This is a genomic window from Streptomyces sp. NPDC093085 (genome assembly GCF_040683935.1).
Classification (GTDB): domain Bacteria; phylum Actinomycetota; class Actinomycetes; order Streptomycetales; family Streptomycetaceae; genus Streptomyces.
Genome location: NZ_JBFBFB010000021.1, coordinates 1 through 56734, shown reverse-complemented (window position 1 = coordinate 56734; position 56734 = coordinate 1). Strand labels below are relative to the sequence as shown.

Below are 56734 nucleotides of genomic sequence, written 5' to 3'. Positions count from 1 at the left end.
ACAGGTCCGGCCCGGCGGCATCGTCCTCACCCCGTGGGAGAGCCCCTGGATCTGCTACGGGCTGCTCCGCCTGACCGTGGACGACGCGGGAGGCGCGGCAGGGCGGTTCTCGCCGCACTCCGCGTTCATGCTCATGCGGCAGCAGCGGACCGACCTGAGGATCTTCCGGGACGTGGTGCGCGACACCCATCGGCCGGACGGGTCGACCACCGCCCTGCCGCCCTGGCGGGTCACCGAGGACGATCTCGCCGCGCGGTTCGCCGTCGGGCTGCTGCTCCGCGACGTGTGGTGGACGTGGCACGACAACCCGGAGGTGGACGGGGTGGCATCCAGGCTCTGGCTCGCCACGACCGACGCGACGTCATGGGCGGCCGTGGACTGGGACGGGACGTCGGATGACCACTTCGCGGTCTGGCAGTACGGGCCGCGCCGCCTCTGGGACGAGGCGGAGGCCGCGTACGCGTGGTGGGTACGGCACGACCGGCCCGGTCCCGAACGGTTCGGGCTGACCGTGACCGCCACCGGCCAGATCCCCTGGCTGGACCACGCCGATCGGCCCGTCCCCGTAACAGGAACCGGAGCAGCCGGAGCCGTAACAGGAACCGTAACCGGAGCCGGATGAGAGGCGTGCCGCGCGCGGCACGCGGTCCCTGGGGGGCTCCGGCACGGGCCCGTTCGGCGCCGTACGGTGGTGCGGGAGGTGTACGGCGCCGGAACGGGCCCGGGGGTGGTTACTTCAGGTGGCGGGCGAAGAAGCGGTCGCCGTCCTCCCGTTCGTACGACGGGGTGCCGAGGTGGCCGCCCATGTTGGCGTGCAGGGTCTTCTCCTTGCTGCCGAAGGTGTCGAACAGGTCCAGGACCCGCTGCCGGGGGTTGCCCTCGTCGTCCCACTGGAGGAGGACCAGGAGGGGCACGGTGACCCGGGGGGCCTCCACGCGCTGGGCGTGGGGTACGTAGCCCCCGGCGAAGAAGCCGGCCGCCGCGATACGGGGGTCGGTCGCCGCGAGGCGGATGCCCAGGGCCATCCAGCCGGAGTAGCCGACCGGGCCGTCGATCCCGGGGAGTTCGAGGAGGGCGTCCAGGGCGGTCCGCCACTCCGGGGCGGCCATCTCCACCAGCGGGCCGGCCAGGGACTCGAAGACCGCGGAGAGTTCGGCGGCCGGCCTGCCGGCCCGCAGCGCGTCGCGGAGACCGGCGCGGGCCTGTTCGACGGCGGGGTCACGGGGGCGTTCGCCGCACCCCGCGGCGTCGATGGAGGCCACCGCGTACCCGTACGCCGCGGAGAGCCGGGCCCGGGCCACCAGCCGGGGTTCCGCCTTGGGCAGGCCGTTGTTGTGGGCCATCAGGATCAGCGGGGTGGGTGCGGACGCGGGGGTTGGTGCGTGCGCCGCCTGCGCGGGGGATGCGGAGGGCGTGAGGGACGGCGGGGTCCACAGGGTGCCGGGGATGTCGCCCAGGATGAATTCGCGTTCGAGGACGCCATCGTCGTGGCGCCGCTCGGAAGTGAAGCGCATGGTCGTGCCTTTCGGGAGTGCGCGGAAAACGGCGCTCCCGGACGGCCTTCTACCGCCCGACCGTGACCCCGGAGGGGAGCACCCATGTCGATACAGCGTTCACGGGTACCACCTCCCTCTCGTTCTCTCGCACGGCCTCGGGAGAGTCAACCGGGTCCGGCCATGGCCCGGCAAGTGATTTACGCGGCGGCCCGCCCGAGGGGCGTTGTCAGACCCTCCCGATAGCGTGTTGGGACCCCGATCACCCGACGCGAACCCTCCCGGAGGACCACCATGGACATCCTGCTCATCGCCGGCCTCTGGTTCGACGGGGCCGTCTGGGACGACGTCGTGCCGGAGCTGGCCGCGCTCGGCCATCGGCCCGTGCCGCTCACCCTTCCCGGGCAGGGGGACGGGGCCGCCTCCGCGACGTTGGAGGAGCAGCGGGACGCGGTGCTCGCGGCGGTGGACGCGGCGTCGGGGAAGCCGCTGGTGGTGGGGCACTCCGCCGCGTCGACCCTGGCCTGGCTGGCCGCCGACGGGCGGCCGGAGAAGGTGGCAGGGGTCGCCCTGGTCGGTGGTTTCCCGGCCTCCGACGGGCGTGCCTACGCCGATAACTTCCCGATCGAGGGCGACGCCATGCCCTTCCCGGGCTGGAGCGTCTTCGACGAAGCGGACGTCGCCGACCTGGATCAGCCGGCCCGCGACCGGCTGGCCTCCGCCGCGGTTCCCGTCCCCGAGGGGGTCGCCAGAGGCGTCGTACGCCTCGCCGACGAGCGCCGCTTCGGCATCCCGGTCGTGGTGGTCTGCCCCGAGTTCACCCCGGCCCAGGCCAAGGGGTGGATCGCCGCCGGTGAGAGCCCGGAGCTGGCCCGCGTGACCCGCCTTGAGTACGTCGACCTCGACTCGGGCCACTGGCCCATGGCCACCCGCCCCCGCGAACTCGCCCACGCCCTGGCGGGAACGGGGCTGGGCGGCTGAGAGGTCCGAGGCTCATCGAATCAATCGAACCATCGGTTCAGGCGCGCGGCAGCATGCCCAGAAGCGACGAGGTGATGGAGAACCGCAGGGCGTCACCCAGCTCCAGGTGGAGCGCGCCGAGGGCGGGCTCGTCCGCGTAGGCGGCGACGATGCCGGGCGGTGGCGGGACGTACGCCGACAGGGCGCCCGCCGCGACCAGGCTCATCAGGCAGAACATCTGCGTGCTGTCGCCGAGTTCGGGCACATGGCGGCGGACGAGCCCGACCATGGTCGCGAGCCGCGCGAAGGAGGAGCGCTTGTGGCGCTTGATCACCTCGACCGAGACATTGTGCTCCAGGACGCCGCCCTGCGCGCCGAAGAGGTCGCACAGCACCACCCGGCCGGCCAGTGACCGGCTGAGGATCTCGGCCAACTGGCCCGCCCGCACGTCCGGTGCCGCGTGCGGCTCGATGCCCGCGGCCAGTTCGTCCGCCAGCTCGGCGAGCCAGCTCTCCATGAAAGCGTCCAGGAGTTCGAGCAGCACCGCCTCGCGCGACTCGAAGTACCGCAGGACGTTCGACTTGGCCAGGCCCACCCGCCGGCTGAGTTCGTTGAGGCTCACCTCGGCCACGGGCATCTCGTCGAGCATCGCCGCCGCCGCGTCCAGGATCGCCCGGCGGCGGATCTCCCGCTGCTCCTCGCTTCGCGCCCGCTGGAATGTCGTCACGCCTTCACCCTAATGGGAAGACCGCCGGTCTTTTAGTAGGAGACCGGCGGTCTCTTGACATGAGACCGTCGGTCTTTTATGTTCGTTCACGCGTAACAGACCGATGGTTCTTAAGGAGCGGGTACGTCATGAGCGGCGACTGGACCGAGCAGCACATCCCTGACCAGCACGGCCGGGTGGCGATCGTCACCGGCGCCAACACCGGGCTGGGCTTCGAGACCGCGCGGGCGCTCGCCGCGCGCGGGGCGACGGTGGTCCTGGCCGTCCGCGACGTGGAGAAGGGCGCACAGGCCGCCGCCCGTATCGCCGGCGACGTCACCGTCCAGGCCCTCGACCTCGCCTCCCTGGACTCGATCCGCTCTGCGGCGGCCGATCTGCGCGCCGCCCACCCGCGCATCGACCTCCTCATCAACAACGCGGGCGTGATGTACACCCCGAAGCGGACCACCGCCGACGGCTTCGAGCTCCAGTTCGGCACCAACCACCTCGGCCACTTCGCCCTCACCGGCCTGCTGCTGGACCGGCTCCTCCCTGTCCCCGGCTCCCGCGTCGTCACGGTCAGCAGCACCGGCCACCGCATCCGGGCCGCCATCCACTTCGACGACCTGCACTGGGAGCGCTCGTACAGCCGCGCCGCCGCCTACGGCCAGGCCAAACTGGCCAACCTCATGTTCACGTACGAACTACAGCGCCGGCTCGCCCCGCACGGCACCACGGTCGCGGTGGCCGCCCATCCCGGCCTCTCCAACACGGAGCTCATCCGCAACTCGCCCGCCGCGCTCCGCCTCCCCGTCACCTGGGTCGCGCCGCTGGTCACCCAGACACCCGAGATGGGCGCCCTGCCCACCCTGCGTGCCGCCACCGACCCGGCGGTCACCGGCGGGCAGTACTACGGCCCCGGCAACCGCGGCGAGATCCGCGGCTACCCGAAGCCGGTCACCTCCAGCCCCGACTCCCACGACCGGGCCGTCCAGCAACGCCTGTGGACCGTCTCCGAGCAGCTCACCGGGGTGACGCTCGCCGTGCGGTGACGGGGGCCGGTGCCAGGGCCCGGGGCTGGGGCCCGGTGCCGGGTGCCGGTGCCAGGGCTCGGGGCAGTTGGCCGGGTGCCGGTGCCAGGGCTCGGGGCAGTTGGCCGGGTGCCGGGTGCCGGGTGCCGGGGCCGGGGCCGGGGCCGGGGCCGGGGTGGGCTTGGCGGTGTGCCCGGGATCGCGGGACCCTGTCCCCATGCGCCGCCTCGCCGTCTTCCTCGCCTCGTCCGACGGACACGACCCTGCCCATGCCCACCTGGCCGCCGGTGTCGGTACGGAACTGGCCCGGCGCGGGATCGGGCTCGTCTACGGGGGTGGCCGCCGGGGGCTGATGGGCGTGCTGGCGGACAGCGCGCTGAAGGCGGGTGGGGAGGTCATCGGCGTCATGCCGCGCGACATGGTCGAGCGGGAATGGGCGCACGAGCGGGTGACCGAGTTGCTCATGTGCGACTCCATGCACGAACGCAAGGCGCTCATGGCCGAGCACGCCGACGCCTTCATCGCCCTGCCCGGCGGCCTCGGCACCCTGGAGGAGTTCTTCGAGGTGTGGTCATGGCGTCAGCTCGGCTTCCACACCAAGCCGGTCGGATTCCTCGACGCCGGAAGCTTCTGGACCCCGCTGCTCGGGGCCCTGCGCGGTATCGCCGACTCCGGCTTCCTCCCCGTGTCGACGCTGGACGACCTGGCCGTCGCCCCCGACCTGCCGAGCCTGCTGGACGCGCTGGAACACCGGCTGCGCGGGGCATCCCGGCCCGCGCACGGAGAGGACTTCCGGTAGCGGCCCGGATCTTCCGCTGAGAGCGGCCCCGCGCCGCGCCGGTGCCGGGTCCCGTCCCTCTCCCGGGCGGGCTCGGCACCGTACCGTCCAGGCTCGGCACCGTACTGCCGGACGGGCATTCCGCCGAACTCCCCTCACGGCACACGGACGCGCGGAGCCTGTTGATCGCCGCGACGGCGCCGCTCTACCACCAGCTCCTGCTCCTGCGGGCCGACCCGGACCCGCGACTCCCGGAACGGGCTGCGGAGGCGGCGGTACTGGCGGCGATCGGGGGCGGGTTCTCCGGCGACCCGGTCGTGGGAATCCTGGGAAAAGGGGACGTTAGCTGTCGCCTTTAGCGTGCACGGTAGCGACATGGACAAGAACGCAGCCACAGACGCAGCCGCAGAAACACCCACCCAGGACACCGCCCAGGAACCCCCGCTCGCCGGGCGGGTCGCGCTCGTCGCCGGGGCCACGCGTGGGGCCGGGCGGGCCCTGGCCGTCGAACTCGGGCGGGCGGGTGCCACCGTCTACGTCACCGGCCGTACGACCCGTGAGCGCGCCAGCGAGGTCGGCCGTACGACGGAGACCATCGAGGAGACCGGGGAGCTGGTCACGGCGGCGGGCGGTACCGGTATCGCCGTACCCACCGACCATCTGGACGAGGACCAGGTACGCACCCTGGTCGGCCGGATCGAGCGGGAGCAGGGGCGGCTCGACATCCTGGTCAACGACCTCTGGGGCGGCGAGCATCTGCTGGTCGGCTCCGTCTTCGGCAAGAGGAGCTGGGAGACGCCGCTCGCCGACGGGCTGCGCATCCTGGAGCTGGGCGTGCGCTCGCACGTGATCACGGCGGCGCTCGCCCTTCCGCTCCTGGTCCGTTCGGACGCGCCGCTGCACGTGGAGGTCACGGACGGCACGGCCGCCTTCAACCGCCGCTACCGCGAGAACCTCTACTACGACCTCGCCAAGAACGCCCCGATCCGGATCGCCTTCGGCCTGGGCGAGGAGCTGAAGGAGTACGGGGGCATGGCGGTCGCCGTCACGCCGGGCTTCCTGCGCTCGGAGCAGATGCTCGCGCACTTCGGCGTCACGGAGGAGAACTGGCGCGACGTCATCGCCCGTCAACCGGACTTCGCCATCGCCGAGTCACCGCACTACCTCGCCCGCGCGGTCGCCGCCCTCGCCGCCGACCCGGCCCGCGCGTCCCGCTGGAACGGAAAGTCCACGTCCAGCGGGGAACTCGCGAGGGTCTACGGCGTACGGGACGTCGACGGCAGCCGGCCCGATGCCCTGGCCTACTTCGAGGAGGTCAGGTTCAGCGGCAAGCCCGGAACGCCGGACGACTACCGCTGACCTTCGCCGGAGCCGGAGCCGGAGCCGGAGCCGGAGCCTGGGGCGTGTCCTATGGCGCTCCGCCATGCACGGGGGCCGGGGGAGTTGAGGGGGTACGTTCCGGGTGCCCCCTACGCGCCCCTGCCCCGCATTTCCGCCGCCGTGACCAGGCTTTCTAGGCGCGGCCGGGCATGGTTACGGCTCTTCTCGCGCGAGGTCTGCCCGGAAGGCGTTCCACGCGGTGGGGGTTACGCGGAGCACCGGCCCAGTGGGCCGCTTGGAGTCGCGGACGGCGACGGTGCCGGGTATGTTCCGGGCGACCTCTACGCAGTCGGCGCCCCCGGTGCTGTAACTGGACTTGGTGAACTGGAACGACGTCACGCGGCCATTTCCTTTTGGATGCTGCTGATGAACTGGAGCGAGTCGTAGGGCGCAAGGCTCGAACCAGTGATCCGGTCGAAGAGCCCGGCGTAGTAGGCGCCCTTCTCCGCATCTTCGTACCAGATCATAGACTTTGCGGTCTCCTGGTAGACCACGTCGAACGCGCCTTCATCCGCGAAGGAGAGGATGGTGAACGGGCCGCCGATGCACGGATGTGCGCCGGACAGGAACGGCAGCACCTGAATCTGTACGTGCGGGAGTTCCGCCAGCTCACAGAGGTGTGCGAGTTGGCGGCTCATTACCTTGGGCCCACCAATCAGTTGCCGTAGCGCCGCTTCCCAGATGACCGCGTGAATCTTCAGCGGATTGTCGTTGTGCAGCCGCGCCTGGCGCTTCAGCCGAGTGTCGACGACCCCCTCGATCCGGTCCATGTCGTCCCACGACAGATCGGCCACCCCCATGGACCGGACGTATTCCGGTGTCTGGAACAGGCCGGGGATGATGGCCATCTGCCATTGCCTGATGCTGCGGGCGGCGTTCTCCGTGGAGATGTGCTCGACCTGCTTTGCGAGGCTCGGGTCACCGTCCCACCAGCCCTTCACCTTGCGCTGGTCCCGATCCCGCCTCGCCAGTTCGCGCAACCGCTGGGCAACGTCGGCATCGGCTTCGTACAGCTCGCAGAGGGACTTGATGTCCGGATCCCGCATGGGAACGGAACCGCTCTCCATCTTGACGACCTTCGTCGCGGTCGCGCTCAGGGCATCCCCCGCTTCCTGTTGCGTCTTGCCTACCGCGACGCGGAGCTTGTTCAGCTCGCCGCCCAACTTGCGTCCCAGCACGGTGGATACGCGGTTGCCACCTGTCCACTTCGGCGCTCGCCCCATGTCACCCTCCTCGTTGACTCGCTCACAGTGTGTCATTCGGATGGGCTCTCGGGGTGGCCAGTCACTCGATTGGGGAATAACTTCCCCAGGGGGTTGAGTCTCGCGCATCTGCGCGGCTACGTTCGGTGTCCAGTCGCTCGCACTGCGGAGCCGAGTCGCCGTGTCCCGTGCGGGTGGATCCCGATCGCACATGGAGGTGTGTGTTCATGGCTGCTGCGCAGGAAGTGCCCGGGCCTGACCCGGAATCGGCCCCCGAGCCGGAGTCGGATCCGGAGCCCGAGCCGGAGTCGGACCCCGGGGCGGGTGCCGAGTGGGAGGCCCTGGCGGGGTTCGGGCCCGTTGTCCGGACCGATTCGCTGATGTACACGGCGGTGTTGGGGAGTGTGACGTTGGCGCGGCGGCGGGCGGGGCGGCTGGTCACCGAGTGGGGGCGGCCCGAGTGGTCGTGGTCGGCGGCCTTGCTGGTCGGTGAGTTGGGGTCGAACGCTCTGCTGCACGGGTGTCTGCGGGACCGGTTGTTCCGGGTGCGGCTGTTGCTGGGGCGGAGTGTGCTGCGGATCGAGGTGAGTGATCCCCGGGGTGAGCGGCTGCCGATACTGCGCCGGGCCACCGACGAGGAGTGCTTCGGGCGCGGGCTCCTGATCGTGGAGCAGGTCGCGGACCGCTGGGGCGTGGTGCGTCGTGCCGTCGGCAAGACGGTGTGGTGCGAGCTGGGGTCGCTGTGAACGACCGTGTCCTGTGGGGAGTTGTCGCCCTGACCGGCAGCCTGATCGTCCTGGTGATGGGCATCCTCTACGTCTGGTACGGCGTAACTCCCCACCGCCCGCGCGGCGTTACGCCCCGGGGCGAGCCGGAATCGTACGTACCGGTGGACGCGGAGCCCGGGTACACGTACACCTGTCACTGCTACCGCGAGCCCGTCCTCGTCACCATCCGCGTACCGCACATCCGCCACCGACGCGGCCACGGCCGGCGCGCGCCCCGGGGCTGGTGAACGGCGGCCGGGGTGCGGGGAACGGGGTACGGGTACGGGCCGTATTCAGGTCGCCTGGGAGGGGCATCGACGTGACGGACGTGACGGGTGCGCAGCAGGGGCAAGGTCAGGCACAGGGGCAGGCACTGGGGCAGGGGGCGGCGGGGGGACGCGGGGAGCCGGATGGGTCCGCGGTGCGGGTCGCCCTGTGGCGGGCCCTGCACGTACGGGTGGACGCGCCGCCGCATGTCCTGGTCGACGAGGTCGGGCTGGAACTCGCCGCGCCCGGGGACGGGTGGGAGGACCGGGCCGACATGGACCTGCGGTGGACCGCCGGCAACCGCGCCGGGATGGTCGCGCGGGCGCGGTTCGTCGAGGACCTGGTCGCCGAGGAGGCGGCGCGCGGGGTCGGGCAGTACGTCATCCTCGGGGCCGGGCTGGACACGTTCGCCCAGCGCAGACCCGAACTCGCCGCCCGTATGCGGGTCTTCGAGATCGACCAGCCGGACACCCAGGCGTGGAAGCGGCGCCGCCTGGACGAGCTCGGCTACGGGGTGCCCGACTGGCTCCGGTTCGTACCGGTCGACTTCGAGGCGGAAGCGGGCGTCGACTGGTGGCAGCGGCTGGGGGAGGCGGGGTTCGAGGCGGATCGGCCCGCCGTGTTCGTCTCGACCGGGGTCGCGATGTACCTCTCCAAGGAGACCACCGTCGGTGACCTGCGGCGCATGGCGGGGATGGCACCGGGGTCGACGGTGCTCATGACGTTCATGGTGCCGTTCGATCTACTCGACGCTGCCTCGCGCGCGACGCTTGAGGTGATGGAGCGGAAGGCACGGGAGGCCGGGACGCCCTTCGTCAGCTACTTCCGGCCCGGGGAGATGGTGGCGCTGGCGCGCGAGGCCGGTTTCAGGGAGGTGCGGCACCTGGCGGGGACCACTGCGCTGGGACAGTACTTCACCGGCCGCGCGGACGGGCTCCGCCCTGCGGCCGGGGAGGATCTGCTGGTGGCGAGGGTCTAGGGTCGCTCGTTCGGCCATGTCGGGCTTTTCGCGGGCGAGTTACGGCGCCGGGGCGGGCCGTGACGTGACGGGACGCCTTCGGCGCGCTCGCGACTCGGCGCGCTCGCGACTCGCGCGCTCGTGGCTCGGCGCGCTCGCCACCCGGCACGCTCTTGGCATCATCCGCGATGCAACGCCCGGTGGCCGGTGAGCGTCTCCTCGGGTGTGATGGATCTTCCTGTGACCACGAACCCCGTCGACCCCCAGGACGAGCACGAGGACGAGCGGGTGCGGTCCGGCCCGCTGTGGCGCCATGCGCTGTGGGCGGTGCTCGTCACCGCCGTCGGAGTGACGCTGGGGTGGCTGGGCGCCCTGTTCCGTATCGGCCCGGAGGAGTACGGCCTGCCGCCCGCCGCGCCGGGAGCGCTCTGGCCGTATCTGCTCGCCTGGGCCGTGATCGGCCTGGGGCTGGGCGCCATCCTGCGGTTCGTGGCGGCCAAGGTGCCGGTCTACTCCCCTTCGGAGGTCCTCCTCGGCACCGTCATGATCGGCACCCGGCTGTCCCTCGGCTGGCGGCCGGAACCCCTCGAAGTCGCGGGCCTGGCCGCGGTCGCGCTGCTCCTGGTGATCGTCTGGTGCGCCGTCGCCCTGCGCGGGGCGGCCGTCGTACGACGGTCCCAGGAGGAGAAGGCTGCCGGGGACGCCCAGGCCGACAGGGCCTAGGCCGACAGGGCCTAGGCCGGTTCGCCTGGAAGTCCCGGACGGGACCGGAGTGGATCCATCTACCGGAGAAGCGCGGCAACCGGCGAGGGCGTCTGCGCCGGTCTCGGGAAACATCGGTCGCGAGAACGCGCCGTCGTGGATGCGCGGCGCGGCGAGGTGCGACGGGCGGAGTGCCGTCTGCCATCGGTGAACACCACCCCGAGCGGGCGCAACGGGGCATTACCGTCCAGTCGTATGACGACGATCACCACCCGTACCGTCGAATACCCGGCCGACAACCTGACGATGGTCGGACACCTCGCGCTCCCGGCCGGTGCCGGGCGCCGGCCCGCGGTCCTGATCGGACCCGAGGGGACGGGACTCGGCGATGTCGAGCGCCGGCGGGCCGAGGCTCTGGCCGAGCTGGGGTACGTGGCGCTGGCCTTCGATCTCCACGGCGGACGCTATCTGGAAGACCCGGAGGACATGCTGGCCCGTTGCATGCCGCTGCTCGCCGATCCCGACCGGATGCGGGGAATCGGTCACGCCGCGCTCAACGTGTTGCGTGCCGAATCGCGGGCCGACCCCGACCGGATCGCCGCCGTCGGCTACGGCACCGGGGGCGCGGTCGCGCTGGAACTCGGTCGCGATGGCGTCGACCTGCGCGCGATCGGGACGGTCAACGCACTGACCACGGGCCGTCCGGGCGAGGCGGCACGCATTCGCTGCCCGGTATGGGCAGGGGTCGGGTCGGAAGACCCGATCATGCCGCCCGCGCAACGGGAGGCGTTCACCGCAGAGATGCAGGCCGCGGGCGTCGACTGGCGTCTCGTGGTCTACGGAGGAGCGCTTCACGCCTTCCACCACCCGCCGGTCGAGCACACCGTGCGCCCCGGCGTCGGCTACCACCCGCAGCACGCCCAGCGAGCCTGGCGTGACATCGTCGCCCTGCTCGCCGCGTGCCTGCCCGTCACCGATTGACCCGACCGGCTCCTGATACTCGCTCCTGCCCACCGGCGTCGTCTTCGTCCGGCTCGGGGGCGGCTCTCGGGCGTCCGGGCGGTCCGGAGCGCATCCGGGGCAGACGGGTGAACGGGCAGACGGGCGAACGGGCAGACGGATGAACGGGCGAACGGGCGAACGGGCAAAAGGGCGAACGGGTGAACGGGTGCCGTTTGTGCAGGTGGAACGCTTGCGGTCGCGTCCGTGACAGAGTGCCCTGTCACCCCGGAGAGAGGTTGTCCAAGACCTCGGCGGCCAGCCGGTCCGCGTCGTCGATCGCGGTGGCGAGCTCCTCCGGGGTGGCGCCGAGTGCGCGGAACAGGGCGTGGGCGCGGGGGGCGAAGTCGGCCGGAGCGTTCGGGAGCTGTCCCGCCGCCTGGACGGCTCCTTTCTCGTTGAGCACCCAGCACCCGGCCTGGGCGTGCAGGGCTTGGGCGAGGAGTCCCACCACGCGGAACAGGCACCCCGCGATATAGAAGGCGTCGCCTCGGGGCACGCCTTTGCGGGCGATGGACAAGGTGAACGGCGCCTCCCATCGCGCGTTGGCGACCAGCGAGTCACGCAGGGGGCGCGGGTATGAGGTCCGGATCCGTTCCCGCAAGGCGGCCAGTTCACCGGTGGGGTCAGCGAGGATGCGTCCGACGGCTACCTCACCGGCGTAGGCGTGCGAGTAGACCCCGAGCGGGTGGCCCGCCTGGGTGCCTACTTCGAAGTGCCCGGCCTGGCACTGCTGCCAGATTCGGTGCACGCGGTCCAGGTCGCGGTAGATCCAGTCGATGTGTTCCCCGTCGACGGTCAGCCAGCCCCCGCCGTCGACCCAGGGGCCCCACCCACCCGGCTCGGTCACGTCGACCGTGCCTCCGGTCAGCTCGGCGGCGTGCAGGCGCAGGGCGGCGGTGTCCAGCGGAGGGCGGTAGTAGAGGCCGAGATCGAAGTCGGAGTCGGGCCCATGCGTGCCGCGAGCCCGGCTGCCGCCGAGGCAGACTGCGACGATGCCGCCGACGCCGGCCAGCCGGTCCGCGATCTTCGTTACTCGGTCCACTGGGTGGAGTCTGCCGAACGGACCGGTCTCCCGCCAGCTCGTCCGCCGGGCACCGGCCCCGTCATCGCGGAAGCCCCTCAGCGGACCGGCAGGCGCCAGGTGTGTACGTGGTCCCAGGTGAGCGTCTGCCACCAGCGGCCCGCCCAGTCGTCGCTGCGGGTGCGGTAGAGGGTGACCGTGTCGCCGGGGAAGGTGGCAGGGAAGGGGACGGGCAGGCCCGTCACGTACTCCTCGACCTCCTCCGACAGGTCGGGGCGTACGTACATGTCGTGCGACACCAGGGACAGATGGGCCTGGAAGGTGTCCGCGTCGAAGGCGGCCGTGTGGTTCGGGGCCGGGGAGTCCAGCGGGAGGACGGCCTCGTCGACCCGGGCGGCGAGCCGGGTGAACGCCTCGTTCGGGGTGGTGCCGTCGGCGAGGTGGTGGACGTCGTAGACCAGGCCCACCCCCTGGCGCCGTACCCCCGCGTTGTGGACGGTGAAGGAGCGGACGCCGGCCAGCCCCTCGGTGACCGCGGCGACGATCGCCTCGGGCGGCGCGGTGATGTGCCGGCTGCCCACCAGGGTCGCGTGGGGCGGGAACGCGCCGGCCGAGACGATCCCGTACTGCGCCCGGAGCTGCGCGGTCACGGTGGTGACGGCCAGGCAGGTCGCGGGGTCGGGGCGGAGGTAGACGCCGTAGCGGTACGGGTCGCCGGGGGCCTGGGCGTAGGGGGCGGTCGGTTCGGCGGGGGCGGCCTGTGCGTAAGGGGTGGTCGGTTCGGTGGGGGTGGCCGACTCGGTGGGGGTGGCCGACTTGGTGGGGGTGGTGTCGGTGTCGGGCGGGGTGTCTGTCGCTGTCACTGGCCGGCCTGCTCTCGGTAGTCCTTGATCTTGGCTGTCGCCGCCTTCTCCGCCGACTTCAGCGCCGTGTCGAGGGAGGCCTTTCCGGTGAACGCCCGCTGCATCTCGGGCACGACCGCCGCCCGTACGCCGGACATCGCGCCGGTGAGGCAGCCGGAGGTGGCCGTCGTGGCCGGGGTGTCGGCGAACTGCTCGCCGAGTACGGCGTACGGCTTGTTCTTCGTGAGGAACTGCTTCCAGGAGGGCGAGTTGTCGACGTCGGTGTTGATCGGGGCGTACCCGGACGCCTCGGCGAACCGTTCCTGCGCCGGCGCGGACGCCAGGTAGCTGATCGCCTTCCAGCTCGCGACCTGCTCGGCCTCGCTGTGCCCGGTCCGCCCCACCCACATCGCGGCGCCCCCGATCGCGGCTCCTGCGGTGGACGGCGGTCCCGAGAGGGGGTAGGGCAGGGCGGTGTAGCCGGTCATGCCCGCTTCCTTGAGGCCGCCGATGGCGCCGCTGGAATTGAACATCATGGCGGTCCGGCCGGCCGCGAAGGCGGCGAGGGCGGCGTTGCCGTCGATGCCGGTGTCGAGGGCGACGCCGTCGGTGTAGAGCTTCGCCATCGTGCCGATCGCCTTGCGCTGCGGCGCGCTGGTGAGGGAGAGCGCCGTGGCGCCGTCGCCCTTGCGACCGTTGTCGGGGGTGCAGTACGGGGAACCGGACGCGGCGGTGAGCTGCTCGTACCACCAGCCGTCCAGCGGCATGTCGATGCCCTTCGCGCCGGGCACCTCGGCATGGACCTTACGGGCGGCCGCGGCCACGGCGTCCAGGGTGCCCAGGGTCGAGCGGTCGACGCCCGCCCGGTCCAGCATGCTGTCGTTGACGTAGAGGAGCGGCATGGACGTGTTGAGCGGTACGGCGAGCAACGTGCCGTCGGCCGTGTAGTAGCTGCGCGCGGCGGGGCGGAGCCGGTCGAGGTCCAGGTCCTTCGGGTTCGCGGCGGCCAGGTCCTGGGCGGGGACGGTCTGGCCCGCGTCGCGCAGATAACCGGTGGTGATGTCGTTGGAGATCATGATGCCCGGCGTGGAGCCGTCGCGGATCGCTGAGGTGTACTTCGCGATGGCGTCGGCGTAGCTGCCCTGGAACGACGGCTTGACCACGATCTTGCCGCGGTTGGCCTTGTTGAAGGCGTCGATCTCCTTCTGGAGCGCCTCACCGGCCGGTCCGCCGAGGCCGTGCCACAGGGTGACGGTCACCGGCCCCTTCGCGTCGGCCAGTGCGGAAGGGCCGGGGGCGGCTCCGGCTCCGGATCCGGCTCCCGAGCCGGTGGCTTCCTGGCCGGAGCTGCCGCAGGCGGTGAGGGTCGTCGCGGTGAGGGCGGCCAGGAGGGCGGCGAGGACGGGGAGTTTCCGGGGGCGGGAGGAGCGAGTGGGGAGCGAGGAGCGAGGGGGAAGGGAGGAGCGAGTGGGGAGGGAGGGGTGAGTGGGGTGGAAGGGGGACGACGAGTGCGGGGAGCGCTGGGAGCGCTGGGAGCGCTGGGAGTGCTGGGAGCGCTGGGAGTGCTGGGAGTGCGAGGAGCGAGGGGAGTGCGAAGGGTGTTCGGGCATGAGGGCGCGTCTTTCTTCTCTCGGTACGTACGGATGTGATGGAGCGCGGTCTACGCGGTGACCCGCGAGGCCAGCCCGCGGACCAGGAAGCGCTGCCCGAACAGGACGAGCAGCAGGGTCGGCAGCAGGACGAGCAGGGTGCCGGCGTAGATCACCGCCGGTGTGGTCGTCTGGTCGACGACGAGTTGGGCGAGGCCGACCTGGATGGTGCGCCGCTGGGGCGAGTCGGTGATCAGCAGCGGCCAGAAGTAGCCGTTCCAGGCCGACAGGGCGCACCACATCGCGGCCGTGACCAACTGCGGCCGTGCCATGGGCAGGACGACGTGGACCAGAGCCCGCAGATCGCCGCAGCCGTCCAGCCGGGCGGCCTCCCAGGTCTCCCTCGGGAGCGCCAGGAACGCCTGGCGGAGCAGGAAGACCGCGTAACCGGCGGCCAGATACGGCACGACGATCCCGAGCAGGGTGTCGCGGAGCCCGAGCCCCGTGACAAGTTCGAAGTTGGGGATGACCAGGCTCTCCCCGGGGAACGCCAGGGTCGCCAGCACCAGGGCGAAGACCGCGCCCCTGCCGCGCCAGCGGGGGAACACGAGCGCGTACGCGGCCAGCGCGGCCGTGGTGAGTTGTGCCGCCGACTGGAGAACGGTGACGGCCACGCTGACCAGGTACTGCCGGGAGAGCGGCGCGGAGGCGAGCGCCTTGCGCACGTTGTCCAGGGTCAGCAGCTCGGGCCGGGGGACGAGGCGGCCGTTGGCCACGTACCCCGGCGGGAGCAGGGCGGTGACGACGGTGACGTACACCGGGAACGTGACGACCACGACGATGGCGCCGAGCCATAGCCAGCGCAGTACGGAGCCGGCGCGGAGGCTCTTCACGCCCCTCAGCCCCCTCAGCCCCCTCACGCCCTTCAGACCCCTCACCACCCTCACCGCTCTCACACCCCTAACGCCTCTCACGCCTCTCACGCCCACCTCCGCACCACGCGGAACTGGATCGCGGTGATCGCCAGGACCAGGGCCAGCAGCACCACGGCCAGGGCCGAGGCCGCGCCGATCCGGGGGAGTGCCTCGCCGAACGCGCGCTGGTAGAGCTCGTACACCAGCGTCGACGTGGCGCCGGACGGGCCGCCCCGGGTGAGGACCTGGACCTGGGTGAAGACCTGGAGGCCGCTGATGGTCTGGGTGACCAGGAGGAAGACCAGGCTCGGCCGCAGCATGGGGACGATCACCGAGCGGGCGAGCCGCAGGCCCGAGGCGCCGTCCAGCGCGGCGGCCTCGACGACCGAGCGGTCGAGCTGGGTCAGCGCGGCGAGCAGGACGAGGAAGGCGAAGCCGAATTCGTACCAGGCGGTGGCGAGCGCGATGCTGATGACGGCCCAGACCGGCGACTGAAGCCACCCCGGGCCGACGACGCCGAGATGGGCGAGCACCTGGTTGAGCGTCCCGACGGCCGGGGCGAGCAACCCCGCGAACACGGCCGACGCCGCTGCCGCCGAGTAGGCGAACGGCAGGGAGAGCAGCAGGGAGACCACGGCGCGCGGCCCGCGCGCCGCCCGGCGCAGCGGGAGCGCCGCGGCGAGCGCGCCGCCGACGGAGAGCACCACGCTGAGCCCGGCGATCGCCCCGGTGGCGAGCAGCGCCCGCCGTGTGTCCGGGTCGGTGACGATGGCGGCGTAGTGGGCGAACCCGACGAACCGGGACGGGTTGCCGAGCAGGTCGGTGCCGTACAGGCTCAGGACGACACCCCGGGCGAGCGGCCAGTACGCGAAGAGGAGCAGCAGCGCGACGCAGGGCAGCGCCATCAGCGGAGCGGCCAGGGCGCGGAGCCGTGCGGCGGCGGGGGTGCGCGGCGGGGTGTGCGGGCCGTCCGGCCGCCGGGCCGGTCCCTCACCCCTGAGTGGAACGTTCCCAATCATGAGTGGAACGTTCCCACTCCGGGTCGGACCGCCAAAGGCCCCGCCGGATGAACAGCAAGGAAAATCTCCCGCCCGAACCATCCTGAACAACCCTGAACCGCCCTGGGCCACTCCGGAAGGGTGGAACCGGAACGAAACGCTCCTGGGTGGCCGTCAGCGCCCAGGCGCCGCGCTGGTCCGTCCGGCCACCAGCGCCCCGGGCAGCGCCCGGTGGTGGTCCGGCGGCTGCTCGCCGTCGAGGAGCTGCACCAGCGCGTCCACCGCCCCCGCGCCGATCAGGTCGAGCGGCTGGCGCCAGTGCGTCAGGCCGATCAGAGAGGTCGTCAGGTCGCCGATACCGTCGTACCCCGTGACCGACAGGTCCTCCGGTACGGCGACCCCGCGCAGCCGGAGCTGTTCCAGCAGGGCGAGCGCGTGGCGGTCGCTGGGGGCCATCACCGCGGTGATCCCGGGGTGCCGCAGCACCTCCGTCACCCAGGCGCCGGCCGTCTCCCGGTGCGGGCCCGGGATCTCCAGCACGCGCGCGCCGCGCTCCCGCAGCCGCCGGGCCATGGCCGCCGTGCGCGGCCCCAGCGTCACGGAGGCACTGGCCGGTACGGTGACCACCGCGACCTCGCGGTGGCCCAGGTCGGCGAGGTGGTCCGCGAGCGCGGCGCCGCCCTCGTCCTCGTCGCAGTAGACGCTGGTGATGCTGGGGTGGGTCTCGGGGCGCCCCGCGACCACCGTCGGCAGCCGTTCGGCGAAGGGCAGGATCCGCTCGCTGCGCAGCAGCCCGCTGCACACGATCAGCGCCTCGACCCGCAGCATCGCGAGGGTCTCCAGGGCCCGGTACTCGTCGTCCTCCTCGAACCGGCCGGAACCGGTCGCGGTCACGACCCGGTAGCCGTGGAAGGCGGCGCGCTCCTGCATCGCGGTGAGCAGGTGCCCGTAGAACGGCGTCGCGGCGTCCCGTACGAAGGCCCCGACCGTGTAGGTACGGCGGGCCACCATGGCCCGCGCGGACGCGTTGACGACGTAACCCAGCTCCCGCGCGGCCCCGAGGACCCGCTGCCGGGTCTGCTCCCCGACACTGCCGCGCCCCGAGACGACGCGGGACACCACCGACTTGGAGACCCCGGCGAGCCGAGCCACATCGATGATCGTCGGACTACGCGGCCGGTCACCCACCGAGCACACCCTCCCGTACGAGTACGGCGGCACCCGCCTCCGCCCCGGTCCAGACATGCGCGCGCCAGCCGTGCGCGCGGGCGGCGGCGACGTTCTCCGGCCGGTCGTCGAAGAACACCACCTCCGACGCCGCCCGCCCGAACTTCTCGCCGGCGGCCCGGTAGATGTCCGGGTCCGGCTTCATCAGGCCGAGATCGGAGGAGAAGACCAGCGTCTCGAAGTCCGCGCTCCAGGCCGCCGCGCGCACCCTCCGGGCCAGCGAGGACGGCGCGTTGGAGAGGACCCCCAGCGGAACCCCGCCCTCCGCCAACCGCGCGAGCAGTGCGGCGGACTCCGGCGCGAGGGCGGCCCAGGAGTCCGTGTCGATACGGTCGAGCCGCGCCGCCTCCCCCTCCCCGAGCGCCCGCCCGAGCCCCCCGACCACCGCCCGCCAGTACGCCTCGGACTCCCCGCCCAGGTCATAGGCGTCCCGGTCCGCCCAGTAGGGTCCGGCCAGTTCGGACTCGGCCACGCCGAGTTCCCCGGCGAGCGCCACCAGCGCCCGCCCGGAGGGAGCCAGGACCCCGCCGAGATCCCAGACAACCATGGCCGACGCTGCGGTTCGAGAGCTTTGGGAACGTTCCACACCGCGATGGTAGCGGGCCGTGCCGAGAAGCTGAGAGGGCGGGGCGGGTACCCCGGGGTACCCGCCCCACCCTCGCCCCCCTACCGCAGTGCCTCGGGTCAGACGGCGGCCACAGGAGTCCCGTTCACGTTGTTTTGATCATCCTCGCAGGTGCTGGTCGGCATCCCGATCATGATCGGGCGCTGGTATGCGGCGGTGAAATACGCGGCGCGGATGGTGTCCCCGGTCGCGGGTGTCGCTGTGTCGCAGGGGCTCGTGGATATCCGAGGTGTCCCGGATATCTCGGCGGGCCGTTGGGCTGCCTCCGCATATGTCGTTGTTGCCACCCCGACGAGGATGGCACCGGCGAACGCTGTCATCGCGAAGGTCAGAAGACGCTTCATGCGCAATTTGCCTGGCTCTCTTGATCGTTTAACGACGATTGCCGGGATGTTAGCGCATGGGTTCGCTTCTGGGAAAATCCGTACGATCGCTGGTGGGAAGGCTTGCCTACTGCCCGGATTGCTTGACAGTTGAAGCATTGAGAGGCTGCTCAACTTCCAGCAGGCGATCGCGGATCCGCGCCGCCCCCTCGGGGTCGGCGTGGCGCAGTGCCGTGAATGCCCGCCGGAGTTGCTTCAGCGCCTTCGTCTTCTCGCCCAGCGCGAGCCATACTTCGGCGAGCGTATTCCTCGCGCCGGTCTCCTCGTCCAGGTCGTCCGTTCTCGCCGCCGTCGCCACGGCGGCCTCCAGACGCTCGACCGCCTTGTCGGTCCTCCCCTGTGCGAAGTCGACCTGGGCCAGGTGGTGCAGAGCCTGTGCCACCTGGTGCGAGGCGCCGATCTCGCGAGCGATCTCCAGCGCCTCCAGGTAGTATCGGGACGCCTCGTCCGGCTCGTCGTCACCGCCCGTCCTGCGGTACGCCTCGCCCATGGAGATCAAGGTGTCGGCCTCGCTCTTCCGGTCGTTGAGCGACCGGAATTCCGTCAGACATTCGCGGTGGAGCGCGAGAGCGCTTTCTTTCGATCCGGTCGCCGTGAAGTAATCGGCGAGGCTCGCCTTGGTGGTCGCTCGGTCGTATCGATTTCCGGTGGATTCCAGGGAGGAGATGGCTTCCTCGTACGAATGGCGCGCCCCGTCCGGGTCCCCCAGCCGCATTTGCAAGTCGCCCAGATTATTCAGCGCCTTGCCCGCCGACGCGCGGTCCCCGGCCGCCGAGAATGCCTCGATGGCATTCCTGAAGTGCCCCAGCGCGCGAGCGTGCTCCCGGAGTTGGATAAGGGCCACCGCGACGTTGTTATAGGCGCGCGCTTTGTCCCAGGTGTCGCCCGATGCGGACTTGATGGCGAAGGAATCCTGGAAGTGTGCCAGAGCTGTTCTGTTCTCTCCGAGGTGCCAGCTCAGTACCCCCTGCACCCGAAGGATCTCCGCCTCGGCCTCCCGGTCCCCCGTGGCCCGCGCGATCTCCAGCGCCCGCCGGTCGGTCTCGCCGGCCTCCGCGTACCGTCCGATGTTCGCCTGGGCGGCGCCGAGGTAGAGCAGGGTGCGGCAGAGCGCGTGCTGGTCCGCCGTCGCCGTCCAGTGCGTGACGGCGTGCCCGAGGACGTTCGCCGCGTCCTGCCAGTGGCACTCCGCATTCAGGAACTCCGCTATTCCGTAGGCCAGTTGGGCGGCCAGCTCTCGGTGCCCGTGGGTACGCGCGTACCTCTCGGCCGCCAGCAGATTGCCGCGCTCGGTATCGAACCAGTTCTTGATCGTCTCCATGGGCGGGTTCGCGGGCGTGTCGGCGGGTGTTTCGTGGTCGAGCCGGGGTTCCTCCTCGGTCCCCTCCCGGGGCGCGAGTCGTACGCGGCGCGGGTACAGCACGCGGTCGGCGTGGTCCACCATCCTGATATAGAACTTGATGACGCGATGAACGGCTGTTTCACGATGATCGACATCATCCTCGGCTATGGCCCTGCTACGGGCATATTCAGCCAGGAGATCATGAAAGCGGTATCTGTCGGGCGTGGACTCTCTCAGTAAATGGCTGGTCAGCAGGGCCTCGACCAGCCGCTCGGCGGCGGCCTCCGGGAGGTCCAGCAGAGCGGCTGCCGCGCCCAGGGTGAAGTCGGCGCCCGGGTGCAGTCCGAGGCGGCGGAACGCGGCGCGTTGCTCGTCGGAGAGTGTCCGGTACGACAGGTCGAACGCGAGGTCGATGCCCCTGTCCTCGGAGTCCCGGATCTCCCCGAGCCGGCCGGAGGGCCGGGCCAGCCGCTCCCGCAGCGTCGTCAAGGACCAGGAGGAGTGGACCCGGAAGCGATGGGCGACCAGTTCGATCGCGAGGGGAAGGAAGCCGCATAAGGTGACAATTCGCGTCGCTTCTTGAATGTCGCGCGTCCGCTCCTCCCCGGCGAACTTGCGGAACAGGGTGATCGCGTCGGCAACCGGCAGCACGTCCAGCGGCAGCGACCGGGCGTACGGAAGACCGGCGAGGTGCCGGCGGCTGGTGATGATGGTCAGAGACGCCGAGCCCCCGGGCAGCAGCGGGCCGACCTGGTCGGCGTCGGCCGCGTCGTCGAGGACGATGACCGCGCGGCGCTCGGCCAGCATGGTCCGCCAGAGCGCCGTGCGTGCCTCCAGCTCCATGGGGATCTCGTCGGCGGGCGCGCCGATCAGCCGCAACAGCGTGGCCAGGGCCTCGGCAGGTGTCAACGCCTCCTGGGCCGGGGCGTGGGCCCGCAGATCGAGGTAGAGCTGCCCCGCCGGGAACCGCTCCGCGAGCCGGCGCGCCGTGTGCAGGGCTAGGGCCGTCTTGCCGACCCCCGCCATGCCGCTGACGGTTTCGAGCGAGATCACCGAACCGTCCGACGCCATGTTGTCGATCGCCGAGCTCAGGGCGCGCAGTTCGGCGACCCGGCCGACGAGGGGCGACTGCTGCGGTAGGTTCCGGGGGCCGGTGGGTGCTGGGAGTACGGGGGGATCCTGCCGCGCCGGTTCGGGTACCCCGGGGCGGGCCGTCGCCGGGCGCTCCGCATCCTGCCGTACGGACACGGCTCGTGCCTCCGGGTCGTCCGCCGGGCCCAGTACCTTCCGTACCAGCTCGTGGCGGTCCATCCGGGCCAGGATGGACCGGTGGATCCGGGTCAGTTCCGCGCCGGGCGGCGCGCCGTACTCGGCTCTCAGGCGGAGGCGGACCTGCTCGTAGACCCGGAGCGCGTCCGGGTATCTGCCGCAGCCGTAGCGGGCGAGCATGAGGTGGCCCGCGATGGTCTCGTCGCCGGGGTAGCGGTCGGCCAGGGTGGAGAGTTCGTCCACGAGCTCCGCCGCGCGGCCCGTGCGCAGGGCCGCCGCCAGCCGGGTCACCGTGGCCGCGAGGCGGCGTTCCCCCAGGGCGGCGCGTACGCTCGCGGCCCAGGCGCCCGGGAGCCCGGCGAGGGCCTCGCCTTGCCAGAGCTGCTCGGCGTGGGTGAGCAGGGCCACCGCCTGTTCGTCGTCCCCGCGTGTCACCGACGTGCCGGCGCGCGAGACGAGTTGCTGGAAGCGGTGCCAGTCGACGCGCTCGCCGTCTACGCGCAGGACATAGGTGTGCGCCCGGCTTGCGATCTCGGGAGCCCCCGGTCCTTTCCCCGCCCGGCGCAGTTTCCTGCGGAGCCGGGAGACGTACGTGTGCGTGTCGGCGCGGGCGTGTTCCGGCGGCTCGGTGTCCCCTTCCCACAGCCTGGACATGAGCGTGTTGATGGAGACGGGACGCCCCGCGGCCAGCGCGAGCGAGGCCAGGATCGCCCGTTCCTTGTCCCCTTTCAGCGCCAGCGGCTGCCCGTCCAGCCGGAGTTCCACGGGGCCGAGTAAATGGAAGTCCACCAGCGCCCCCCGCTGGTTCGTCCGATTTCACATGAGCATGACACGAAACGGACAGGCTCGCCAGAGACTCTCCAGGCGGTCCGCACGTTCGGGTGATGGGCTGGGTAGGACCTGGACAGCGGGCGACGGGGGGCGATCCGATGAACAGCGTGGCGAACTGCGGGGCAGAGGGCGGGACCGGGAGCGGCGGGAGCGGCCGGAGCGAGAACACCATCGGCGGTTCTGCCCGGTTGTACGGGCCCACGGTTCAGGCCGGCTCGGTGCATGGGGGGATTCATGTGCACGCCGCCGCCGTGGATCCGGAGGCGCGCGCGCCTACGCCTCGGCAACTCCTCCCCGTACCCTCGCACTTCACCGACCGGAGGGACGATCTCGCCGCGCTCGACGCCTTGTCCAGGGGGAGGGAGGACGAGGACCGGCCGCTGATCGTGGTCAGCGGGCCCGCCGGGATCGGCAAGACGACTCTGGTGTCGCGGTGGCTCAGGGACCGCCAACAGGACTTCCCTGACGGGCAGTTGTACGTCGACCTGCGCGGCCATGCCCCGGGCGGCGGCATGAGCGATGGCCCGGCCGATGGCACGGGCGACGGCCCGGCCGATGTCTCGGGCGCCGGGCCCGCTCGGCCCGCCGAGGTGCTGGGGCACTTCCTGCGCGCGCTCGGCGCCCGTACGGTCCCCACCGACCTCGCCGAACTGGCGTCGCTGTGGCGCTCGCGCACGGCGGGGCTGCGGATCGCCGTCCTGATCGACAACGCGTTCACCGCCGCCCAGGTCAGACCCCTTCTCCCGGGCGGCCCCGGCGCACTCGTCGTGGTGACCAGCCGCCGTCGGCTGCCCGGACTCCGGCTGGACGGGGCCCGGTTCCACTCCCTGGGGGTTCTCGGCGCCGCCGCCGGTGTGGAGTTGCTGACCCAGGGGATCGGCGCCGAGCGAGTGGCCCGCGAACTGGTCGCCGCCCAGCGTGTGGTGGCGCTCTGTGCCGGGCTGCCGCTGGCCCTCTGCCTCGCTTCCGCCCGGCTCGCCTCGCGCCCCCGGCAGCCGCTGGAGTCACTCGCCCAGGCGCTCGCGCGGGAGGCGGACCGGCTGGCCGCGCTCGACGTGGCCGGAGAAGGGGACACCACCGTGCGCAATGCCCTGGACGTGTCGTACGCCGCGCTGAGCGCCGAGTCCGCGCTCGTCTACCGGCGCCTCGGGCTCCTCCCCGTACGCACCTTCGACGCCTGGACGGCCGCCGCCGTCTGCGCCGAGCCGGTGGAGTGGGCGGAGCGTCGGCTGGACGAGCTGATCGAGGCCAATCTGGTCGAGGACATCGGCCCCGACACCTGCCGCTTCCACGACCTGGTACGGATCCACGCGCGGGCCCGCGCCACCGCCGACGACACCGGCGCGGTCCGCGAGGAGGCGCTGCACCAGCTCTGCGCCTGGTATTTACGGACCGCGACCGAGGCCCAACGGCGGCTCACCCCGGCCCAGTTCACCCTGCGCAGGGGGTACGGCCCGCCGCCGGGGACCCCCGTACCCCCGGAGCCGCCACTGCCGCTCCCGTACACCGACGACGTCGGGGCACTCGGCTGGCTGGACGCCCAGCGGATGAACCTGATGGCCGCGATCCGGGCCTCCGTGGAGCACGGCTGGGACGCGATCGCCTGGCAGCTCGTCGACGCGCTCTGGCCCTGTTTTCTCCGGTTGCGCCACTACGACCTGTGGATCGGGGCCCATGCGATCGGCCGGGACGCCGCCCGGCGCGACGGTGACCTGGCGGGCGAGCGGCAGATGCTCAACTCGGGGGCGATCGGGCTCGGCGCCGCCGGGCGGCTGGACGAGGCGGCCGAGTGGTACGCGGACTCCCTGCGGGCCGCGCGCGCGGCGGGCGACGTACGGGACGAGGGGCAGGCTCTGCTGGGCCTCGGCGGCTGCCACTACGAGGCGGGGCGCCGGGCCGAGGCGGCCCCGTATCTGCGCCAGGCCATCGAGGTCTGGGAGGGGTGCGGCTACCCGCGCGGGGCGGCGCTCGCCCGGATCACCCTCGGGGAGGTCGCCCTCGCGGACGGCGACCCCGAGGGCGCCCTGGCCCGTTTCGGCGAGGCCCGCGCGGGGCTGCTCGCCGTGAACGATCCCCATGACGCGGCCCGCGCCCTCGCCTTCCTGGGCCGCGCCCGTGCCGCCTGCGGGGCGTACGCGGAGGGCGTGGGCGAGATGCGGGAGGCGCTGGCCGTGTTCAACGCCTCCGGGGCCGTGCACTGGCAGGCACGTACGCTCGAAATGCTCGGCGACAGCGCCCTGGAGCACGACGCGGGCGCCGCCACCACCTCGTACACGGAGGCACTCGCGCTATTCGAGACCACCAACCCGGCCGACGCGGAAAGGATTCGGCTCCTGCTCGCTGAACTCCCTTAGGCGGTGCGGTTCGTACGGTGCGTACTGTCCGTGCAATTCGTACAGCGAGTGGCCCGCCACCAGCCAGCCGTGCAGGAGCGACGGGATCAGGGACCACCCGGGCGCCGTACCGTACGGCTTCCGGTACGGCAGGAGTACGGCGCCTCGCTCAGGGTTCCGGCCGCCGCCGGTCGCCGCCGCCCAGCCGCCGCCGGAGAGCGACGCCGCGACCAGCCGGGCGCCGGGGTGCGCGGCCCGGGTCTCCGCGAGCCACCGCAGGGCGGCACCCGGCGGGCGCGGGCGGGCCGTCTGGAGCACGTCGGCGGACTCCAGCCAGCGCCGATCGCGGCAGGTGCCGGCGTCGACCGCCAGATGCTCATCGAGCGGCGGGAGGGATCGGGGAACCACAAGGCCCGGTGGAACAGGAAGGAGGAGAGGGACGGGTGCGACGGGAGCGAGGGAAGCGGCGGGAGAGCTGAGGGGACCGGGGGTGCCGGGGGTGCCGGAGGCGATGCGTGCCACCAGCCCCGTGACACCCGGGATGCCAGAGACGCCCGGGGTGCCGGGGATATCCGTACCACCCGTACCGTCCGCACTGACCGTACTGACCGCATTGGCCGTATCGCCCGGCTCCGCCCAGTCGACCACCACGAAGTACCTCACGCCGGCACCTCCCCGCACCCTGCTCCGCATCCGCTCCCGTACCCCGTCCCGTATCCCATGCCGCGCCGCACGCCCCACGTGTCCGGCAGGCGCGGGTCCGGCAGCGGGGCCGTCACCGGCTCGTGCGCGGGCTGGCCGAGGCCCAGGAGGCGGTACATCAGGCGGCGCATGTTCCGGTTGAAGCGGCCCGGTTCCGAGGTGATGCGGGCGGAGATCGCCGCGTGTTCCTCCCGCCGGTACTCGGCCGCCGCGTAGGCGAGCTGGTCGGCCAGCGGGTGGGCCGGGGAGAGCGCCGGGGCGGTGAGGGCGAGCGCGGCGGCCGGGGACGCCGGGTTGATCTCGGCCTCCGGCGCGGAGGCCAGCAGCACCGGGGCGCCCGTGAGAGTGGCGTACACGGTGGCCGAGCCGCAGTCACCGATGACGGCGTCGGAGGCGATCAGGACGCTGCGCCAGTCGGCGTCCGGCGGCACCAGGCCGATCCCGAGCCGTACACACCGTGCCAGCCACGCCTTGACCTGCCATGGCCCGTGCCCCGACCAGACGTTGGGGTGGACGAGGACGGCCGTACGGTAGCGGGCGGGCGGCAGTTCCCCGGTGAGCCGGGGCAGCAGCGTCTCGAACGTACCGAACGCCGACAGCGGGCCCCATGTGGAGACGGCGGCGACCAGTGTCTGCCCCTCGGCTATCCCGAGCGCGCGGCGGTAGGCGGCCCGCTGCGGCAGGCTCGCCGCGATGCGGTCGTGGGCGGGGTCGCCGACGACATGGGTGACGGGGAGCACCTCCGGGCAGTGCCGGGCCAGTTCGTGGACGTCGTCCTGGTGCGCCACGACGACGGCGGCCGGCATCACCCCGCCCGGGACCAGGTCCTGCCGCCGGAGCCCGGCCACCCCGGCGCCGGGCCCCTCGGGCATCCGCTTCAGGTAGTTGGCCCCGTGCGGGAGTGTGATCATCGGGGCGCGCACCTGCTCCACGCCCCGGGGCCCCGCCGTGAGAGCGAGGTCGTACGTCGTCCTGATGGCCTCGTCCCACGGCACCACCGGGCTGCCGAGCCGCCCGAGGAAGTGCGCGACCTCGCCGCCGAAGGGGTGCGGCGGCGCCGTGAAGACGACCTGGAGGCGGAAGTCCGACTCCAGCAGCGACAGGATGTCGAGCAGGCGCTTCGCGTAGGTGACGGTGTGAGCGAGGGCGAGGACCCTCTTGCGCTCGACCAGCGTCAGCCACTGCCGGCTCTCCGCCGGAGCCGGAGCCGGAGCCGGATCCGGAGCCGGAACGGCGGCGGTGGTGGTACCCAACACAGACATGTCTTCCCCCCGAAGTACGTGTGTGCGGTGTTCGCGCTGTACGCGTGTGCACCGCAGTGCTGCCCCGGCCCTCGGACGATTGCCTTGACAGGCCCTTGAGGAATCCTTGCTAGAAAGGCGGGGGCCGTTCCGGTCCACCTCAGCAGGGCGTCGGGGCGTTATCGAGCAGGCCGGGAGCGGGCGTGACAGGGCACGGGGACGGGGACGGGGATGGTTACGGGTACGGGGTGCCCGACATGTACATGGAGGGGTACGCCCGGATTCTGCCGGCCGTTGCCGCGACCGGGCGGCGGCTGAGCAGGGAGGAGTTGCTCGCTCGGCGGGAGCTGGGGGCGCAGGCGGCGGAGGCCGGGTTCGCGTTGCGGGCGCTGGTGGGGGCGCATCTGGCGGCGGCGCGGGAGCACTGGCCGGGCGGTGGGGCGGACGGCGGGGATGTGGGGCGGGTGCTGGCGGCCGTGGAGCAGGCCGTGGACGCGTTCGCCGAGGGGTACGAGCGGGCGCAGCGGCTCGCCGTGCGGCAGGAGGCGGCGGCGCGGCGGGAGTTCATCGACGACCTGCTGTACGGGCGGAGCGACCTGGGGCGGCTGGCGGAGCGGGCCGAGCGGTTCGGGCTGCGGCTCTCGTTCGAGCATGCGGTGGCGGTCGCGGAGGGGTGGGTTCCGTACGACGAGGAGGATGCCGTCCCGCGCGCCGTGGAGCAGGCGCTGATCGGGCGGTTCGGGGACCGGAGCGTGCTGCTGACGACCAAGGCGGGGCGTCTGGTGTGCATCGCGCCGGGGGACCAGGGCGAGGTGCTGACGTACTTCGCCAAGCAGGCGTTCGCGGCGACGGACGGCGGCCGGGTCGCGATCGGCCGGCCGCAGCAGGGGGTGGGCGGGGTGGTCCAGTCGTACGAGGAGGCGCTGAGCGTGCTCGACCTCGCCGAACGGCTCGAACTGGAAGGCCCTGTGCTGCGCGCCGCCGATCTGCTGGTCTATCCGGTGCTGACCCGTGACCGGCAGGCCATGGCGGACCTGGTGCTGAGCGCGCTCGGCCCGCTGGAGGCGGCGCGCGGTGGCGCGGAACCGCTGCTGGAGACGTTGTCCGTCTACTTCGACGCGGGGTGTGTGGCGGCGGAGGCGGCGCGGCGGCTCTCGCTGAGCGTACGGGCGCTGACGTACCGGCTGGAGCGTATCCACCGGCTCACCGGGGCGGATCCGGGCGATCCCGTGCACCGCTACACCTTGCAGACCGCGGTCATCGGGGCCAGGCTGCTGGACTGGCCCGCCAAGTCCTTTTGAGCCTCCTTGAGCCCCCTGTTGAGCCTCCTGGGGAACTTCCGTAGTGCCACCGGCATTAAGGACGCGTTAAAACTGCCGGAAAACGGCAATGTCCAGTTCCGGTCAAACATGCGACCATGGGGTCCTGGCCGAGGACATCGCGCCAGTGGGGGAGGTTGTTCGATGACCTTGTTTCTCGGTATCGGCATCGCGGGGATCGTGCTGCTCGTCCTGTCGCTCATCTTCGACGGGGTGCTCGAAGGGCTCTTCGACGGAGTCGGCGTACTGGACGGCCTGTTCGACGGTCTGCTGTCGCTGCCCGTGATCGCCGGGTTCATCTCGATGCTGGGCTTCGGCGGCGCCCTCGTCCTCGGCACCACTCAACTCGGCACCGGCCCGGCCGTCGCTGTGGGGGCGGCGGCCGGTGTCGGTGCCGGCTGGCTGACGTGGAAGTTCAGCAAGGCGCTGATGCGCGACCAGACGGCGGTCACCCCGCGCGGCGACGACCTGGTGGGGTCGTCGGGCACGGTCGTCACGGCCATTCCGGCGAGCGGTTACGGCGAGGTGCTGCTGCGGCTCGGCGGGCAGCCGGTGAAGTTCTCCGCCAAGAGCGTGGAGCCGGTCGCGTACGGCACGGAGATCTGGGTGGAGTCGACGCTCTCGGCGAGTGCCGTGAACGTACGGCCCGTTCAGCGCTGAATCCGGCGGGCGGACGGACGGACGGACGGGCGGACGGGTGTTGGGCGTACGCCGGACGCGTCGGGCGTGCGTCGGGTGCATCGGGGCGTACGCCCGGGTGCACCGGGTGTCTCGGGCGTACGCCGGGTACGTGGAGCGCCGGCGTCCGTCATCCCTCCGTACCGGACCGGTCGCCTTCCGGTGACCTTTACGTTGTACATTGCGCGGCACATAGCGTGGCACGCGGCGCGGCACAACGCGTGCCACGCACCGCACCGCCGCCGCGCGGACCGCACCGATCTGCCGTCCCTCGGGAGGCAAGGGAGAGAGCTTCATGAGTCCAGTCATCACCGCCGTGCTGGGGATCGTCGTCCTCGTCGTTCTGCTGGCACTGGTCGTCATCACCCGCTACAAGGTGGCCGGGCCCAGCGAGGCCTTCATCGTCACCGGGCGGCGCGGCAAGAAGTCCACCGACCCGGACACCGGCCGGGTCTCGATCGACAACAGCGGCCAGAAGGTCGTGGTGGGCGGCGGCGTCTTCGTCGTGCCGTTCGTCCAGCAGAAGTTCACCCTCGACCTGTCCAGCCGGCACATCCCGGTCGCCGTGCGCGGCGCCGTCACGCTGCGCGGCGTGAAGGCGAACCTCGAAGGCGTCGCCATCGTCAAGGTCGGTGGTACGGAGGACTCCATCCGCGCCGCCGCCCAGCGCTTCCTCCAGCAGCAGGGCGGCATCGTCGGGTTCACGCAGGAGGTCCTCTCCGGCGCCCTGCGCTCCATCGTCGGCCGGATGTCGGTCGAGGACATCATCCGGGACCGCGCGGCCTTCGCCGGCCAGGTCGCCGAGGAGGCGGAGGCGAGCCTCTCCGGGCAGGGCCTGGTGCTGGACGCCTTCCAGATCCAGGACATCACCACCGAGGGCTCCTACCTGGAAGACCTCGGCCGTCCGGAGGCCGCCCGCGCCAAGCAGGAGGCCGACATCGCGGAGGCCGTCTCGCGGCGCGCCGCCGAGCAGGCGCGGCTGAAGGCCGAGGAAGAGATCGCGATCGCGCAGCGGACGTTCCAGCTCAAGCAGGCCGAGATCAAGGCCGAGACGGACGAGGCGCTGGCGCGCGCCGCCGCGGCCGGTCCGCTGGCCCAGGCCGCCCGTGAGCAGGACGTGCTGACCGAGCAGGAGAAGGTCGCCGAGCGCCAGGCCGCGCTGACCGACCGCGAGTTGGACACGAAGGTCCGTAAGCCCGCCGACGCGGCGCGTTACCAGGCCGAGCAGGAGGCCGAGGCGCGCCGTATCGCCCTGGTCAAGCAGGCCGAGGCGGACGCCGAGCGCTCGCGTCTGACCGGTGAGGGCGAGAAGGCGCACCGCGCCGCGCTCGCCGCCGCCGTACGGATCGAGGGTGAGGCGGAGGCCGCGGCGATCGGCGCGAAGGGCGCTGCCGAGGCCGAGGCGATGCACAAGAAGGCGGACGCGTTCGCGCGGTACGGCGACGCGGCCGTGCTCCAGATGCTGGTCGAGGTGCTGCCGTCGGTGGTCTCGAAGGCGTCCGAGCCGCTGAGCGCGGTCGACAAGATGACGGTCATCTCGACGGACGGCGCGGGCCAGCTCGCCCGTACGGTCGCGGACAACGTCGCCCAGGGCGTCGAACTCCTCAGCTCCACCACGGGGGTCGATGTCGCGGACCTGCTGAAGGGGCTGGCGGCCGGCAAGTCCCTGACGGCGGCCGGGGCGCGGGCGGGCGACTCCGGCGACTCCGGCGCGGCGCCGGCGGAGGCGGTCACGGCGCAGGCCAACGGGGCAGCGCGGACCGGCCGTATCGAGGTCACGGAGTGATCCGACCGCTCGGACCGGCCTGACCGGTCTTCCCTCTGGGGCCCGTTCGGCGACCACGCCGGGCGGGCCCCTTTCGGGTGACGCGGCACTTTTCGTCACGGATCGCGTTTGCGGGCCCGGTTTCCGGTAACAGAACGTAGCGAGGGTTCGGAATCAACGGGCCGGACGGGCCGGATGGACCGGATGGACCGGATGGACCGGATGGACCGATGGATCGAATCGACTGAACTGACTGAACTGACGAACGGACCGAACGGACCGAACTGACTGAACGGAAGGTGGAGCTCATGTCCATGTCTGTTGCCGCACTCGCTGTCCTGATCGTGCCGCTGGCGGCCATCGTCGCGCTGTTGCTCGCCCGCCCGCTCCCCACCCGTACGCCGCGCACCATGGGCCGGGGGGACGCCGGTGGCACCGGGCGACATCGCAAGCCGGTTCCGCGTCGGCTGGTCAAGGTGCCGCCGCAGCGGACGGCGCACCACCTGCATCTGTGAACGGCCGTCCGGTCACAGTTCCTTGCGGAAGTCGGAGAGGAGCTGCTTGGTCCTGCGGGCGCCCTCCGCGTGGACGGACATGCGGTCCATGGTCTCCATGTGCTGGGAGACCTCGCGGGGCCCGTCCAGATAGAGCGCGCCGGTCAGGTACTCGATGTACACCATGTCCGGCATCTCCGGGATCGCGAACCGGAAGAGGACGAACGGGCTGTACGTGCCCGGGTGGTGGCCCGCGGAGAGTTCGGCGAGCTGGATGGTCACATTGGGGAGTTCGGCGGTCTCGATCAGCCGCTCGACCTGCGCCCGCATCAGCGCCGGCGATCCGACGGGGCGCCGGAGCACCGTCTCGTCCACGATGGCCCAGAAGGCGGGCGCGCCGGGTCGGGTGAGGAGATCCTGTCTCGCCATACGGAGCGCGACATGGCGGTCGACGCGTTCCGGGTCGCTCCGTCCGATCTGGCCGAAGGTGAGGACGGCCCTGGCGTACTCCTCGGTCTGGAGCAGCCCGGGTATGAAGTGCGGTTCGTAGCAGCGGATGGTCCTGGCGGCCTCTTCGAGGCTGACATGGCCGCCGAACCAGTCCGGCAGGATGTCGTGGAACCGCTGCCACCACCCGGGCCGGTTGGCCTCCTCGGCGAGGGTCAGGAACTCCGTCGCCTCGTCGTCGGGGAGGCCGTACGAGGCGAGCAGTATCTGCACGTACGGGATCTTCAGCCCGACCTCCGCCGTCTCCATCCGCCGGATGGTGGCCGGGGCCACGCGGAGGATCCTGGCGGCCTGGGCGCGGCCGAGGCCGGCCCGTTCGCGGAGGGTCTGGAGCCGTTTGCTGAGTACGAGTTGTCCGATGGTCGGGGCAGACCGCGGCTCGCTCACGCCCCACCCCCGAGCTGCGACATGCGGGCAGTGTGCCACAGGAGAGTGGCCGGGGACACAGGAGCGGGGGCGGTGGGCGGGGAAGTGTGCCCGGTGGGTGAGTTCCGTGAATTTATGGGGCTGTTGGGGCCCAGGGGAGGGGGAGGGGGAGGGGGAGGAAGGGGGCGGGCTACTGCGGCTGCCTGTGCGCGGTGATCAGTCGGGTGGTGATCAACTCGTGCAGGTAGGTCTTGGTGACCCGGCCGCCGTACCGGGTGTCGATCAGGTCCCGGAGGGCGTCCAGCAGCCCCTGGCGCGCGGCGGGTTGGAGGGCGCGGTGGTTGGAGTAGGTCGACAGGACGTCGATGTATTCGTCGGTGGTGTACGTGATCTCCCGCGTCCAGCGCCCCACGGTCACCGGCCCGAAGTGCTCGGCACCGGCCGCCCCCGGGCCGAAGAGGCCGGCGGTGTCCGTCGTGACCCGCTCGGCGGGGCGCAGCAGCAGGCCGGGCGGGGTTGCCGGGTCCCAGCGCCGGTAGTGCTCCTGGCTGTCGTGGAAGAAGGAGTCGGCGGCCGGGTCGGTCTCCGAGGCCACATGGTCCGTGGTGATCACGGCCAGCATCCCGCCGGGGCGGAGTGCGGCGGCGGCCTTGGGGAGGCGTACGGCCGGGTCGAGCCAGTGGAAGGCGGTCGCCACGGCCATCAGGTCGTACGGCTCCGGGGGGAGCGGCCAGTGCTCGAACGGCGCGTTCACCACCTCGGCGTCCGGAAACGGCCGTAGGTTCCGTGCCGTTACGGCGGCGAGGGAGGCGCCGAGTTCCACGGCGGTGACCCGGCAGCCGAGCCGGGCCAGCGCCACCGTCAACTGCCCGGTGCCAGGACCCACTTCCAGTACTCGCCGGCCGGGTCCGAGGCCCGCCCTGGCGGCCACTTCCGCGACCAGCGGGGCCGGATAGCGCGGGCGGGCCCGGTCGTAGAGTTCGGCGTCCTCGTCGAATGTGTCACGGAGCACAGTGCGGCGTTCCTCTCGGGGATGTTCGCGGAGTGATGTTCACCGGGGGCGGCGGAGGCGCGGCGGGGGGCCGCAGGGGGGCCGTAGGGGGGCGCAGGGGGCCTGATCAGGCCATGGCGGCAGGCGAAAGTGAACCGTCGGCGACCGCCACGACATCTTCGGGTGTCGGGAGGATGGAGTGTGCCGGTTAGCATCGTGGAATTCCTTCCGTTTCTGCCGCCCGCAGCGGCAGAGCGGCGCAGGGCTGAGCCGACGAGCGACGAGCAAGAGCGACGAGCAACGAGTGCTGGGAGTGATCTGGACGTGTCCCGACCGCGTGTGGGTGTGGCCGTGCTGACCATGGGCACCCGGCCCGTCGAGCTCCGTGCCCTGCTGGACTCCGTGGCCAAGCAGCAGGAGCCCGCCACCCGGATCGTCGTGGTCGGCAACGGCGCCCCGCTGCCCGAGCTGCCCGAGGGTGTCATCGGCGTCGAGGTGCCGGAGAACCTGGGCGTCTCCGGCGGGCGCAATGTCGCGATGGAGAAGCTGCGCGAGGCGGGTGACGTGGACGTCCTCGTCGACCTGGACGACGACGGGCTGCTCATCGAGGCGGACGTCTTCACCCGTATCGCCGACCTCTACGAGGCGCGGCCCCGGCTCGGCATCGTCAGCTTCCGGATCGCCGACGAGACCGGCGTCACCCAGCGCCGCCATGTCCCCCGGCTCCGCGCCAAGGACCCGATGCGGGGCGGCGAGGTGACCACCTTCCTCGGCGGCGGCCACGCGCTCTCCATGGAGATGCTGGCGGAGACCGGCGGCTGGCCCGACGCGTTCTTCTTCACCCACGAGGAGACCGACCTCGCCTGGCGCGCGCTGGACGCGGGGTGGTCGATCCGGTACGAGCCGGAGCTGGTCCTCCAGCACCCGCGCACCTCCCCGGCCCGGCACGCCGAGTACTACCGGATGACCGCCCGCAACCGCGTCTGGCTGGCCCGCCGCCATCTCCCCGCCCTGCTCGTCCCCTTCTACCTGGGCACCTGGATCCTGCTCACGGTGGCCCGCACGCGCTCGCTCTCCGGGCTGCGCGCCTGGTTCGGCGGCTTCGCGGAGGGCGTGCGGGGGGAGTGCGGGCCGCGCCGGCCGATCCGGTGGCGGACGGTGCGGAGGATGACGGCGCTGGGGCGCCCCCCGGTGATCTAGCCACCCCTCCCCTCTCCCGCCTTGATTTATGAATGCTTAATTCATCCATGAAGAATTGCGTGCTGGTGCTTAACTGAATCCTCTTGGATTCTTGACCGCATGATCGGAGCGAACGCGGTTCTCGGCGTCACCGCCGTAGCCCTCGGCATGGTCCTCACCCCCGGCCCGAACATGATGTACCTGGTCTCGCGGAGCATCACCCAGGGCCGGCGCGCCGGGGCGGTCTCGCTGGCCGGGGTCGCCGCCGGCTTCGTCGTCTATCTGGGCGCCGCCAACCTGGGGCTCTCGCTGGTCCTCCTCGCCGTGCCCGCGCTGTACACCGCCGTGAAGCTCGCGGGCGCCGGCTATCTGGCCTGGCTCGCGTGGCAGGCGCTGAAGCCCGGCGGGGTCTCCGTCTTCGCGGTACGGGAACTCGTGCCCGACCCGCCCCGGCGGCTCTTCACGATGGGTCTGCTCACCAATCTGCTCAACCCGAAGATCGCCATCATGTACGTCTCCCTCATCCCGCAGTTCGTCGACCCCGGGGCGGGGCACGTCCTGCTCCAGGGGTTCGCCCTGGGCGGCGTCCAGATCGCGGTGAGCCTGGCCGTGAACCTCCTCATCGTGGTGGCCGCCGGGTCGATCGCCGTCTTCCTGGCCCGGCGCCCGGTCTGGCTGCGCGTGCAGAGGTACGTGATGGGGACGGTCCTGGGCGCCCTTGCCGTCAAGCTGGCGACGGACCGTACCCCTGCCGTTTCCGTGGCGGTGTGAGAGGGAGGAAGAGGTGGAGAGGGGGGAAGAGGGAGAGGCGGAGAGGGGGGCGCCGGGGGCTTCTCCGCAGGGCGATGGCTACCCCTACCGGAGGTAGGTGCGTTGCCAGTCGGTGGAGGTCATGTTCTCTGCCGCGTCGGCGAGTTCGATGGCCGAGGGTGTCTTGAGCTTCGCGCGGGTGCTGTCGACCCATTCCTGGGCGTTGCGGTAGCCCTGTTCGAGGTATTCGAGCCCCTGGATCATGCATTCCAGCTTGTCCGCGTCGTGGGCGACGATGACTTCCAGGGAGTCGCCGTTCTCGTAGTCGTCGACGACGGCCTGGATGCCCGCAGCCACGGCCGGGTGCGCGTCGGCGACCTGGTCGGCGGTGACCGCCTCGTTCTTCTGGGCGTCGAGGTAGCGGCGGCCGATCCAGGGGATGTCGCCGACCCGGGTCTCCTGAGTGTCGTGGAAGGTGCACAGCAGGGCGACCCGCGCGGGGTCCGCGCCCTCCATCATGGCCAGGACGGAACCGATGACCGCCGTACGGAAACTGTGTTCGGCGATCGTCTCCGGATCCTTCACCCCCACGATCCACCACCCCGAGCGCCTGGAGCGCTTCAGCGCACCCATCTCCATCAGGTAGCTCACGGAGCCCTTGGCGTACCGGTCGTCGCTCATGCGGCCAGTCCTCTCCGGTGGATCACGAGTTGTTCAGCCTCAGACCGTAGTACACGGCATCGAGTTCACGCCGAGCCTGTTGTGACACGGTGCCACAGTCGAACAGGACAGCGACACGGTCTTTCAGATCGCTCACCAGTGGGGGGTCAGCGGTTAACAGCCCAGGGTGTGAACCGATGAGTGACCAAACCGAATGAATGTTCAGGTCTACGCAGCCCAATCTTGGATCCAGCCGATCAGCGAGGCTGCGCAGCAGAGCGCCAGCGTCCCAGAGGGGCCGTGACCGGGCCGCCATAAACGTATCGTCGGGACGCGGCAGGCGGTCCAGTCCTAGCCAGTGGGCCCAGTAGTTGAGATTGGCGATCTCTCCGGCGTCACTGCTCATGCCGCGTTCGATAAAGGCATGTAAAACGTCGTCCTCGCCATGCCTCGTCAGCGATGTTGCGAAGGACCTTGCATCTGCCCATTCCGGTGTCCAACTGGCATGGTTGAGCCTCGGCGGCTTGCGCCTCTGCATGTGGGCGAGCCAGGCACGGGTGTCATCTGACCTGTCATAGCTGCATAGATACGAAGCCTGCCGTCGCAGAAGGATTCCGGCACCCCCGGCGTGATCGGAAATCTCGGCGACTCGTCGCATGTGCTCGAAGAAGAGTTTCCGCTCTGGTTTCGCCAGCATCGGAGAGTCTGGGGATGGGCCACGCCGACGAGGCAACGGCTCAGTCGGTTGCGGCAACGCGGCTGGAGGTGTTCCCGTCAGCGCCCAAGCGACCATGTGCGCAGTCGCCCGGGGGAACACCCAGCCCGCCAGCGGGTGAGTCTGGAGGTCTTCGTGCACTCGTCCTTGGCGTAGAGCGTGAGCGATGACGGCGTCTGCGTCCATCGCGGCGCCGAACAGCGAGAGCAGTTCGGGATGAGCGCCGCCCCTGAGTAAGTGCCTCTGTAGGGTCAGAAACTGGGAAGTCGGCACCGCGGTGAGAGGACGGCGGCCCGATTCCCAACCCTGCACGGTCGTCGTGTCGATTCCCAATCTCTCAGCCAAATGACTCTGAGTGCAGGGCATGCGCTCCCGGATGACCTTGAACAGGTGACCTGTGACCACGCCTTCGTGAGCCCGCGATCGGGAACCTTGCGCAGTGGTCAGCCTCCGGCTTCCCGTGGACTGTCGTGAGGGAGTCATGTCCTGCTCCTCGATGCCACCGACCTGGATAACCCGTACTCGGTGTCAGTTTTTCCGCCGTGCGGGCAGTCGTAGGTTCAATTCGAAGCGAATGGCCTGACGACTCCTTCTGAGCATAGTCGCCCAGAGTAACGGATCGCATATTCGATCTTTCGGTCGCCAGTTCCTTCGCGGGAAACGTGAGTGCTCGGTTTGTCCCCCTGAGCTGACAACCGATTGCCGCCGGATTCTTTCGTACCCGATCTGATGGGACCGTCAACATGCCTGATTCACCAGATGAACAGCTTGTACCCGCCGATCCCGACACTGCGAGGGCGGTGGCCGTGCTTCCGCAGCAGCACGAGGACGGAGGAACGCGCCCCCCGGCGCCTCCGCCGCAGCTCTTGCTGGTCAGTTGCCCGGAGTCGGTTCGGGCGGCTCGTGACTTCGCGCGGGAGTTCGTCGCGTACCACGTGCCCGGGGCGGCGGAGGAGTACGTCGAGAACGTGCGGCTGATCGTGTCGGAGCTGGTGACGAACTCGGTGCGGTACGGGACGGAGCCGGGGGACTCGGTGCTGCTGGTGCTGGCGGTGGCGGACTCGTATGTACGGGTGGAGGTACGGGATCCGATGCGGCGGCGGCCGTGTTTCCGGGGGGCCTCCGATGAACGGGGCCGGGGGAGGGGTTTGTTCATCGTGGCGGCGCTGGCCGCGCGGTGGGGTGTGGCGGAGCGGCCGTTCGGGAAGGCCGTGTGGGCGCAGGTCGCCCGGTGAGTGGGCCCCCGGGTGGCCAACTCTCTTTTTCGGGACCCGGGTTCATGGCCGGGTGCCTGGTCCCCGCCTGGCGGGGGTACGGCGGCTCCGGCCCACGCGCCCCGCTGCGGTTGCCGCCGCCCGGACCGCAGGGGCGGGCCCCTCGCGCGCGGGGCGGCCCGGTATGCGTGATCCTCGGGCCCGGGGCCGTTCCGCCCGGCGTCGCCCGGGACGCCATCGGCGCGTACCTTCACCGCATCAACCGCGCAGGACGCGTCCTCCGGGGCGCCACCGCCCTGTTTACCGCCTGATGCCACACCGGACCCGCAGGCCGGCCCCTCCCGCTGGGCCTCGCCCTCGCCGCGATCGCTCTGGCGGTGCTCGTCCTGACTTTCGTCAGCGACCACCTCGGCAACTGAGAACGCGCGCCCCCGCGCGCCCACGCACCCCCGCTCCGGCCGGTACTCCCGGCGAAGGAACAACCGGCCGGAACGGGCCCGGGGCCGGCCAACCGGGCGGCCCCGTATCTGCACCAACGGCACAGGAGGCCAACCATGCGACAGCCCTGCACCCCGGTCAACCTCGGGGGAGAGGACGACACCGGCAGTAGCGGCAGCGGCGGTGATCAGGGGGACTCCAACCCCTCCGGGGGCTGCGGTGACGGGGACGGCTGCGGGCGCCAGTAGCCCGCACCCCGCACCCCGGACCCCGTACAACCGGCCACCCACCCGGCCCCGCCCCTGCCCCGGGGCGGGGCCGCACGGCTCAAGGAACGCGATGCCCCCGCACCACCACGCCTACCTCTGGCACGGCCACGGCACCCTCCTCGTCAGTCCTGGTGACCCTCACCGACGGCCCGGCCACCCCGAATTCCCCACCACCCCGCTTATGCCCCTCGAACCTCACCACTGGCTCCTCAAAAGCCCCGCTCTCGTCCGTCACACCTTCCGCCGGCCCCACGATGCCGCCGCCTGGTACAGCGAGCAGTTCCGGCGGCACGCCGACATCCTCAGCGGGAGTTACGCGCCCCTCCCCACCCCCGCCGACCTCACCCGCCACCTCGCCGCCCCCGCCGACCTCACCGGCGGCTGGTGGACCACCGGTGGGCGCTTTCTCTCCCTCAACCTCATCGCCTGCGGTCCCCACTCTCAGTGGCCCCACCCCTGTCCGGGCGAACGGCCCATGCCGGGCTGACTTGTTGGGCGGGTCGGCAATGGTTAGGTTTGCCTTACTTGGTCCGGGGAAGGCTTCGGGCCGCCGTCGAGGAGGCCCGCCCGTGTCCAGAACGTTGCTCCCCCGCCGTATCGCCGTGGCCGCTGCCACCCTCGCGTTCGCCTTTACGGTCACCTCCTGCGGCAGTGGCGGCGGCGACGGGGCGGAACCGGAGGGCAAGAGTGCGGGCGGGAGCAGTGGCTCGGGTTCTGGTGCCGCCGGTACGCATACCGTGAAGACCGTCATGGGTGATGTCCAGGTCAAGGACGCGCCCACCCGCGTCGTCGTCCTGGACACCGACGCGCTCGACTCCGCCGTCACCCTCGGGGTCACCCCGGTCGGTGCCACCACCGTCGCCGACAAGGCGCCGTTCTCGGCCTACCTCCCCGCCGACCGGCTGAAGGGCATCAAGCCGGTGGGTCTCATCGCCCAGCCCAACCTTGAGGCGATCAACGCGCTCAAGCCGGATCTGATCCTCAGCAGCAAGGTCCGCGACGAGAAGAACTACCAGGCGCTCTCCGCGATCGCCCCCACCGTCTTCTCCGACACGACAGGACCGACCTGGCGGCAGAACTTCCAGCTCCACGCCGACGCGCTCGGCAGGAAGGCGGAGGCCGAGGAGGCCGTCTCGGCGTACGAGGCCCACCTCAAGCGGACCACGGAGGCGCTCGGCGGGGAGGAGAGCGCGCGGAAGCGGACGTTCGGCTTCGTACGGTTCGTCGAGGGCGCGGACACCCGGCTCTACCTCGACGACACCTTCGTCGGCTCCCTCTACCAGGACCTCAAGGTGGGCCGCCCCGCCAACCAGGACAAGGACGGCTTCTCCCTCGACGTCAGCCCGGAGCAGATCGACCAGGCCGACGCGGACGTCATCTTCTACTCGACGTACGGGGACCCCAAGAAGGCCAAGGAGACCGAGACCGTCGGCGGGCCCCTCTGGAAGAACCTGACCGCCGTGAAGGAGAAGCGGGCCTTCAAGGTCGACGACAACCTGTGGATGCTCGGCATCGGCTACACCGGGGCCGGGCAGATCCTGGACGCCATCGAGAAGAGCATCGAGAAGAGTTACGCCTCCACGTCCTCCTGAGGTGGTGGCGGTACGGTCCGAGGGGGTGGTGGCACCGCCAGCGGGTTGGTGACCGTGCCGTGGAAGGCGGCGCCCCCGAGCCGTTCGCGGTTCCGGGTGGCGCGGGCGAACTCCGGCGCGAGCAGCCCGTACGCGGCGAACCGGCCCGCCAGTTCCGGGAAGCGGGCGTGGTACCGGTCGACCTCCGCCCGTACCAGCGCCCAGAACTCCCCCTCCGGAACACCGAGCCGCTCGGCGGCCAGCGGGCCGAAGAAGCGGAAGTGCCCCGCGAAGACGGTGCTGAGGAGAGAGTGCGCCAGCTCGTGGGGCGGCCGGCGCGGCACGGAGGCGGGGGGCGCGTCCACCGTCCCGGGTGGAGCGGGCGGGTCCACCGTCGTGGGTGGAGCGGGAGTGTCGGTCGCCCTGTCCGGTGTACCGGTCACGTCGTCCGCGACCGTCACGCCCTCCGCGAAGTCCTTGACCGCGATCCCGGCCGGGATGTCGTGGCCGTCGAAGAGGACCACCGTGTTCCCGCCGTGCGGGCGGAAGGCGACCCCGTACCGGTACAGGTGGTGCAGCAGCCCCGGCAGCAGCGCCGCGAAGAAGGCCTTCAGCCACTCCCGCCCCGACAGGCCCGAGCGCCCCACCAGTTCCTCGGCGAGCGTCCGCCCGTCCGCCCCCTCCGCCAGCAGCGACGCCACCGTACGGGCCCGTTCGCGCTCGCGCAGCACGGCCGAGACCGGCTCGCGCCAGACGGCGCCCAGGAGTTGGTCGTAGGGGAAGGGCGCGTCGCCCACCGCGTTCCCCACCGCGTTCCCCATCGCGTCGCCCACCGCGTCGTCCGCCACATCGCCCACCGCGTCGCCCACCGCCTCGTACAGCGGATGGCGGACGGTGACGGCCGCGACCTCGGCCAGCGGGTGGAAGCGGAGCTCGTCGCGGAGGTACGGGTCGGCGTCCCGCACCTCCCGCAGCCACCGGCTCACCTCCGGCGCCGCGCCGGTCGGGCGTGCCGGAAGCCCGCGCCAGACCCGCCCGTCGCGGATGAGCAGCGGCACCTTGACGGCGTGGCGGTGCGGGCGGTCGAGGTTGGCGAGGGTACGGACGGAGCGGAGCGGCCGGTAGCGGTCGGCGCTCTGGCCGAGCTGCACGAGCCGGCCGTCCATTAGATACGGCGTGAAGTGCGTCCCGACGGCCTCGTCCCACTGGTACGGGTGGACCGGCAGCCAGACGAACTCCCTTGCCTCCAGGCTGCTTTCCGCGCACGCCTGGTCGAGGGTGGCGGCGAACCGCTCGCGCGTGCGCGGATCCAGCTCCGCCGCGAGCAGCCGTTCGGCGTCGAGCCCGGGGAGCGCCGTGTACCGGGCGAGGTCGCGGTGGACCGCCGCCCAGGTCAGCCGTACGGCGCGGGCGGGCTCCGGGGCGTAGGCGGCGGCGTCGGAGGCGGCGAAGCCGGTACGCCCCTTGTCGAGCAGCAGGGTGGGGTGCCCGCCCTGGTGCGCCTCCAGTTCGAGGTGGCCCAGGTCGGCGAGGTGGGCGGCGGGCAGGGCGCGGAGGATCGCCTCGGCGTCGGCGCGCCGGGTGGCGGTCAGCTCCCGCAGCGCCTCGGCGGTGGTGGGGCCGTCCCAGCGGAGGGTGGCGCGGGCGTCGAGGAGGAGTTGTTCGGGGGTGGGGGGTGCGGGGGCGAGGGGAGTGGGGGCGAGGGGAGTGGGGGCGGTCTCGGAGGTCTCGGAGGCGGTCTCGGGGGTCTCGGGGGCGGTCTCGGGGGTTTCGGAGGCGGTCTCGGGGGATTCGGGGGGTGCGGGGGTTTCTGGGTGGCGGGTGAGGGTGTCGGGGGCGATGTGCCAGGTGGCGAAGGGGCCACGGGTGGCGCGGAAGGTCCAGTGGACACGGTTGCCGCTGCCGTCGCCGAAGTCGAGCCGGTAGGGGCGGGGCCGGGGGGAGCCGGGGGCGGGCGGTTCGTGCGGGGTGGGTGCGTCGTGCGGAGGGGGCGGTTCGTGCGGGGTGGGTGCGTCGTCCACCTCGTACGGGGCGAACAGCCCCTCGTACGCGAACTCCTCCACCGCCTTGACCAGCAGCCGCCGCCCGGCGAGCGCCCACGCCTCGCGCAGGGCGGGGTTCATCCGGTGCCCCCTTCCGGTGCCGGGGCGCCGAAGGTGGTCCAGGCCGCGCGGTCGGGGACCTTGAGGACGGTCCGGCCCGCCACCGCGTTGAGGATGGTCGCCGCGCGCCAGGCACCCAGGGTCAGATCGGGGGCGCCGACGCCGTGCGTGTGCAGTTCGGCGTTCTGGACGTAGAGGGTGCCGGTGACCCGCCGGTCGAGGGCGACGCGGTAGGCGCCGTCGATCCGGTAGCGGCCGTGCTCGTCCCACTCCACCAGTTTGGCGAGGCCGTCGAGGAAGTCGGGGCGCGCGGCGGCGTATCCGGTGGCGGAGACGATGGCGGAGGTCCGTACGGTGAACCGGGTGTCCTGCTCGGTGTGCCGGCAGGTCAGCACGTACGCCGGGTCCGGGCTGCTTCGTTCCACCGCCTCCACCGCGACGCCCGGGTGGAGGGCGGCGCGGGGCTCCGTGCCGCCGATGGTCCGTTCGTACAGTTCGTCGTGGATCTCGCCGAGCGTCTCCGCGCTGACGCCCTTGTAGAGCTGCCACTGTTCGCGTACGAGGCGTTCGCGGCGCGCCTCGGGGAGGGCGCGGAAGTAGCGGATGTAGTCGGGGGTGAAGTGCTCCAGGCCGAGCTTGGAGTACTCCATGGGCGCGAAGGCGGGCGTCCGCGCGAGCCAGCGGACGTACGGGCCGCCGGCGCCGTCGCCGTTCTGGCGGCGGAGGAGATCGAGGACCACCTCGGCACCGGACTGGCCCGCTCCGATCACGGTGACGTCGTCGAGGGCGGCGAGGCGGTCCCGGTGGGCGCGGTAGTCGGCGCTGTGCAGGACGCGGGGGGCCGTGTCGGAGGGGGTGCCGGTGTAGGGGCGGAGGGGCTCGGGGACGACCGGGGCCGTACCGACGCCCAGGACGACCTGGCGGGCGCGTACGGAGGAGACGGTGCCGTCGGAGGAGCGGCAGGTGAGCAGGAACGTATCGGCGCTCTCGTCCCAGGCGAGTTCCGTGACGCGGGCGTCGAAGCGGCAGGAGGGGAGGTTCTCGGTGACCCAGCGGCAGTAGTGGTCGTATTCGCGGCGGGGTATGTGGAAGCGCTCGGAGAAGAAGAAGGGGAACATCCGGTCGTGTTCCCGCAGGTAGTTGAGGTACGACCAGCGGCTGGTCGGGTCCGCCATGGTCACCAGGTCGGCGAGGAAGGGGACTTGGAGAACCGTTCCCTCCAGCAGGAGCCCCGGGTGCCAGGAGAAGGCGGGCTTGGCGTCGAGGAAGAGGGCGCGGGGGCGGTCGGCTTCGGGGACGCCGTCCAGGAGGGCGGCGAGGGCGAGGTTGAAGGGGCCTATCCCGACGCCGACGAGGTCGTGGACGACGTCGTGGACGGGGGCGGGGATGGGGGCGTCTTGTTGCTGCGTCGTCGTCACCGCTGGTCCTCCACAAGGGGGGTGAGGTGGGTCGTCGTCCTGTCGGGGCTGTCCGTGTTCCTGTCGGGCTGGTCGGCCCGGTCGGCCTGGTCGGCTTCTTCGGCTTGTCCGGCGGTTACGACGGCCGTGAGCAGGCGGTCGACGTCGTCGGGCGTGGCGTGCGGGTTGAGGAGGGTGAGTTTGAGGCGTACGCGGCCGGGGCCGGTGCCCGGCAGTTCCGTACGGCCGACGACGGCGCGGCCCTCGCGGAGGAGTCTGCGGCGGAGGGCGGCGTTGATCAGGTCGCTGCGGGCTGCGGCTGTGGCTGCGGTTGCGGCTGTGTTGGCGTTGTCATTGCCGTTGTCGGTGTTGGTGTCGTTCCCGGCGTCGCTTCTGTCGTCCGTACCGCCGGGGGCTTCCCCGTCCGGTACGTACCGGAAGAGGAAGGCCGTCAGGACCGGTTCGGAGTGGAGTTCCAGGCGCGGGTGGGCCCGTACGCCGCGTGCGCCCGCGACCGCCAGGTCCCGGCAGGCGTCGACGAGGCGGCCGAGCCCGTCCCGGCCGAGGGTGCGCAGGGTGACCGCGATCTTGAAGGCGTCGGCGCGGCGGGTGGTACGGAGCGAGAGGCCGAGCAGGCTCGGGTAGCCGGCCTCCTCGTCGTCCGCCGGGTTGAGGTAGACGGCGCGGCGGGCGAGGGAGGCGTATGTCTCGGCCTCCCGCACCAGGAAGACCCCGGCGGCGGCCGGCTGCCAGCCGAGCTTGTGCCAGTCCAGGGAGACGGAGTCGGCGAGCGCGAGGCCGTCGAGGAGCGGGGCGAGCCGGTCGGAGAGGAGGGCGCCGCCGCCGTACGCCGCGTCGACATGGAGCCAGGCGCCGTGCGCTGCGGCGAGTTCGGCGCAGGCGCGGAGCGGGTCGATGGCGCCGGTGTCGGTGGTGCCTGCGGTGGCCACGACGGCGACCGGGGTCTCGCCGCGCGCGGCGCACCCGTCGAGCGCGGCGGCGAGGGCCTCCGGCACCATGCGCAGGTCGTGGTCGACGGGGACGGGGAGCACGGCGTCCTCCCCGAGCCCGAGGAGCGCGGCGGCCCGCTGCACGGAGAAGTGCGCGGAGGCGGAGGCGAGGATACGGGGCCGCCCGGCACGCCCTGCGCGGGGCGCTCCGGGGCGGCTGTCTGCGCGGGGCGCGGGGAGGCTTCCCGGGGCGGGCTGGGGAACCTCCCCCGGCGGGGTCCCGGGGGCCACGGTCGGTGGAACGCCGGTGAGTTCGATCTGGCGCCCTGTTGCGGCGCCGAGGATGTGGTCCCTGGCGAGCATCAGGCCCATCAGGTTCGACTCCGTACCGCCCGAGGTGAGCACCCCGGCGGCGCGGGTGTCGTCGTAACCGACCAGCCGGGCCATCTCCTGGAGCAGCAGGGTCTCCAGGGAGGTCGCTGCGGGGGCCTGGTCCCAGGAGTCCTGGGACGGGTTGAGCGCGGAGACCGCGAGGTCGGCGGCGACGGCGACGGCGAGCGGCGGGCAGTGCAGGTGCGCGGCGCAGGCGGGGTCGGCGGGGTCGGCGCTGCCGTGGGCGAGGAGTTCGGTGAGCCGGGCGAGCGCTCCGGGGTCCCCGGTGCGCGCCCCGGCCCCGGCGAGCGCGGCCGCCACGGAGGCGGCGACGGCCTCGGGGCGCCCCGGCGCGACGGGCCCGTCCCGCCGCTTGGCCCCCTCGGTGAGCGCCCCGAGCACGACCGCCACCAGCGGCTCCAGCGCCAGGGGCCCGCCGGCGCCCCCGGAGAGCGGCGCGGAAGCACGCTCGTCACCGGCGGCACGCCGCTCGCCCCGGTGACCCCGGGCGCCCGGGGCCAGTTCTTCGGCGTGACCGTCTTGGGCGCTTCGCGTGGCCATGGTCGCCTCGTCGCCCGGTTCGCCCCTGGCGTCCACGGTCAGCTCCTCGCCCCGGTGGCCCCGGTGGCCCCGGGCGTCGGGGGCCACTGCTGCGGCGTGGCCGCCTCGGGTGCTTCGGGCGTCCACTGTCAGCTCTTCGGCCGGTTCGCCCCGGACGTCCACGACCAGTTCTGCGGCGCGGTCGCCCTGGGCCCTTCGCGTGGCCATGGTCAGCTCCTCGCCTTGCTCGCCCCGGGCGCCCCGGAAGCCCACGGTCAACTCTTCGTCACGGTGGCCATCGGTACCCCGGGTGCCCCGGTCGGCGACGGCGCCCCAGCCGCTCCGGGCGCCCTCGGCACGCTCGGCGCCCTCGGCGTCTTCCCTCGCCACGCCGCCCTGTTCGGCCCCGGTGCCCTGACCGGCCACAGCGTTCCGTCCGGCCCCGGTGCTCCGTCCGGCCCCGGTGCTCCGTCCGGCCCCGGTGTCCCGTCCGGCCCCGGTGTCCCGTCCGGCAACGGTGCCCTGTCCGGCCTCGGTTCCGGCCTCGGCCCCGGCTCTGGCCCCGAACTCAACCCCGGCCCCAGCGCCCCGTTCCGACTCGGCCCCGGGCCCGGCCCCGGCTCGGTTCTCCCCCCGAGGTCCCGTCGTCGTCATGCCTGCCGCCCCTGGTCCGCGTCCTGCGGGCCCGTCGAACTCCCCGAAGCCTGCGGGCCCTTCACGCCTCCCGCGCCCCCCGAGGCCCCCGGACCTCCCGCGCCCCCCGAAGCCCCTGAACCTCCCGCGTCCCGCGCGGCCCCCGCGCCCCGCCCACCCCCCACGGACCCTGTGAATCCCGCGGACCCCGTGGACCTCACGCCTCCCGAAGTCCCCACGCCCCCCACAGACCCGCCGCCTCCCGCAGTCCCCACGCCCCCCACAGACCCGCCGCCCCCCGTCTCCTTCGCCGCCTCTGTGATCGCGTCCGCCAGGCGGTCCACCACCGCCTCCGCCTGTTCGTCGGTGATGATCAGTGGGGGCAGCAGGCGTACCGTCGCGTCGTGGCGGCCGCCCAGTTCCACGATCAGGCCCCGGTCCAGGCAGGCCGCCCGTACCCGTACGGCCAGATCCGGATCGGCGGGGTGGGCGCCGCAGGGGTCCGGCGGGGTGGTCGGGTCGACCAGTTCCACGCCGAGCATCAGGCCCCGGCCGCGTACGTCGCCGATCGCGGGGAGCTCCGCGCGCAGCCCGTCCAGCCGGGCCGTCATCCGCGCGCCCACCGTCGCCGCCCGCTCGCTCAGCCCCTCCGCTGCCACATACCGCAGCGTCGCCGCGCCCGCCGCCATCGCGAGGGTGTTGCCCCGGAAGGTGCCCGTGTGCGCGCCGGGCAGCCAGTCGTCGTACCCCTCGTCGTAGACGATCACCGCCATCGGCAGCCCGCCGCCGATCGCCTTCGACATCACCATCACATCGGGGGTGATACCGCTCTGCTCGGCCGCCCAGAAGGTGCCCGTACGGCCCACCCCCGTCTGCACCTCGTCCACGATCAGCGGGATCCCGCGCTCCCGGGTGATCCTGCGCATCTCCCGCAGCCAGGAATCCGGCGCGGGCACCGCCCCGCCCTCGCCCTGCACCGGCTCCACGATCATCGCGGCGGGCGGCACCACCCCGCCCGCCGGATCGTCCAGCAGCCGCTCGGCGTACGTGGCGGCGAGCGCCGCCCCGCGCTCCCCGCCCACCCCGAACGGGCAGCGGTACGCGTACGGATACGGCAGCCGCGTCACCTCCGCCCCGCCGCCCGCGACCCGCTCCTTGACGGCGACGCTCCCGGTCACGGCGAGCGCGCCCGCCGTCATCCCGTGGTACCCCCCGGTGAACGCGAGCACCCCGCGCCGCCCCGTCGCCGTCTGGGTGAGCTTGAGCGCCGCCTCGACCGCGTCCGTACCGGCCGGCCCGCAGAAGTGGACCCGGGCGCGGTCCGCGAGACCGTCCGGCAGGCTGGCGAAGAGCGCGTCGGTGAAGTCGTCCTTCTCCGGGGTCGCCAGGTCGAGTACGTGCAGCGGCGCCCCGCTCTCCAGGGTGCGCCGGACGGCCTCCACCACCACGGGGTGGTTGTGGCCGAGCGCGAGCGTACCCGCGCCGGAGAGGCAGTCGAGGTAACGGCGGCCGTCCGCGCCCTCGACGGTCATCCCGGCGGCGCGGGCCGGGACGATCGGGAACGAACGGGCGTACGTACGTGCCGAGGACTCCCGGGCGCGCTGGCGCCGCAGGATGGAGTCCGCGACCGCTGAGGCGGCGGGGACGGGCCGGGTGATGGGGGGCACGGTCATGACACGGCTCCGGAGGTGCTAGGGAGATGTGGAGGGGGCTGGTGGGCGAGGGGGGGAGCGGGGCTAGGGGTGTGGCGGTGGCGGGTGAGGGGATACGGGTGCGGTGGGTTCCGGGGGGTGTGGCCCGCCTGGTTGCGGCGGGCTCGGGGCCCGGTCAGATCAGGTGGCGCTCCGCGACCGGGTGTCCCAGGAACGCCTGGGGGGCGAACTCCCAGCCGTACGAGCCCGCGTGGGGGAAGACGATCAGGTCCCCGGCGCGTACCCGGTCCATCAGGACATCACGTGCCGGGGTCTCCCCGGGGGTGCTCAGCTCGCCGACGACGGTGACGCGCGTGTTCTCGGCCACGGGGCGCGGGCACGGTTCCTCCCAGCGTTCCACGGGGAGGACCGCCACGTCGTACCCGGGGGCGCGCCGGCCGGGCCGGTCCGGCCGGCCGTTCCGGGCCGCCGGAGGCGTCGGAGCGGCCGGCGCCGCCGGGAGCTGGAAGTGGTGGATGCCGCCGCTCAGCACCGCGTACGTCACCCCGTACGACGTCTTGATGTCGGTGACCTCCGCCGCGTACCAGCCGCACTCCGCGACCAGGAACCGCCCCGGCTCCAGGATCACCTTCACCCCGGCCGGGGGCTCCACGTCCCGGATCAGTTCGCCGAACCGGGCGACGTCGAAGGGGGGTTCGCCGTCGGAGGGCACGCCGATGCCGCCGCCGATGTCGACATGGCGCAGCTCGATCCCGGACGTCTGGGCCGTCGCCACGCTCCACTCCACGCACCAGCGGAGATACGCGGCGTGGGCGGCGGCGTCGAGGTTGCCGGAGGCGGTGTGGACATGGAAGCCGACCAGGTCGATCCCGGGCAACGCACGGGCGGTGCGGAGCACTTCGGGCACGTCGGGCTCGGCGATGCCGAATTGGGAGGGGAGGCCGGAGGGGCGGCCGGAGGGGGCGGTGGGGTGATCCGGTAGGTGGGGGTGGAGCGGTGTCCTGGCCGGGTTGACGCGGAGCGCCACCCGCGCGGTGACGCCCTCGGCGACGGCGATCCGGCTGATCCGGTGGAGTTCGAGCACGCTCTCCGCGTTGATCGCCTCGACGCCCGCCCGGACCAGGGAGGTCAGCACGGAGACCGACTTGGCCGGGCCCGCGGCCACCACCTGCGACGGGGAGGAGGCCGGATAGCCGCTGCACGGGCCGACGTACAGGGCGAGTTCCAGCTCGGCGACGGACGCGACCTCGAAGCCGTCGACGTACGGGGCGAGCGCCTCCACGACCCCGGGGCAGCCGTTCGCCTTGACCGCGTAGTAGACGGACGCCCACTCCGGCAGCACCGCGCGCAGCTCGCGCGCCCGCGCCACGGCGGCCTCGGCGTCGTACACGTACGCCGCCACCGGCTCCTCGGCGGCGGCCAGTTCGAGCAGCCGGCGGCGGACCGGGGCGGGCAGACCGTCCACCGGGTACGCGGCGCGCGGCGGGGCGGGCGGTACGGCCTGTGGTGCGGCCTGTGGCGGGAGCGGGTCGGATACGGACACGGCTGGCGCTACCTCGGAGTGGGGGGTGCTGCGGCAGGGGCACATGCCCAACAGCTTGCACCGTGAAGGTCTGTTGAGGAGTCGTCAGCGACTCCCACCGCACGATTAGGTGAGCCTAACCTAACTTTCCTTCAGGGGGGTCGCCAAGCCGGTACGGGAGCACCCCCCGGACGCTACCCGGCCAAACGCTACCCGACCGCATCGGACGGCCGGTCACCCAACGGCCGGTTATCCAAGGGGTGGTTACCCAACGGGCGGTCACCCAGCGGCCGGTCACTCAACGGCCGGTTACGGGGTGCCCGGCGCCGCCCGGCAGCGCGATCAGTACGGGGAAGCCGCTCCGCGCGTACTTCGGGTCCTTGTACTGCGGCGGCGCCCAGATCCAGACCAAATATGCTTAAAGTGACGCAAAGTCGCGGAGTGTGGCCGGGAATGGATTCCCGGGGTGTGAGGTTGTAGAGTGCGACACAGAAGTTGAAGCTTCAACTAAACGGCTGAAGCGCAACGCGGCGAAGAGCCAAAAGCGAAGGCGAGAGGTGAGTGCGATGCAGTTCGGGATCTTCACGGTCGGCGATGTCACGACCGACCCGACGACCGGACGTGCGCCGACCGAGCACGAGCGGATCAAGGCCATGGTCGCCATCGCGCGGAAGGCCGAGGAGGTCGGGCTCGACGTGTTCGCCACCGGCGAGCACCACAACCCGCCGTTCGTGCCCTCCTCGCCCACCACCCTGCTCGGCTACATCGCGGCCACCACCGAGCGCCTGATCCTCTCCACCTCCACCACCCTCATCACCACCAACGACCCGGTGAAGATCGCCGAGGACTTCGCGATGCTCCAGCACCTGGCCGACGGGCGCGTCGACCTGATGATGGGGCGCGGGAACACCGGGCCCGTCTACCCCTGGTTCGGGGAGGACATCCGGCAGGGCATCCCGCTCGCGATCGAGAAGTACGCGCTGCTGCACAAGCTGTGGCGGGAGGACGTCGTGGACTGGGAGGGCAAGTTCCGTACGCCGCTCCAGGGCTTCACGGCCACGCCCCGGCCGCTGGACGGGGTCCCGCCGTTCGTCTGGCACGGTTCGATCCGCTCGCCGGAGATCGCCGAACAGGCCGCGTACTACGGTGACGGCTTCTTCGCCAACAACATCTTCTGGCCCAAGGACCACTTCCAGCGGCTGATCGACCTCTACCGCACCCGGTACGCGCACTACGGGCACGGCACCCCGGAGCAGGCGGTCGTCGGCCTCGGCGGCCAGGTCTTCATGCGGAAGAACTCGCAAAACGCGGTGCGGGAGTTCCGCCCGTACTTCGACAACGCGCCGGTGTACGGGCACGGGCCCTCCCTGGAGGACTTCACCGCCCAGACCCCGCTCACCGTGGGCTCCCCGCAGGAGGTCATCGAGAAGACGCTCACCTTCCGCGAGTCCTTCGGCGACTACCAGCGCCAGCTCTTCCTCATGGACCACGCGGGGCTGCCGCTGAAGACGGTGCTGGAACAGCTCGATCTGCTGGGCGAGGAGGTCGTCCCGGTCCTGCGCGAGGAGTTCGCGAAGAACCGGCCGGCCGATGTGCCGGACGGGCCGCTGCACCCGGCGGTCGCCGCCCGGAACAGCGACAACGTGCCGCAGGGGAAGGAGTCCTGACCATGGCTGGGACTGGGACTGGGACTGCGGCTTCGGCTGCGGCTGCAACGGGGGTTGGGACTGTGGCTGCGGCTGGGACTGGGACTGGGGCAGTGCTGAAGCTGGTGGCCGTGTCGGCCGGGCTCGGCTCGCCGTCCTCGACGCGGCTGCTGGCCGACCGGCTCTCCGAGGCGGCGGTACGGGTCCTGGGGGCCGGCGACCGCAAGGCCGAGGTCGAGGTGGTGGACGTACGCGACCTGGCGGTCGACATCGCCCACCACCTGGTCACCGGCTTCCCCTCGCCCGCGCTCGGCGCCGCGCTGGCGGCGGTGAGCGGGGCGGACGGGGTGATCGCGGTGACCCCGGTCTTCGCCGGTTCGTACAGCGGGCTCTTCAAGTCGTTCTTCGACCTGATCGAACCCGACGCGCTCACCGGGACCCCGGTGCTGCTCGCCGCGACGGGCGGCACCGCCCGCCACTCGCTGGTGGTCGAGCACGCCATGCGCCCCCTGTTCTCGTACCTCCATGCCCTGACCCTGCCCACCGCCGTGTTCGCCGCGACGGACGACTGGGGCGCGGGCGCGGACACCCACGGGGGCGGGCTGCCGGCCCGGATCGACCGGGCGGCGGCGGAGTTCGCGCGGGCGCTGCCGGGGCGTACGGGGCGTACGGAGCCCGAGGGGTCTGAGGGACATGAGGGGCCTGAGGGGTCTGAGGGGCATGAGGGGTCTGAAGGGGTCGTGAGGACCCATGAGGAGGGCGAAGTGGTGCCTTTCGAGCAGTTGTTGGCCAACATCGAACGATAATTCGTTTGTTCGTCAAGGGATCCAAAGGCGCCAAATGCCGCTGTCAGTGGGGTCTCCTATGGTTTGGGTATGACCCCAGCTCTCATCGGGCGCGACCACCCCATGGGTGTCCTCCGGGCGGAGATCGCCCGGACGACGGACAGCCATGGGGGCCTCGCGCTGGTCACGGGGGAGGCGGGCATCGGCAAGACGGCGCTGGTCACGGGGGCGGCGCGGGAGGCGCGGCGGCGCGGGGCGCTCGTCGTCGGCGGTGCGTGCTGGGACGCGGAGAGCGCGCCGGGGTTCTGGCCGTGGACGCAGGTCCTGCGCGGGGTGCGGCGCGGGGTGGGCGCCGAGCGCTGGGCGGAGATCGAGGGCGCGGCAGGCGGTCGGCTGGGGGTGCTGCTGGGCACCGAGGGTCCGGCCCGCCCCGACGTACCGGCAACCGGCCCCCAGGAGCCCTTCGCGCTGTACGACGCGGTGACCTCGGCCCTGGTCATGGCCGCGCAGGAGCGCCCCGTCGTGGTGGTCCTGGACGACCTGCACCGGGCGGACGCCGCCTCCCTCCGGCTGCTCGAATTCGCCGCGCGGGGCACCGGGCTGGAGCGGCTGCTGCTGATCGGGGCGTACCAGGACATGGAGGTGGAGGCGGCGGACCACCCGCTCCAGCGGCTCTTCCTCGCGCTGGTCGCGCGGGCGACGGCGACGGTGACACTGACGGGGCTCGGCCGGGACGAGGTGGGCGCGCTGCTCGCGCTCACGGCGGGGCGGGAGCCGGATCCGGCGGTCACGGCGGAGGTGCACCGGCGGACGGGGGGCAACCCGTTCTTCGTGGAGCAGACGGCCCGGCTCTGGCACAGCGGCTGCCCGCTCGCCACGGTGGCGCCCGGGGTGCGTGCGGCCGTACGGCGCCGCCTCGCCCAGCTCCCGCCGGAGGTCGGCGCGTTGCTGGCGTCGGCGGCGGTGCTGGGCCGGGAGTTCCACCGCCGGGTGCTGGCGGGGGTCGCCGGGGCGCCGGTGGCGCGGGTGGACGGGCTGCTGGAGCGGGCGGTGGCGGCCCGCGTGGTGGTGGACGCGGGGGCGGGGCGGTTCGCCTTCGCGCACGACCTGGTCCGGGAGGCGCTGTACGCGGAGCTTCCCGGGCCTGAGGTACGGCGCCGCCATGCCGCGGCGGTACGCGCCTCCGACGGCGACCCCGCCCTCGCCGCCCAGGGGATCCGCCTCCTCCCGGCCGAGCTGGCCCGCCATGCCCATCTGGCGGGGGACGCGCTGGAGCGGGACCGCAGGCTGGACGTCCTCCTGGCGGCGGCCCGGGACGCGGCGGGGCGGCTGGCCGGGGAGGAGACCCTGAGCCACTACCGGCGGGCGCTCCGGATCGCGGAGGAGGAGGCCAGCGGGGCGGAGGGGGTTGGCGAGGCGGAGGGGGCGGGCAAGGCGGAGGGGGCGGGCGAGGCGGAGGGGGCGGGCGAGATGGACAGGGAGGGCGAGGCGGAGGGGGCGGGTGAGGCGGACGGGGCGGACGGGGCGGCGCAGGCGGGTGCGGGCCGGGCGGGCGGACGCCGGGCGGATACGCGCCGTCAGACGGACATGCGGCGTCAGACGGACATGCGGCGTCAGACGGATATCCGGCGTCGGGCGGATATCCGGCGTCGGGCGGATATGCGGCGTCGGGCGGACATGCGCCGTCGGGCCGTGCTGGTCGCGTTGGAGCTGGGCGGGGAGTTGCGGAACTACGGGGAGGAGGAAGAGGCCTGGCGGTGCTTCGAACGGGCCGCCGCCCCGGCCCGGGAGCTGGGCGATCCGGAGCTGCTGGCCCGGGTGGCGATCGCGCTGCACCGCAGGGGCGGGGTCCCGGGGCGCGAGGCGCAGACCGCCGGGCTGCTCCGGGAGGCGTACCGTACCCTGATCGGCGGCGCTGAGGGGGAGTCGCGCCGGCTCGACCCGGCCCAGCTCGCCCAGGAGCTGACGGTGCGCTCCACCGCGCTGGCCCGCCGCGAGGCGGACGACGACGCGCTCGCCTTCTCGCTCTGGGCGCGGCACGACACCATCTGGGGTCTCGGCACGGCGGCGGAACGGCTCGCGCTCACCGACGAGATGGCCGCGATCGCCCGCCGCACGGGCGACCGCGACCTGGCGGCGGACGCGACGGCGATGCGCTGGGTCACCCTGCTGGAACAGGGCGACCCGCGCTTCCTCACCGAGCTGCACACGTACGGGGAGCTGGCCGAGCGCACCGGGAAGCGCCGCTTCCGGCTCAGCCGCGCCATCGACCTGGGCATGGCGGCCTCCCTCGCGGGGCGCTTCGACGAGGCGGAACGGCTCTTCGCGGAGGCGCTGGGCCCCTGGCGCGAGGACGCGCCGTACGGGTTCATCAGCGCGCACCTGGAGTGGGCGCTCAAGGTGCTGAGGGGCCGTTTCGACGCGGCGGAGGCGGTGGTCGCCACGCTGGACGGGGTCGGCCATCCGTACCCCCGGCTGCTCGCGGCGGTGACGGCGGTGGAACGTGGCGACACGGCGGACGCGGTGCGGTACTTGCGGGCGGTGGAGGCCGCCCCCGCCCCGCCCTTCCCCCGCCCCTTCGCCCCCCTGTGGCTCCGCTTCCGCGCCCAGACCGCCGCAGCTTCGGGCGACCCGCGCCTGATCGAACGGGCCCGCGCCGCCCTGGCCCCGTACACCGGCCAATGGATGGTCTCCCTGTACGGCTGCGACATCAGCGGCCCCGTCGACCTCTGGCTGGGCACTCTGGCCGCCGCGCTCGGCCGCCGTGAGGAGGCGGCGGCGCTGCTGAGCGCGGCCCGCGACACGGCGGACCGCCTCGGTGCTTCCCCCTGGACCCGCCGCGCGACAGCGGCCCTGGGCACGCTGGAAGCCCCGGGCCCCCCGCCGCCCCGTCCGTCCGCCCGGCCGGAGGCCCGCCACCGCTCACCGGCGCCCGGAGTGCCCGCGCCTCGGACCCCGTCCGCGCCACCCCCCGCTTCCGCTCCACCCCCCGCGCCGGTCGCCTCCGGGGAGTTCCGGCGGGACGGCGCGGTCTGGGCGCTCCGGTTCGCCGGGCGGGTGGTTCATGTGCCCGATGCCAAGGGGCTGCGGGACCTGCATACGCTGCTCGGCCGGCCCGGGGCCGGTCTCCCGGCCGGCGAACTCCTCGTCGCCGGGGGCGGACGGGGTGTGGTGGCCCCGGGGCCGGGGAGCGACCCCGTACTGGACGAGCGGGCCAAGGCCGCGTACCGGCGGCGGCTGGCGGAGCTGGACGCGGAGATCGAGCGGGCCGGGGTACGCGGCGACGCGGCCCGGGGTGCCGAGAGGGAGCGCGAACGGCGGGCCCTGCTGGACGAGTTGCGCCGGGCCACGGGCCTCGGCGGGCGGCCCCGGCGGCTGGGCGACGAGGCCGAGCGCGCCCGTAAGACGGTCACCGCCCGGATCCGCGACACCCTGCGCAAACTCGACACCCTCCACCCCGAACTCGCCGCGCATCTCAGGGCGTCGGTCTCCACCGGGTCGAGCTGCGCGTATCGGCCGGACCCCGGCGCCGCCCCGGTCACCTGGCGGCTCTGACACCCCGGCCGGTCATCCGACCCGGCAGGGGCCGGCCGGTGGCTTCCGCGCCGCCGTCATCTCCGGTTGTACAGGCGCATCGTGGCCGTGCCGAACACGATCACCAGCGCCCCCGACCAGCCCAGCGTCCAGCAGATGTCCGACGCCGGCCGGCCGCCCGCCATCAACTCCCTGACCGACGTGGACAGATGGGTGACCGGGCTGTTGTTCACGAACGCCTGGAGCCACCCCGGCATGGTTCCCGGGTCGACGAAGACATTGCTCAGGAAGGTCAGCGGAAAGACCACCATCATGCTGACGCCCATCACGGACTTCTCCGAGCGCAGCATCAGCCCGAGCATCGTCCAGATCCAGGAGAACGCGAACGCGAAGACCAGCAGCACCGTGACCCCGGCCGCCACTCCGCCCGCGCCGCCCTGGGGGCGGTAGCCGATGAGCAGGCCCACGCCGAGCATCACGGCCGAGGCGATCACGTACCGGACGACATCGCCCAGGAGATAGCCGACCATCGGCGCCGGGCGCCAGACGGGGAGGGTGCGGAAGCGGTCGAAGACGCCCTTCTCGATGTCGGTGTTGACGGCCACGCCCGTGTACATCGTGACCATCATGACGCTCAGCACCAGGATCCCCGGCAGCAGGAACTGGATGTACTCCGAGGCCGAACCGGCCAGCGCACCGCCGAAGAGGTACGTGTACATCAGCACCATCATGATGGGGAACGCGGTGACGTCGAAGAGCTGTTCCGGGACGTGCCTGATCTTGAGCAGGGTCCGCCGGCCGAAGACCAGCGAGGCCGTCAGCCCGCTCGGACGCGGCGGCCGGTCGTGCGCCACCAGCAGCGCCGCCAGCTCCTGGTCGGCCGTTGTACTCATGCTGTCGGTACTCATGCTGTCGCGCCCTCCTTCGGCGTCGCCTCGTCAGGGGCAGGGGCAGGGGCAGGGGCAGGGGCGGCGGCGGGCGTGGCGGCGGGGGCCGTGCCGGGGGCGGGGTGCGCGGGGGCGCCGCTGCCCGTCAGGGCCAGGAAGACCTCGTCCAGGCTCGGCTGGCCCAGCGAGAAGTTGTCGACCGTGATCCCGGAGCGCGCCAGCTCCGCCAGGGCCCGCGCGGCCCGTTCCGCCGCGCCTCGGCCTGTGTCCTGGCCCGCGCCCTGCCCCGTGCCCCGGCCGGTGACCGTCGCGGTCAGGGCCACCGGGTCGGGGTCGAGCTGGACGGCCGCGCCCAGCTCGCGGGCGAGTACCCGTTCGGCCTCCGTGCGCTGCCCGGCGTCCCGCAGCCGCAGGTGGACCGCGCCCGCGCCGACCGACGCCTTCAGCTCGCCCTTCGTGCCCTCCGCGATCACCCGGCCGTGGTCGATCACCGCGATACGGGAGGCCAACTGGTCCGCCTCGTCCAGATACTGCGTCGTCAGCAGCACCGTCGTGCCGTGCGCCACCACCGCCCGCACGATGTCCCAGACCTGGTTGCGGCTGCGCGGGTCGAGGCCGGTCGTCGGCTCGTCGAGGAAGAGCAGGTCCGGGGTGTTGAGGATGGACGCGGCGATGTCGACCCGGCGCCGCATGCCGCCCGAGTAGTGCTTGACCTGCCGGCCCGCCGCCTCCGTCAGCCCGAACGCCGCCAGCAGCCGCGCCGACCGCTCCCGGGCGGCCCGCCCCGAGTGGCCGAGGAGCCGTCCGAGCAGCACCAGGTTCTCCGCGCCCGTCAGGTCCTCGTCCACGGACGCGTACTGCCCCGTCAGGCTCACCCGGCCGCGTACCCGGTCCGCGTCCTTCCGTACGTCCATGCCGAAGACCCGCGCCTCGCCGCCGTCCGGTCGGAGCAGCGTCGCCAACATCCTGACCAGGGTCGTCTTTCCCGCCCCGTTCGGCCCGAGAAGCCCGTAGACCGTGCCCGCCGGCACGACGAGGTCGACACCGTCGACCGCCCGGTTCGTACCGAAGACCTTCACCAGACCCCTGGTCTCGATCGCCGGGCTCCCGGCCGCCGGATCCGATGTGTCCATCCTCCTCGCCCCCCGTCTCCGCTCGTCTCCGCCCGCGCTCCGCTCTCATCTCTCAGGCGCCGGAAACGGTCGCGCGGCCCGCCAGACCGGATCTGGCGGGCC

General features: G+C 72.4%; 49 protein-coding genes and 2 pseudogenes (1 of these 51 cut by a window edge). 26 read left to right on the top strand and 25 right to left on the bottom strand.

What is annotated here, in order from left to right:
• On the top strand, positions 1-622 hold the 3' portion of the coding sequence (locus tag AB0O07_RS34715; RefSeq protein WP_365641149.1) for a methyltransferase domain-containing protein. 635 nt of this gene lie to the left of the window's left edge; 622 of the gene's 1257 nt are visible here — the last part of the coding sequence; its start codon lies off the left edge, out of view; its stop codon occupies positions 620-622.
• Between the two features lie 109 nt (positions 623-731).
• Here AB0O07_RS34715 and AB0O07_RS34710 read toward each other — a convergent pair whose 3' ends face one another.
• Positions 732-1514 (bottom strand): alpha/beta hydrolase, encoded by a 783-nt coding sequence (locus AB0O07_RS34710; RefSeq protein ID WP_365641146.1) that lies wholly within the window; start codon positions 1512-1514, stop codon positions 732-734.
• 273 nt (positions 1515-1787) lie between these two features.
• Between AB0O07_RS34710 and AB0O07_RS34705 the strand changes: the two genes are divergently transcribed.
• The gene (locus AB0O07_RS34705) at positions 1788-2474 is read left to right on the top strand and encodes an alpha/beta hydrolase (RefSeq protein WP_365641144.1); all 687 of its coding nucleotides are present in this window, start codon (positions 1788-1790) and stop codon (positions 2472-2474) included.
• A gap of 37 nt (positions 2475-2511) precedes the next feature.
• Here AB0O07_RS34705 and AB0O07_RS34700 read toward each other — a convergent pair whose 3' ends face one another.
• Positions 2512-3180, bottom strand: a complete 669-nt coding sequence (locus tag AB0O07_RS34700; RefSeq protein ID WP_365641141.1) for a TetR family transcriptional regulator — start codon at positions 3178-3180, stop codon at positions 2512-2514.
• 128 nt (positions 3181-3308) lie between these two features.
• On the opposite strand from AB0O07_RS34700, the gene AB0O07_RS34695 reads away from it, so the two are divergent.
• The 4 genes and pseudogenes from AB0O07_RS34695 to AB0O07_RS34680 all read left to right on the top strand — a co-directional run bounded on the left by AB0O07_RS34695 (position 3309) and on the right by AB0O07_RS34680 (position 6327).
• A complete protein-coding gene (locus AB0O07_RS34695; protein WP_365641138.1) occupies positions 3309-4211 on the top strand; it encodes an SDR family NAD(P)-dependent oxidoreductase in 903 nt (300 codons plus the stop codon).
• Positions 4212-4407: 196 nt separating this feature from the next.
• Positions 4408-4989, top strand: a complete 582-nt coding sequence (locus AB0O07_RS34690) for a TIGR00730 family Rossman fold protein (RefSeq protein ID WP_365641135.1) — start codon at positions 4408-4410, stop codon at positions 4987-4989.
• A gap of 143 nt (positions 4990-5132) precedes the next feature.
• A pseudogene (locus AB0O07_RS34685) lies at positions 5133-5327 on the top strand (hypothetical protein); the annotation flags it as partial.
• 16 nt (positions 5328-5343) lie between these two features.
• Complete coding sequence (locus AB0O07_RS34680) at positions 5344-6327, top strand: SDR family oxidoreductase (protein WP_365641133.1); 984 nt, start codon at positions 5344-5346, stop codon at positions 6325-6327.
• Between the two features lie 174 nt (positions 6328-6501).
• Here AB0O07_RS34680 and AB0O07_RS34675 read toward each other — a convergent pair whose 3' ends face one another.
• Positions 6502-6687: a DUF397 domain-containing protein gene (locus AB0O07_RS34675; protein ID WP_365641130.1), complete on the bottom strand. Its 186-nt coding sequence runs from the start codon at positions 6685-6687 to the stop codon at positions 6502-6504.
• Positions 6684-7571, bottom strand: a complete 888-nt coding sequence (locus tag AB0O07_RS34670) for a helix-turn-helix transcriptional regulator (RefSeq protein WP_365641127.1) — start codon at positions 7569-7571, stop codon at positions 6684-6686. The genes AB0O07_RS34675 and AB0O07_RS34670 overlap by 4 nt, the downstream gene beginning before the upstream one ends.
• A gap of 206 nt (positions 7572-7777) precedes the next feature.
• Here AB0O07_RS34670 and AB0O07_RS34665 point away from each other — a divergent pair, with 206 nt between their 5' ends.
• From AB0O07_RS34665 to AB0O07_RS34645, 5 genes are all read left to right on the top strand, one after another.
• Positions 7778-8296 (top strand): ATP-binding protein, encoded by a 519-nt coding sequence (locus AB0O07_RS34665; RefSeq protein WP_365641124.1) that lies wholly within the window; start codon positions 7778-7780, stop codon positions 8294-8296.
• A complete protein-coding gene (locus tag AB0O07_RS34660; protein WP_365641121.1) occupies positions 8293-8565 on the top strand; it encodes a hypothetical protein in 273 nt (90 codons plus the stop codon). The genes AB0O07_RS34665 and AB0O07_RS34660 overlap by 4 nt, the downstream gene beginning before the upstream one ends.
• Positions 8566-8690: 125 nt before the next feature.
• Positions 8691-9563 (top strand): class I SAM-dependent methyltransferase, encoded by an 873-nt coding sequence (locus AB0O07_RS34655; RefSeq protein WP_365641227.1) that lies wholly within the window; start codon positions 8691-8693, stop codon positions 9561-9563.
• Between the two features lie 207 nt (positions 9564-9770).
• On the top strand, positions 9771-10265 hold the full coding sequence (locus AB0O07_RS34650) for a hypothetical protein (protein ID WP_365641118.1): 495 nt from the start codon (positions 9771-9773) through the stop codon (positions 10263-10265).
• 234 nt (positions 10266-10499) lie between these two features.
• Positions 10500-11225 carry a dienelactone hydrolase family protein gene (locus AB0O07_RS34645; RefSeq protein ID WP_365641116.1) on the top strand — a complete coding sequence of 242 codons (726 nt, stop codon included), beginning with the start codon at positions 10500-10502 and terminating at the stop codon, positions 11223-11225.
• A gap of 241 nt (positions 11226-11466) precedes the next feature.
• On the opposite strand, the gene AB0O07_RS34640 is transcribed toward AB0O07_RS34645, so the two are convergent.
• The 7 genes from AB0O07_RS34640 to AB0O07_RS34610 all read right to left on the bottom strand — a co-directional run bounded on the left by AB0O07_RS34640 (position 11467) and on the right by AB0O07_RS34610 (position 18423).
• Positions 11467-12288: a nucleotidyltransferase domain-containing protein gene (locus tag AB0O07_RS34640; protein WP_365641114.1), complete on the bottom strand. Its 822-nt coding sequence runs from the start codon at positions 12286-12288 to the stop codon at positions 11467-11469.
• A gap of 77 nt (positions 12289-12365) precedes the next feature.
• Positions 12366-13130 carry a 2'-5' RNA ligase family protein gene (locus AB0O07_RS34635; protein ID WP_365641111.1) on the bottom strand — a complete coding sequence of 255 codons (765 nt, stop codon included), beginning with the start codon at positions 13128-13130 and terminating at the stop codon, positions 12366-12368.
• A complete protein-coding gene (locus AB0O07_RS34630; protein ID WP_365641109.1) occupies positions 13127-14719 on the bottom strand; it encodes an extracellular solute-binding protein in 1593 nt (530 codons plus the stop codon). The genes AB0O07_RS34635 and AB0O07_RS34630 overlap by 4 nt, the downstream gene beginning before the upstream one ends.
• A gap of 50 nt (positions 14720-14769) precedes the next feature.
• Complete coding sequence (locus AB0O07_RS34625; protein ID WP_365641107.1) at positions 14770-15591, bottom strand: carbohydrate ABC transporter permease; 822 nt, start codon at positions 15589-15591, stop codon at positions 14770-14772.
• Positions 15592-15677: 86 nt separating this feature from the next.
• Positions 15678-16631 (bottom strand): sugar ABC transporter permease, encoded by a 954-nt coding sequence (locus AB0O07_RS34620; protein WP_365641105.1) that lies wholly within the window; start codon positions 16629-16631, stop codon positions 15678-15680.
• A gap of 153 nt (positions 16632-16784) precedes the next feature.
• Entirely contained in the window at positions 16785-17762 is a 978-nt protein-coding gene (locus AB0O07_RS34615; RefSeq protein ID WP_365641103.1) for a LacI family DNA-binding transcriptional regulator, read from the bottom strand.
• A gap of 28 nt (positions 17763-17790) precedes the next feature.
• Entirely contained in the window at positions 17791-18423 is a 633-nt protein-coding gene (locus AB0O07_RS34610) for an HAD family phosphatase (protein WP_365641101.1), read from the bottom strand.
• Between the two features lie 150 nt (positions 18424-18573).
• Between AB0O07_RS34610 and AB0O07_RS34605 the strand changes: the two genes are divergently transcribed.
• Positions 18574-18939, top strand: coding sequence for a hypothetical protein (locus AB0O07_RS34605; RefSeq protein ID WP_365641098.1), 366 nt, complete (start codon positions 18574-18576; stop codon positions 18937-18939).
• Here the strand turns inward: AB0O07_RS34605 and AB0O07_RS34600 are convergent.
• Positions 18913-22245 (bottom strand): BTAD domain-containing putative transcriptional regulator, encoded by a 3333-nt coding sequence (locus tag AB0O07_RS34600; RefSeq protein ID WP_365641096.1) that lies wholly within the window; start codon positions 22243-22245, stop codon positions 18913-18915. The genes AB0O07_RS34605 and AB0O07_RS34600 overlap by 27 nt on opposite strands.
• 140 nt (positions 22246-22385) lie before the next feature.
• On the opposite strand from AB0O07_RS34600, the gene AB0O07_RS34595 reads away from it, so the two are divergent.
• Positions 22386-24641 carry a tetratricopeptide repeat protein gene (locus AB0O07_RS34595; RefSeq protein WP_365641094.1) on the top strand — a complete coding sequence of 752 codons (2256 nt, stop codon included), beginning with the start codon at positions 22386-22388 and terminating at the stop codon, positions 24639-24641.
• Here AB0O07_RS34595 and AB0O07_RS34590 read toward each other — a convergent pair.
• The gene (locus AB0O07_RS34590; protein ID WP_365641092.1) at positions 24576-25028 is read right to left on the bottom strand and encodes a hypothetical protein; all 453 of its coding nucleotides are present in this window, start codon (positions 25026-25028) and stop codon (positions 24576-24578) included. The two genes, AB0O07_RS34595 and AB0O07_RS34590, sit on opposite strands and share 66 nt — an antisense overlap.
• A gap of 251 nt (positions 25029-25279) precedes the next feature.
• Positions 25280-26584: a hypothetical protein gene (locus AB0O07_RS34585; protein ID WP_365641090.1), complete on the bottom strand. Its 1305-nt coding sequence runs from the start codon at positions 26582-26584 to the stop codon at positions 25280-25282.
• 236 nt (positions 26585-26820) lie between these two features.
• Between AB0O07_RS34585 and AB0O07_RS34580 the strand changes: the two genes are divergently transcribed.
• The 4 genes from AB0O07_RS34580 to AB0O07_RS34565 all read left to right on the top strand — a co-directional run bounded on the left by AB0O07_RS34580 (position 26821) and on the right by AB0O07_RS34565 (position 30840).
• Complete coding sequence (locus AB0O07_RS34580; RefSeq protein WP_365641224.1) at positions 26821-27864, top strand: helix-turn-helix domain-containing protein; 1044 nt, start codon at positions 26821-26823, stop codon at positions 27862-27864.
• Positions 27865-28026: 162 nt separating this feature from the next.
• Positions 28027-28542, top strand: coding sequence for a hypothetical protein (locus AB0O07_RS34575; RefSeq protein ID WP_365641087.1), 516 nt, complete (start codon positions 28027-28029; stop codon positions 28540-28542).
• A gap of 313 nt (positions 28543-28855) precedes the next feature.
• Positions 28856-30346 (top strand): SPFH domain-containing protein, encoded by a 1491-nt coding sequence (locus AB0O07_RS34570; protein ID WP_365641085.1) that lies wholly within the window; start codon positions 28856-28858, stop codon positions 30344-30346.
• 287 nt (positions 30347-30633) lie between these two features.
• Positions 30634-30840, top strand: coding sequence for a hypothetical protein (locus tag AB0O07_RS34565; protein ID WP_365641083.1), 207 nt, complete (start codon positions 30634-30636; stop codon positions 30838-30840).
• A gap of 12 nt (positions 30841-30852) precedes the next feature.
• Here AB0O07_RS34565 and AB0O07_RS34560 read toward each other — a convergent pair whose 3' ends face one another.
• Together AB0O07_RS34560 and AB0O07_RS34555 are read right to left on the bottom strand one after the other, a co-directional pair.
• Entirely contained in the window at positions 30853-31713 is an 861-nt protein-coding gene (locus AB0O07_RS34560; RefSeq protein WP_365641080.1) for a helix-turn-helix transcriptional regulator, read from the bottom strand.
• Between the two features lie 169 nt (positions 31714-31882).
• Positions 31883-32704: a class I SAM-dependent methyltransferase gene (locus AB0O07_RS34555; RefSeq protein ID WP_365641078.1), complete on the bottom strand. Its 822-nt coding sequence runs from the start codon at positions 32702-32704 to the stop codon at positions 31883-31885.
• A 303-nt stretch (positions 32705-33007) separates the two neighbouring features.
• On the opposite strand from AB0O07_RS34555, the gene AB0O07_RS34550 reads away from it, so the two are divergent.
• Both AB0O07_RS34550 and AB0O07_RS34545 read left to right on the top strand, forming a co-directional pair.
• A complete protein-coding gene (locus AB0O07_RS34550) occupies positions 33008-33883 on the top strand; it encodes a glycosyltransferase family 2 protein (protein ID WP_365641076.1) in 876 nt (291 codons plus the stop codon).
• A 99-nt stretch (positions 33884-33982) separates the two neighbouring features.
• Positions 33983-34633 carry a LysE family translocator gene (locus AB0O07_RS34545; protein ID WP_365641074.1) on the top strand — a complete coding sequence of 217 codons (651 nt, stop codon included), beginning with the start codon at positions 33983-33985 and terminating at the stop codon, positions 34631-34633.
• An 84-nt stretch (positions 34634-34717) separates the two neighbouring features.
• Here AB0O07_RS34545 and AB0O07_RS34540 read toward each other — a convergent pair whose 3' ends face one another.
• Together AB0O07_RS34540 and AB0O07_RS34535 are read right to left on the bottom strand one after the other, a co-directional pair.
• Complete coding sequence (locus AB0O07_RS34540) at positions 34718-35293, bottom strand: HD domain-containing protein (protein ID WP_365641072.1); 576 nt, start codon at positions 35291-35293, stop codon at positions 34718-34720.
• Between the two features lie 22 nt (positions 35294-35315).
• Positions 35316-35969 carry a transcriptional regulator gene (locus AB0O07_RS34535; RefSeq protein WP_365641069.1) on the bottom strand — a complete coding sequence of 218 codons (654 nt, stop codon included), beginning with the start codon at positions 35967-35969 and terminating at the stop codon, positions 35316-35318.
• A gap of 818 nt (positions 35970-36787) precedes the next feature.
• Here AB0O07_RS34535 and AB0O07_RS34530 point away from each other — a divergent pair.
• The 4 genes from AB0O07_RS34530 to AB0O07_RS34515 all read left to right on the top strand — a co-directional run bounded on the left by AB0O07_RS34530 (position 36788) and on the right by AB0O07_RS34515 (position 39500).
• On the top strand, positions 36788-37222 hold the full coding sequence (locus AB0O07_RS34530) for an ATP-binding protein (protein ID WP_365641067.1): 435 nt from the start codon (positions 36788-36790) through the stop codon (positions 37220-37222).
• 533 nt (positions 37223-37755) lie between these two features.
• Entirely contained in the window at positions 37756-37887 is a 132-nt protein-coding gene (locus AB0O07_RS34525; RefSeq protein WP_365641065.1) for a hypothetical protein, read from the top strand.
• Positions 37888-38089: 202 nt separating this feature from the next.
• A complete protein-coding gene (locus AB0O07_RS34520; RefSeq protein ID WP_365641062.1) occupies positions 38090-38395 on the top strand; it encodes a hypothetical protein in 306 nt (101 codons plus the stop codon).
• 82 nt (positions 38396-38477) lie between these two features.
• Positions 38478-39500, top strand: coding sequence for an iron-siderophore ABC transporter substrate-binding protein (locus tag AB0O07_RS34515; RefSeq protein ID WP_365641060.1), 1023 nt, complete (start codon positions 38478-38480; stop codon positions 39498-39500).
• Here the strand turns inward: AB0O07_RS34515 and AB0O07_RS34510 are convergent.
• The 5 genes and pseudogenes from AB0O07_RS34510 to AB0O07_RS34490 all read right to left on the bottom strand — a co-directional run bounded on the left by AB0O07_RS34510 (position 39479) and on the right by AB0O07_RS34490 (position 48668).
• Positions 39479-41602 (bottom strand): IucA/IucC family protein, encoded by a 2124-nt coding sequence (locus AB0O07_RS34510; protein WP_365641057.1) that lies wholly within the window; start codon positions 41600-41602, stop codon positions 39479-39481. The genes AB0O07_RS34515 and AB0O07_RS34510 overlap by 22 nt on opposite strands.
• The gene (locus AB0O07_RS34505; protein WP_365641054.1) at positions 41599-42999 is read right to left on the bottom strand and encodes a SidA/IucD/PvdA family monooxygenase; all 1401 of its coding nucleotides are present in this window, start codon (positions 42997-42999) and stop codon (positions 41599-41601) included. Before AB0O07_RS34505 ends, AB0O07_RS34510 begins: the two co-directional genes overlap by 4 nt.
• Entirely contained in the window at positions 42996-44729 is a 1734-nt protein-coding gene (locus AB0O07_RS34500) for a pyridoxal-dependent decarboxylase (RefSeq protein ID WP_365641221.1), read from the bottom strand. The genes AB0O07_RS34505 and AB0O07_RS34500 overlap by 4 nt, the downstream gene beginning before the upstream one ends.
• 1049 nt (positions 44730-45778) lie before the next feature.
• Positions 45779-47146: pseudogene (locus AB0O07_RS34495) on the bottom strand (diaminobutyrate--2-oxoglutarate transaminase); the annotation flags it as partial.
• Positions 47147-47300: 154 nt separating this feature from the next.
• Positions 47301-48668, bottom strand: coding sequence for a hypothetical protein (locus AB0O07_RS34490; protein ID WP_365641052.1), 1368 nt, complete (start codon positions 48666-48668; stop codon positions 47301-47303).
• A gap of 545 nt (positions 48669-49213) precedes the next feature.
• On the opposite strand from AB0O07_RS34490, the gene AB0O07_RS34485 reads away from it, so the two are divergent.
• From AB0O07_RS34485 to AB0O07_RS34475, 3 genes are all read left to right on the top strand, one after another.
• Positions 49214-50314, top strand: a complete 1101-nt coding sequence (locus AB0O07_RS34485; protein ID WP_365641050.1) for an LLM class flavin-dependent oxidoreductase — start codon at positions 49214-49216, stop codon at positions 50312-50314.
• A 92-nt stretch (positions 50315-50406) separates the two neighbouring features.
• Positions 50407-51099, top strand: coding sequence for an FMN reductase (locus AB0O07_RS34480; protein ID WP_365641048.1), 693 nt, complete (start codon positions 50407-50409; stop codon positions 51097-51099).
• A 69-nt stretch (positions 51100-51168) separates the two neighbouring features.
• The gene (locus AB0O07_RS34475) at positions 51169-54633 is read left to right on the top strand and encodes an AAA family ATPase (RefSeq protein ID WP_365641046.1); all 3465 of its coding nucleotides are present in this window, start codon (positions 51169-51171) and stop codon (positions 54631-54633) included.
• Positions 54634-54689: 56 nt separating this feature from the next.
• On the opposite strand, the gene AB0O07_RS34470 is transcribed toward AB0O07_RS34475, so the two are convergent.
• Both AB0O07_RS34470 and AB0O07_RS34465 read right to left on the bottom strand, forming a co-directional pair.
• Complete coding sequence (locus tag AB0O07_RS34470; protein WP_365641044.1) at positions 54690-55520, bottom strand: ABC transporter permease; 831 nt, start codon at positions 55518-55520, stop codon at positions 54690-54692.
• Positions 55517-56632: an ATP-binding cassette domain-containing protein gene (locus tag AB0O07_RS34465; protein WP_365641042.1), complete on the bottom strand. Its 1116-nt coding sequence runs from the start codon at positions 56630-56632 to the stop codon at positions 55517-55519. The genes AB0O07_RS34470 and AB0O07_RS34465 overlap by 4 nt, the downstream gene beginning before the upstream one ends.
• Between the last annotated feature and the right edge of the window lie 102 nt (positions 56633-56734).

Bases quoted from the DNA above. Each gene is read 5' to 3' on its own strand.
- AB0O07_RS34650 (WP_365641118.1), top strand. From the start codon at position 9,771: ATGGATCTTCCTGTGACCACGAACCCCGTCGACCCCCAGGACGAGCAC.
- AB0O07_RS34570 (WP_365641085.1), top strand. From the start codon at position 28,856: ATGAGTCCAGTCATCACCGCCGTGCTGGGGATCGTCGTCCTCGTCGTT.
- AB0O07_RS34690 (WP_365641135.1), top strand. From the start codon at position 4,408: ATGCGCCGCCTCGCCGTCTTCCTCGCCTCGTCCGACGGACACGACCCT.
- AB0O07_RS34535 (WP_365641069.1), bottom strand. From the start codon at position 35,969: ATGCTGGCGAAACCAGAGCGGAAACTCTTCTTCGAGCACATGCGACGA.
- AB0O07_RS34695 (WP_365641138.1), top strand. From the start codon at position 3,309: ATGAGCGGCGACTGGACCGAGCAGCACATCCCTGACCAGCACGGCCGG.
- AB0O07_RS34580 (WP_365641224.1), top strand. From the start codon at position 26,821: ATGTACATGGAGGGGTACGCCCGGATTCTGCCGGCCGTTGCCGCGACC.
- AB0O07_RS34540 (WP_365641072.1), bottom strand. From the start codon at position 35,293: ATGAGCGACGACCGGTACGCCAAGGGCTCCGTGAGCTACCTGATGGAG.
- AB0O07_RS34475 (WP_365641046.1), top strand. From the start codon at position 51,169: ATGACCCCAGCTCTCATCGGGCGCGACCACCCCATGGGTGTCCTCCGG.
- AB0O07_RS34620 (WP_365641105.1), bottom strand. From the start codon at position 16,631: ATGATTGGGAACGTTCCACTCAGGGGTGAGGGACCGGCCCGGCGGCCG.
- AB0O07_RS34630 (WP_365641109.1), bottom strand. From the start codon at position 14,719: ATGCCCGAACACCCTTCGCACTCCCCTCGCTCCTCGCACTCCCAGCAC.
- AB0O07_RS34705 (WP_365641144.1), top strand. From the start codon at position 1,788: ATGGACATCCTGCTCATCGCCGGCCTCTGGTTCGACGGGGCCGTCTGG.
- AB0O07_RS34645 (WP_365641116.1), top strand. From the start codon at position 10,500: ATGACGACGATCACCACCCGTACCGTCGAATACCCGGCCGACAACCTG.
- AB0O07_RS34545 (WP_365641074.1), top strand. From the start codon at position 33,983: ATGATCGGAGCGAACGCGGTTCTCGGCGTCACCGCCGTAGCCCTCGGC.
- AB0O07_RS34595 (WP_365641094.1), top strand. From the start codon at position 22,386: ATGAACAGCGTGGCGAACTGCGGGGCAGAGGGCGGGACCGGGAGCGGC.
- AB0O07_RS34510 (WP_365641057.1), bottom strand. From the start codon at position 41,602: ATGAACCCCGCCCTGCGCGAGGCGTGGGCGCTCGCCGGGCGGCGGCTG.
- AB0O07_RS34485 (WP_365641050.1), top strand. From the start codon at position 49,214: ATGCAGTTCGGGATCTTCACGGTCGGCGATGTCACGACCGACCCGACG.
- AB0O07_RS34665 (WP_365641124.1), top strand. From the start codon at position 7,778: ATGGCTGCTGCGCAGGAAGTGCCCGGGCCTGACCCGGAATCGGCCCCC.
- AB0O07_RS34680 (WP_365641133.1), top strand. From the start codon at position 5,344: ATGGACAAGAACGCAGCCACAGACGCAGCCGCAGAAACACCCACCCAG.
- AB0O07_RS34520 (WP_365641062.1), top strand. From the start codon at position 38,090: ATGCCCCTCGAACCTCACCACTGGCTCCTCAAAAGCCCCGCTCTCGTC.
- AB0O07_RS34470 (WP_365641044.1), bottom strand. From the start codon at position 55,520: ATGAGTACCGACAGCATGAGTACAACGGCCGACCAGGAGCTGGCGGCG.
- AB0O07_RS34670 (WP_365641127.1), bottom strand. From the start codon at position 7,571: ATGGGGCGAGCGCCGAAGTGGACAGGTGGCAACCGCGTATCCACCGTG.
- AB0O07_RS34585 (WP_365641090.1), bottom strand. From the start codon at position 26,584: ATGTCTGTGTTGGGTACCACCACCGCCGCCGTTCCGGCTCCGGATCCG.
- AB0O07_RS34710 (WP_365641146.1), bottom strand. From the start codon at position 1,514: ATGCGCTTCACTTCCGAGCGGCGCCACGACGATGGCGTCCTCGAACGC.
- AB0O07_RS34565 (WP_365641083.1), top strand. From the start codon at position 30,634: ATGTCCATGTCTGTTGCCGCACTCGCTGTCCTGATCGTGCCGCTGGCG.
- AB0O07_RS34525 (WP_365641065.1), top strand. From the start codon at position 37,756: ATGCGACAGCCCTGCACCCCGGTCAACCTCGGGGGAGAGGACGACACC.
- AB0O07_RS34575 (WP_365641087.1), top strand. From the start codon at position 28,027: ATGACCTTGTTTCTCGGTATCGGCATCGCGGGGATCGTGCTGCTCGTC.
- AB0O07_RS34465 (WP_365641042.1), bottom strand. From the start codon at position 56,632: ATGGACACATCGGATCCGGCGGCCGGGAGCCCGGCGATCGAGACCAGG.